This window comes from Pseudomonas sp. NFACC08-1 (assembly GCF_900106735.1).
GTDB classification, from domain to species: Bacteria; Pseudomonadota; Gammaproteobacteria; order Pseudomonadales; family Pseudomonadaceae; genus Aquipseudomonas; species Aquipseudomonas fluorescens_Q.
Genome location: NZ_FNNL01000002.1, coordinates 600,114 through 656,787 on the forward strand (window position 1 = coordinate 600,114; position 56,674 = coordinate 656,787).

Consider the following 56,674-nt stretch of genomic DNA (forward strand, 5'->3'; position numbering starts at 1 on the left):
CCTTGCAACGATGCCGCGCCGGACGGCACGCCAACCATGCACATCGATCAGTTCGTGCGTGGCAAGGGCCGTTTCATGCTCACCGGCTACGTGCCCACCGAGGAAAAGGTCAACAGCCGCTATCCACTGCTGCTGACTACCGGACGCATCCTCAGCCAGTACAACGTTGGCGCCCAGACCCGACGCACCGACAACGTGGCCTGGCACGAGGAGGACCGGTTGGAGATTCACCCAACCGACGCCGAGAACCGCGGGATCGTCGACGAAGACTGGGTGGGTATCGGCAGTCGCGCCGGGCAGACGGTGCTGCGTGCGAAGGTGACCGAGCGGGTGGCACCGGGCGTGGTCTACACCACGTTCCACTTCCCTGAATCGGGCGCTAACGTGATCACCACCGACAACTCCGACTGGGCCACCAACTGCCCGGAATACAAGGTGACCGCAGTCGAGATCGTGCGGGTCAGCCAGCCTTCGGAATGGCAGAAGCGCTACCAGGCCTTCAGTGATGAACAGGGACGCTTGCTCAGGGAACGTCGCCATGCCGAGAAAGCGGAGGTGCGTCGATGAGCTCTGACAGCTTGATAAAGATGGCCAACCAGATCGCCCAGTATTTCGCCACCGAGCCGGATCATACATTGGCGGTGAATGGCGTGCGCCAGCACATCAAGAGCTTCTGGACGCCGGGCATGCGCCGGGACTTGCTGGCATGGGAGAAGAAACATCCGGACGCTGCCCTGCACCCGTTGGTGTTGGCGGCGCTGGTGGAACCGGAGGTGAATGCCTAGCACGCAGTGATCCGTGGGAGCAGGCAACCCTTGTGGCGAGGGAGCTTGCTCCCGCTCGGCGGCAGAGCCGTCGTAAAACCGGTGCCTGCGGTCTGTCTGGCGAAACGTGGTGGTCGGTTTGGGGCTGCTGCGCAGCCCAGCGGGAGCAAGCTCCCTCGCCACCAAAGTGGTTTTGGTGGTCAGGGTTTGGCTTGATGAGCCGCCCAGTGTTTCAGCTCTTCGGCAATGAAGTGGTTCACCAGGTCGCTGTACATCTTCTCGATGGCATCCGGGCTCAGGCCTTCGGCCTCGGCCCACTCGCGTCGTCTCGCCAACATGGCCTTTAAACGCTCCGGTGCCTGCACCGAAGTTGCCGATGTCTTGAATTTCGAGGCCGCGAGCACGTATTGATAGCGCTTGCCCAGCAGCGTGATGACCGCCTGGTCGAGGGCATCGATTTCGTGTCGGATGTCCTCCATGTTTGCGCATTGTGAGGGTTGCAACGGGTCCATGCCGTGAGCTCCGCTTGTTGAACAAGACCGGCCCGACGTGAGCCGATCTTCTGATGGAGTTTAGAAGCGCCAGTCTTCAGCGCGAACGACACGACAGAAGGCGCCTGCCAGGGTTGCGTTGTGATGGGCAACGATCATTTCTGCCTTCAATTCAGGCGTGTCGGAACAGGTATGACCGTCGGCGATCAATACCGCATCGAACCCCAGATCCCGAGCGGCTCGGCAGGTGCTGTCGATACAATACTGGGTTTTCATACCGGTGATGACCAGGCCTTCAGCCTCGCAAGCCTTTAGCCGCGCTGCCAGGCCCGTCTGGGTGAAGGCGTTGGGGCGGTTTTTTTCGAAGATGATTTCGTTCCCCTCCAATTGCAGTTCCTGCACCAGTTGCGTCAGCGGGCTTGCAGGGTCGATGGGCGAGCCAGGCGGGCCTACGTGGCGAGCCAGGAAAATCGGTGCGCCAGCTCTCCGGGCCTTGAGCAGCAAGCCATTCAACGTGTCCAGCAATGCTTCGCCGGCCCAGGGGGTATCCGGGCCGTGAAACAACCCAACTTGCATATCGAGAATCAACAGAGCGTGCATGGTGCATTCCTTGCGTGTGGGCCAGCGACGCAAGGGCAAAAGAAAAGGCCCTTACCATCACTGGCGGGCCTTTGGGATTCGTTTGTCAGCGACTCACGACATCTCGCACGACCCGCCTTGGGCGGTCGTGGTTGTGGTGGTCGAGGTCATCTGAGAATGATTCATGGCCTGACGATAACTGGAGGCGATCCGGATTGGCAAGCCTTGCTTGCGCAGATATATGCGGCCCCTGTTTGGATGGGTGGACACTGTGGCGAGGGAGCTTGCTCCCGCTCGGCTGCGCAGCAGTCGTAAAACCGGTGTTTGCGGTGTGCCTGGCGAAACGCGGTGACTGGTTTGGGGCTGCTTCGCAACCCAGCGGGAGCAAGCTCCCTCGCCACAGGGGTTGGCTAGTCTTCTAGTCCGCGCCGTTCGATCACGCCGAACACGTCTGCCACATCCTGCACCAGGATCCGGGCGACATTGGTGATGGTGGCGATGTCGTTCTCTGCCGAATCACGCAGGCTGGTGCAGGCGACCAGCGTCAGGTAATCGAGCGTGGCGTGCAGGCGTTCGCTGGCACAAGCGTGGAGTTCGGGGAGTGGGGCTTGGGTGTCGATCAGCAGGACGGGGTGCGCGGTGGCGGTTTGGGTGAGAGGCGTGAAGCGGGCAGATGCTTGATTCGTTGTCATAAGGTTGTACTCGTTCGATAGAAAGAATCGCCACCTTTCTGCTGCGAATCATATGGGTGGCAGTTGCGCGAGGGTTCGCAGACCGAGGAACGAATCTAAAACTCGGCAGACCCGAAAGTCTCCCGCGCGCAACCGCCATAAAATGAAAGCGGGCAAGTTTGCCTGAATTTCATTTGACGGTATCTAGATTTGTTCATTCGGGCTGCGAAACCCAATCACCGGCCAAAGCCGGCGACGAGCCAACTATAGAAGTCGATACCAGCACCCACAACCGACCTGTAGGACGCCCCAGCCCCCTGTGGCGAGGGAGCTTGCTCCCGCTCGGTGGCGCAGCCGCCGTAAAACCGGTGCCTGCGGTGTACCTGGCGAAACGCGGTGGCCGATTTGGGGCTGTTTCGCAACCCAGCGGGAGCAAGCTCCCTCGCCACGGGAGGTAAATTCCTACGAGATTTTAGGACGGCCAGTTCGGGCCGTCACACCTGACGCAATGGCCGGAAAAACGCCCTGATATCCTCCGCCAACAACTCCGGCTGCTCCAACGCAGCAAAATGACCACCCCCGAGGCATCTCGGTCCAACGCTGCACGTTGCAGCATCGCTCCACCCAGCTCCTCGGCGGCATAGGCAGTTCCTTGGGAAACAGCGCGACCCCAACCGGCGGTTTCAGCCGTTCACCGTGGTTGAACAGCAACGGCCGCTTGCCACCTTCCACATACTGGCGAAACGACGAGCCGATGCAGTTCGTCAGCCAATACAGCGTGACATTGGTCAGCAGCCATTCTCGATCGATGGCGGGGCGGGTATCGCACCAGGACAGGATCTTTTCGCCCATCCACGCCAAGAGTCCCGCCGGTGAATCATTCAGACCCACGGCCAGGCTTTGTGGCTTGGTTCTTTGGAGGTGTGCGTAGGCGCCTTCGGCATCGGCAAATGCCCCGGCATGTTGCAGGAAGGCGGTTTCTGCTGTTGTCTGCGCAGGCTCGGTTTCGCCAAGGGGAGGGCGGTAGGAACCGGGAATGTAATTGAGGTGAATGCCGGTCACCCGCTCTGGAAAACGCACGCCCAGCCACGTCGAAACGCCTGCACCAATATCCCCACCCTGGGCGCCAAATCGGTCATAGCCTAGCCCCGTCATCAACTCACCCCATAAACCGGCGACCTCGTAAGGCCCCCTGCCGGATTGCTGGAACGGCGCGGAGAAGGTGTAGCCGGGCAGCGACGGCACCACCACATCGAAGGCGTCCGCAGGATCGCCGCCATGGCGGGCCGGGTCCGTCAGCAATGGGATGATGCGCTGCATCTCAATGAACGAGCCGGGCCAGCCGTGGGTGAGGATGAGCGGCATCGGCTTCGGACCGGTGCCACGTTGATGAATAAAATGGACCCTTTGCCCGTCGATGTGGGTGACAAACTGCGGCAGGCGATTCAGCGCGGCTTCCTGGGCACGCCAATCGAACGCGGTCGACCAATGTGCGAGAAGCTCCCGTAGCACATCCATGTCCATGCCTTCGCTCCAGCCTTGCTCGGCCAAGGGCTTTGGCAGCCTTGCGTTCAGCAGGCGGTGCCGAAGGTCTTCAAGGGCGCTGTCGGGGATGTCGATGGAGAAAGGCTCGATGAGCATGCGTGTTTTCGTCCTGATTACCTGACATCTGAAAATGACATGACATGGGTCGCAAAATCATCTTCTACTGGCCGAAATCCGCAGCGCAGGTAAAAGGCTGCGCCCTCTGGCGTATCCGTTGACAAACGCACCGCACTGAAGCTTTGCGCTGCATACCCAAGAAGCCGCTGCACCAACGCTTTTCCCACACGTTGACCCCTTGCTGCACGCCAGACGTATACCCGACGCAGCCTGCCGATATCCGCCCCGGCATAGGGATCATTTGACAGGCCACCAATGGCAACAAGCTGCCCAATGCTGAAAGCTCCAAAAAGACCCTCTCCGGGTTGATCGAACCGATTGGAACCGTCTTCCCAATCAGCAATCAGGCGCGTGAGGAACCTGAAACCTTCCGTTATTGCCTGCGCTTCTAGCCGCAGGATTTCCGGGGGAAGTGCTGAGATCTGACGTATCGCGAGTTCATCCCTTGGTGTAATCATTGGAGATCCATCTGACTGAACAAATCGAGCATCAAAAAACGGCATCGGTTCTAGATGTCGCGGCGGCCGCATTCTGCTGGATCTGAGAAAACAGCCAATCAACAAAAACCTGCGCCTCAACCACCGCATCCGCGGACACCCCGTAGTAATAGCGGGCTAGCGGCAGGCGCAATGACGGCAGCGGACAGGTCAGGCGCCCGTTGGACAAATCCCTACCCAGCAGCGAAGCCGGACACAACGCCACGCCCAGCCCATCGACGGCGGCCTGCAGCACGAGGTGCATGTGATCGAATTGCAGGGTCGGCAGATTGTTCAATGGCTCGATCCCTGCGTGTTCCGCCCAGTCTTGCCAATCGCTGCTGCGGGTCCTGCCCGACAACAAGGTGTGCCGGGCCAGGTCGTGCATGCTTTCCAATGGCACGCTTTGCAGCAACGACGGTGCGGCGACCAGCAGCAGGTCGTCTTCCAGCAGCACCGTGGGCTGTACATGGGGCGACCAGCCGGCGTGCCCGCGGCGGATGACGACGTCGAACGTTTCCCGTGATGGATCTGGAGGCCGGGTGCTGGTGACGACGTCGGGCTTGATGTCGGGATGGAGCGCCACGAAGTCGGGCAGTCGCGGGATCAGCCAACGCACCGCGAAGGAGGGGCGCACGTTGATGATCACTTTGCGCTGGGCTGCACTGCGTGTCAGTGCGGTGGCGGCATTGGCGATCTGGGTCAGCGCCTCGCTGACCTGTTCGTAAAACGCCTTCCCCTCAGGCGTGAGCAAAGACTGACGGGTTCGACGTTCGAACAGCAGCACGCCCAAGCGCTCTTCGAGCAACTTTACGTGGCGGCTGACGGCACTGTGGCTCACGTGCAGTTCTTCGGCGGCGCGGCTGAAGCTCTGGTGGCGAGCGGCAGCGGCGAAGGCGCGGACGGCGTTCAACGGTGGGAGGTTGGCGATCATGTGTCTAATTTAGTCACATATGAGTCGCAATTAAAGCGTTTGTCAGCGTCCCGGTGCCACGCCACCCTGAAGGCCACAGCAATTCGCCTTCAATGTGGAGTGATGCATGGCCGGTTACGGACTTTTTCTGATCCTGGCGACCCTGACGGTGCTCAGCCCGGGCCCCGGTGTGGTGCTGACGATTTCCAATGCCTTGCGCCATGGCTGTCGCGGTGCACTGCCGGGCATCTTCGGGATCGCGTCGGGCGCGTTTATCGTGGCGGGTATCTGCGCCAGCAGCTTGGGGTTGATCCTGGCCGCCTCGGCGACGGCCTTCACGCTTTTGAAATACATCGGCGCGCTGTACTTGTTGTACCTGGGCATCAAGATGTGGCGCACCCAACGCTTCGTGCCCGAACTCACGGTCACGTCCACGCGCCCGTGGCGGCGATTTGGCGAGGCGCTGTCGATCCAGTTGCTCAACCCCAAGGCCGGGTTTTTCTTCCTCGCCGTGTTCCCGCAGTTCATCAAGCCGTTGGATCACTATTACAGCCAGTTCTTCTTGCTGGTGTTGTCCTATAGCGTGCTTGTCGTACTGGTGCATTCCGGTTATGCGCTCATGGCCAATGGCGCCAGGGGCTGGCTCTCTTCAAGCCAGGGCGCCAGGATCGTCGGCAAACTGTCGGGCATTACCTTCCTGGGGTTCGGCGTGCTGATGGCGTCTGCCAGCAAGTGACGAGTACGCGTCAACGCCGCCCCGTGCGCGTACTCACATCCACCCAAACCGCCAACACCAGAATGCTGCCCTTGACGATCATCTGCCAATAACTGTCGACGTCGAGCATGGACATGCCGTTGTCCAGGCTGGTGATCACCAGCGCGCCGAGGAGAGCACCGTAGACCGTGCCAGAGCCGCCGCGCATGGAGGTGCCGCCGATGAAGCAGGCGGCGATGGCGTCGAGTTCGCCCATGTTGCCGGCCGAAGGTGAGCCAGCGGCCAGGCGTGCGGTGTTGACCACGCCGGCGAGGGCGCACATCACGCCCATGATGCCGAAGATCCACAGCTTCACGGCCTGTACGTTGATGCCGGACAGGCGCGTGGCTTCCATGTTGCTGCCCACCGAATAGACACGTCGGCCGAACACGGTCTGGCTGGTGACGTAGCTGAATACGCCCAGCAGGATCAGTAGGAGCAGCACCGGCACCGGGATGCCGTCGTAGCTGTTGAGGGTATAGACGAACCCCGCCAGCACTGCGCCGATCACCACCACGCGCAATACGTCACGCACCAGAGAGTGGGCCGCCAGGCCATGGAGGGCACGGTTGCGCCGCTGTTTCCAAGTCAGGAACAGCGTCAGGGCGAACAGCAGGATGCCGAGCCCGGTCCCGACCGTGTGCGGCAAGTATCCCTGCCCAACGTAGACCAGCTCCGGTGACACCGGGGCAATGGTGGTGCCGCCGGTTACTCCCAGCAGAACGCCGCGAAACGCGAGCATGCCACCCAGCCCGACGATGAACGACGGGATACGCAGGTAGGCGGTCATGTAGCCGTTGCCCAAGCCAATCACCAAGCCGCACAGGGCCACCAAACTCAGGTTCGCCAGCAGCGGAATGTGATAGACCACGTCGAGAATCGCCGCCAGGCCACCGAGCAGCCCAAGCAATGAACCCACCGACAAATCGATCTCGCCGCTGATGATCACCAGCACCATGCCGCAGGCCAGGATACCGGTGATGGACATCTGCCGCAGCAGGTTGGAGAGGTTGCGCGGGGTCACGAACCCACCCTCGGTCTGCCAGCTGAAAAACAGCCAGATCAGCGCCACGGCGATCACCAGCGCAAGCATTTTGTAGCGGGAAAACAGCTGTTTGACCTGATTCATCTGCGCGGACTTCCGATCATTATTGTTATGGCCATCGGGATGGCTGAGCGCGGCGGCAAGCACTTGTTCCTGGGTCAGTTCGTGGTTGATGAAGTCGCCGCGCAACTGGCCTTCGCCGATCACCAGGACGCGGTCGGAAACCCCCAGCACCTCGGCCAGCTCCGAGGACACCATGATGATCGACACGCCTTCGGCCGCCAGCGCGCCCATCAGCTTGTAGATCTCGTACTTGGCGCCGACGTCCACGCCGCGGGTGGGTTCATCGAGAATCAGCACGCGGGGTTTGGTCAGGAGCATTTTCGCCAACACGGCTTTTTGCTGGTTGCCGCCGGAGAGGCTGGTGATCGGCAGGAACGGGCTCGCGGTCTTGAGGTGCATGCGCGAGATTTCCTTGTCGATGCTGCCCAGTTCGGCTTCGGCGTCGATGCGGGTCAGTTTCGAATAGTTATCCAGCACGGCCAGGGTGATGTTCTGCCCCACGCCAAGGTCCGGAATGATGCCTTGGCGCTTGCGGTCTTCGGGGACCATGCACAGGCCGGCACGGATCGACTTGAGCGGCGTGCGCGTGTCGATTTGTTGGCCGTTGAGCCAGACTTCGCCTTCGTAGCGGCCGGGGTAGGCGCCGAACAGCGCGGACACCAGTTCCGTGCGGCCGGCGCCGACCAGCCCGGCGATGCCGAGGATTTCCCCACGCTTGAGGACGAATGAAATGTCGTCGACCCGTTTGCGCCTGGGGTTGTCGACGTCGTAGCAGGTGAAGTGGCGCGCCTCGAAAATCACTTCGCCGACGTCATGGGGTTCGGTGGGGTAGAGGTTGCTCATTTCCCGTCCGACCATCTGGGTGATGATCTTCGGGATGTCCATGTCGGTCATGGCGGTGGTAGCGATGTGCTTGCCGTCGCGGATCACCGAAATGGTGTCGCACACGGCGGCCACTTCATCGAGCTTGTGGGAGATGTAGACGCAGGCGACGCCCTTGGCCTTGAGGTCGCGGATGATGTCCAGCAGCACCTCGATTTCCGAGCGGGTCAGGGCCGAGGAGGGTTCGTCGAGGATCAGCAGCCGTGCTTGCTTGTTCAGTGCCTTGGCGATCTCCACCAACTGCTGGTAGCCACCGCCGTACTGCGAAACCGGCAGCGAGACATTCATGTCTGGCACTTTGAGTTCACGCATCAGGGCTTCGGCGCGGTGGATCATTGCCGGGTAGTTCATGCGCCCGCCGGGCAGCGTGAGTTCGTGGCCCATGAAGATGTTTTCCGCCACCGACAGGTCGGGGACCAGGGTCAGCTCCTGGTGAATGATGACGATCCCGGCGGCTTCGGTTTCGCTGATGGACTGCGCCTTGAGCGGCTGGCCGTCCCAAAGGATTTCACCGTCCCAGGTGCCGTAGGGATAGACCGCCGACAGCACCTTCATCAGCGTGGATTTGCCGGCGCCGTTCTCACCGCACAGGCCGACACACTCACCTGGCCTGACCTTGATGTCGATGCCGTTCAGGGCTTTGACACCGCCAAAGGTTTTGACGATGCCGTTCATTTGCAGCAGGTAGTCGGACATGGCGAAGGCTCGTGGAAAAGGGCTCACACATACGCAGGAACCCTGAAGTCAATCAGCCCCCTGTGGGAGCGAGCCTGCTCGCGAAAGCGGTGGCTCGGCTTGCATCAATATTGGATGTGCCGCCGTCATCGCGAGCAGGCTCGCTCCCACAGGAACTGTGTTTAACCCAAGCGTTGGGTCACTGCCCGGCGATCTGCGCCTTGGTGTAGAACCCGTCCTTTTCCAGCAGGTCGATGTTGTCCTTGGTCAACGGTGTAGGGGTAAGCAGGATGGTGTCGACTTTCTTGCTGCCATTGTCGTATTGCGAGCTGAAGGTCGGCTTCTCGTTGCGTGCCAGTTGCACCGAGAGCTTGGCGGCTTCGGAGGCGATCAGCTTCAGCGGCTTGTAGACGGTCATGGTCTGGGTGCCATCGATCACGCGCTTGACCGCTGCGAGGTCGGCGTCCTGGCCCGAGATCGGCACCTTGCCGGCCATTTTCTGGGCGGCCAAGGCCTGGATGGCGCCGCCGGCGGTGGCGTCGTTGGAGGCGACGATGCCATCGATCTTGTTGTTGTTCCGGGTCAGGGCGTTTTCCACGATGCTCAAGGCTTCGGTGGGGTTCCATTCCTTCACCCACTGCTGGCCGACGATCTTGATATCCCCCTTGTCGATGGCCGGTTGCAGCACCTTCATCTGGCCTTCGCGCAGGACCTTGGCGTTGTTGTCCGTGGGCGCGCCACCGAGCAAGAAGTAATTGCCCTTCGGCGCGGCCTTGAGCACGCCGCTGGCCTGCATCTCGCCGACCTTTTCGTTATCGAAGGAAATGTAGGCGTCGATGTCGGCGTTGAGGATCAGTCGGTCGTAGGACACGACCTTGATCCCGGCCTTCTTGGCTTCGGCGACGGCGTTGGTCAGCACGGTGGCGTTGAACGGCACGATGACGATCACATCGACGCCGCGGGAAATCAGGTTTTCGATCTGCGAGATCTGCTTCTGCTCGTTGGCATCGGCCGACTGGACGAAGACCTTGGCATCGAGTTTTTCCGCCGCCGCGACGAAGTAGTCACGGTCCCGCGACCAGCGTTCCAGGCGCAGGTCATCGATGGAAAAACCGATTTTCGGATGGGCCGCATCGGCCATGACCGGCAGCGAGAGCAGGGCGAGGGCGCCAGCGAGTAACGTGCGTTTGAATGTTTTCATGGTGGTGCGTCCTTTTATTGTTGTTTGAAAGACACTGCCTGACGATGAGCGTGGTGCGGATAGAACTGTAGAGAGTCGCCGAGCGCTGTGGGCAGAGATTTGTCGCGAGAATGTAACAACCTCACAGCACCACAGCTCTGCCCGTTGTCAGGGATAGATAAACCGGTTGACCACGTTCTCGAGCATCTCCTGTCGACCGCTGACGGCTTGGGGATTCAGCTCGTTGGTGAAGGCATGCTCGGCCAGTGAGGCGAGGCTGAATTCACCGGCCAAGACCGCTTGGCCGAACGGCTGCTGCCAACCGGCGTAGCGTTGGTCCTTGAACTGCTGGAGCTGGTCGTTCTGGACCATGGCTGCCGCGCGTTCCAGGGCCAGGGCCAGGACGTCCATGGCCGCCACATGACCGTGGAACAGATCGAGTTCGTCCACGCTCTGGCGCCGCACCTTGGAATCGAAGTTGAACCCGCCGTTGGTGAAACCGCCCGCCTTGAGAATCTCGTAGGTGGCCAGGGTCATTTCTTCGACGCTGTTGGGGAACTGGTCGGTGTCCCAACCGTTCTGCGGGTCGCCCCGGTTGGCGTCGATGCTGCCGAAGATCCCCAACGAGACGGCCGTGGCGATCTCATGATGAAAGCTATGCCCGGCCAGGGTCGCGTGGTTGGCTTCGATGTTGACCTTGATCTCGTTTTCCAGGCCGAACTGTTGCAGGAAGCCGAACACCGTGGCGCTGTCGTAATCGTACTGGTGCTTGGTCGGTTCCTGGGGCTTGGGCTCGATCAGCAGGTCGCCCTTGAAGCCGATCTTGTGCTTGTGCTCGACCACCATGCGCATGAAACGGCCCAGTTGCTCGCGCTCGCGTTTCAAGTCGGTATTGAGCAGGGTTTCGTAACCTTCTCGACCGCCCCACAGCACGTAATTGGAGCCCTTCAGGCGTTGGGTCGCGTTCATGGCGCTGAACACCTGGGCGGCGGCGCAGGCGAACACTTGCGGGTCCGGATTACTGGCGGCACCTGCGGCAAAACGTGGGTTGCTGAAGCAATTGGCGGTGCCCCACAGCAGCTTGATCCCGGTTTGTTCCTGATGGCGCTCCAGGTGGTCGACCATCTGGGCGAAGTGTTCGCGGTACTCTTTGAGCGAAATGCCTTCCGGGGCGACATCGGTGTCGTGGAAGCAGTAGTAGTCGATGCCCAGCTTGGAGAAGAACTCGAAGGCCGCTTCGGCCTTGCCGATGGCCATTTCCATGGGATCCCCAGCGTGCTGCCACGGGCGCTTGAAGGTACCGGCACCGAACACATCCGACCCCGGCCAGACGAAGGTATGCCAGTAGCAGACCGCCATGCGCAGGTGCTCGCGCATGGGTTTACCGAGCACCAGTTTGTTGGCGTCGTAGTGACGGAAGGCAAGCGGCGAGTCGCTGGCGGCGCCTTCGTAGCGAATCTTGTCGACAGCGGGGAAGTACGACATGGGCGAGTTCCTTTTTTATTCTTGGCGGTGTCTCGATACTAACGCCGGCCCCGAGGTTGCTGATTATGAAAATCACCAACAGGGCGTTCGATTTTGAGTATTGAGGTTCATCGCTTGCGCGCCTAGTCTGTGTGCATCGGCCCAGGGTTAAACCAATGAAAACCGTCCCGCCCGTTCACCGCATCGCACTGTTGTTCAATGGCAGCAAGATCTACGACCGCGGCATTATCAGCGGCATCGGCAACTACCTGAGCAGCACCCGCGCGTCCTGGGACTTGTTCCTCGAGGAGGATTTCCTCTGTCGCTTGAAAGGCATCGAGCGCTGGCAGGGCGACGGAATCATCGCCGACTTCGACGACCCGCTGATTGGCGAGGCACTGGCCGGAATCAAGCTGCCGGTCGTGGCGGTGGGCGGCTCCTATCAGGATGAACGCGCCTACCCGAAAGGCATCCCCTATGTCGCCACCGATAATGACGCGTTGATGACGTTGGCCTACGAGCACCTGATCGAGGCCGGATTGACGCGTTTTGCCTGTTTCAGCCTGCCTGAAGCACAAGCCAATCGCTGGGCCCAGGAACGGGAAAAAGCCTTTCGCCGGCTGGTGCAGCGCGATGGCCTGCACGCCGAGGTCTATCGCGGCATGGGCACCAGCGCACCGCTGTGGGACAGCGCCGTCGAACAGCAGATCGCCTGGCTGCAAAGCCTGCCCAAACCCATCGGCATCATCGCCGTCAGCGACGCCCGCGCCCGGCAGTTGTTGCAAGCCTGTCTGACCGCCGGAATCGCCGTACCGGAGGAAGTGGCGTTGATCGGCATCGACAACGATCCCCTGACCCGCAGCCTGACGCGGGTGCCGCTGAGCTCGGTGATCCAGGGCACCGAAACCATGGGCCGCACCGCCGCACGGCTGCTCCATCAAATGCTGCACGGCATGCCGTCCACGGGCACACAGATTCTGATACCGCCGGATGCGATCAATGTGCAGGTGTCGAGTCTGCATCAGCCGTTGGGCAACCCTTATGTCATGCAGGCACTGCTCTTCATCCGCCAATACGCCTGCCAGGGCATCAAGACGGCCCAGGTGGCGGCCTATGTGGGCGTGTCGCGCTCATCGCTGGAATCGCACTTTCGCAAGGAGCGGGGCTGCAGCGTCCACGACGAGATCCTGCGTTTCAAACTGGCTGCCGCCGCCAATGGCCTGGAAAACACCCACTCGCCGATTGCCGACATCGCCCAGAATTGCGGCTTCAAATCGGCGCAGTACCTGCACACGGTGTTTCGCCGCGAGTTCGGCTGCACCCCTCGGGAGTATCAGCAGGGGGCCAATGCAGCAACTCACTGACCCACTGCCGAACCGCTCTTGTGGCGAGGGAGCTTGCTCCCGCTGGGGCGCGAAGCGGCCCCGAAACCTGACATACCGGTGCGTCAGGTTGATTGAGTGGATGCCATAGGGTCTGCTGCGCAGCCCAACGGGGATAAATCCCCTCGCCACAAAAAAACAGCTCTGCTCCTGATGAACTGACCCACTGCCGAACCGCTCTTGTGGCGAGGGAGCTTGCTCCCGCTGGGGCGCGAAGCGGCCCCGCTTATTTGCTGGGCTAAATATCGATCCGTTCCGCCGGGTAGGTCCCAGGCGTGGGAATCTTCAAAAAACGCCGCTCATGATCCGCGTTCGGCAAAAGGCACACGTCGTATTTGCCAAATAGTTGGTATCGATTCAGGGCAATGCGATCGTAGGCCCAGTCCCGAAGCCTGCGGGGGACGTAACGCAGCAGTTTCACCAGGCGCCAGGCCCAGGGTAATAGGGCTACGACTTCAAAAATCGCATCCGAACGCACCCAGTAATGCTGATCGCGAACCACGGCCATGGTGTCGAATTGATGCAGGGGCAGGCCCGCCCAGGCAAGCAAGGCTTGTCCTTCTGGCGACTGTACGGAGGCCAACCGCACGCGTCGGGCGTGGTCATGGCGGATCAGGAACTTCGCCCAGCCATTGCACAGTTTACAAACGCCGTCGAACAGGACCACTGTCTCGCCTGGCTCGAGCAAGGGCGCGGGTGTGGGGCGAGTTTGGGAGATGGACATGAATGGGTGTCTACATGGCGCCTGGTTACCCGGATAATACGCGTGTTCCAGCGTCAAGGGGCGCCCCGAAGGGTTGCTCGACCATGATGACTTCAAGGGCATGATCCGATCCATGAGCGATGACACCTACACCCTGTACATGCGCTTCCAGACCCCCGACCCTGGCATCGGCCCACGGGAGCGGGTGCCGATGCTGGAGCAGGAGCTGGCCTGGGCGCGGGAGCGCGCGACCATGCATCGCTTCAGCTGGATCATGGTGCTGGTGCCGCCTCTGTGCCTGGGCCCGGTGCTGCCGGGCATCGCGTTTCTGCTGGGGCTGCTGGTCTATCAAGGGTTATCCGCCCCAGGCGTCGACCTTGACCGAATCGTCGGGGATTCCCTTGGCTGGCTTGTGCTCGCCACCTTGTTGTTCATGGCTGCCTGGGTCCTGCATAACTACTTGCGCGATAAGCGCGACCCGACCAAGCGATTTTGGCAATCGATGCCCGATCAAGGGCTGGTCGAGCTCGAACACCATACCCTGGTCTCCGGCATCAGCCTGTGGTCCAACGACTATGACCCGGACTGCAACACCCTCATGCAATGGACCGACGGCCAGTTGAAGTGCGTGCAAGACAGCGGTATATCGCAATGGATTCTGGCCAAGACCGCAGCGGGGCATTGGCTGGTGCTCAAGGAGCAGTTTTCGGGCGACTTCAGCTACGGGCGAGTAGGGCAAATGCCCGCACCGAACAAGCTCCTGCAACCCCGCCAGCAACTGGCGATCGCTTTCGCCCCCGGCACGAACCTGCAGTTGGGCCGACGTTTCGACGGTGCGCCGATGCCATTGGTGCAGACGCCGTATTGGCTGTCCGCCGATGAGCTCAAGCGCCTGGAAGAGGCCGCTCATCACTGGAATTTTCTACCGCCGAACCGCTATGGGGTGATCAATGATCAGGATGCCGCGTGGGTGCAACGGCTGGTGGACCGGGCGCAAGCCTGCGTTGGGCCGCGGCCGCAAGAGGACTGCTGCGCAGCCCAGCGGGAGCAAGCTCCCTCGCCACAATGAATCGAACCCATTCCTGGAAGTCCGGCCTGTCACTGGCCGGGCGCTAAAGCCATGTATTCACCACCCGCCGATCCAGCTCCTCCCAATCCGCCATGCCCAGTACCCGAGTGGTGTTCAACCCGCGCAAATAACCGCGCAGTTGATTGGCCGTGGCGCGCCTGAGCTCCGGGTCGGGTTCGGTGCTGCTCAGTAGCACGCTTTCGTACTGGATCAGGTAATCAGCCACCCGCTCACGGAAGTCGGGCAATACCGCGTCGCGAATCAGATCAAACGTTCTCATGGCTATATCTCATCAATCTTTCTCGGCTTGCAACTATTGCTAGGAGTAATAGTGACCATTACGAAATGCAAGTTCTGCTTTGCCGGCAATCATTGGAAAATCAGCGCCATCGAACACGCAGCCCGTTATTTTTATTTTCAGGACCCCACCCATGCGCCCTTTATTTTTGCTTCCCCTGGCGTTTTCCCCGTTGTTGCTGGCCGGTTGTGCCTCGGCGCCGAACGATCCGACCCTGACCTTGCAGACCAGCAAGACGCCGGCCCAATACGCTGAATGCGTCGTACCGAAATTGCAGGGCAGTGCCTTGAACCCGATGGTCTCGCAGACCCAGCGCAGCTACCGCATCGTGGTGCCGAGCAAAGTCTCGGCGGACAACGTGCTGGAAGCCTACAAGGCCGGCAGCGGCGGCAAGGTCTTCATCTACGAGCGACATTTGCTGGCCTCCAACCTCCTGCCTTCGAGTTTCGAACGCGCCGCACAGGAATGCATCTGACCGGCCCGTAAACGTTTTTCACTGTGCTCCTTTGGTTGGCCGCAACCAACCAATTCCCTTGCCCCGCACCGTCCTCGGTCGCGGGGCTTTTTTTGTTTGACGATGACTCCAGCCCGGTATTTCGGCCCGGACAGCGCATCCGCCGTGACCGGCATCGCGCCCCCGCGCGGCGATCGGCAAGAGCATTAGGGGGCACGTTTTGTCTTATAGCGTCGGCAAGGGGGAGCTGCCGTTCAAGGCTGGAATCCTTGAAAACACGTCAGCCATAAAATCCATGAACACGATAGCCCGCGTGGGGAGCAGTCTATTGGCGACATAAACCATCTGCACGGGGACAGGGGGAGCCGCATGGTTGGTGAGAATGAACTGTAATTTCCCGCTGCTCAGCCCGCCCTCAAACAGCCACGCAGGTCCATGCGCCACGCCCAGGCCTGCGGCGACCGCCGCACTCACAGCGTCGGGCGAGTTGACCCTGAGCCTGCCGCTAATCGGAATGTCCGCGTCCCGGAATCGCCAGGTCGCCCCGGACGACAGCAAGGTGTAGATGATGCAATCGTGGTCGCGTAGATCATCCGGGGTCTGCGGTACTCCACGTTTGGCCAAGTACTCCTTGCTGGCGACGAAGACTCGGTCGTACCACCCAAGAGGCCGGGCGCGCAGGGCGCTGTCCTCCAGGTGTCCTATGCGAATGGCGAGTTCGGTGCCTTCATTGACCAGGTCTACGTATCGATCGTTGAGTTGGAGATCCAGGTTCAATTGAGGGTAGCGCTCCAAAAAAGCCGGCACATACGGCAGCACAAACGCGTGTGCGAGCGCTGTCGGACAGGCTACGCGCAAGAGGCCCGATGGCTCGACGTTGTTCCGGAAGGACGATTCTGATTCATCCACCGCATCCAGGATGCGCCGGATGTCCGCATAGTAGCGTTCGCCCTCCGGCGTCAAGGATAGCTTGCGCGTAGACCGGTGGAGCAAGCGCGTCTGCAAATGATCCTCCAGAGCCGCTACATAGCGGCTTACATTGGGTTGTCCCAACCCTAGATCGCGCCCTGCCGCCGAAAAGCTCCCAGTTTCTACAGCACGCGCGAAGCATGTCATCAAAAGAAATCGGTCCACTTTTCTACCTCGATTCATGCCTGATTTGCATGAATTATATGCGAATACGCAGTCTTATCCGATACGGGGCATGAGCGCATATTTCTCCATGTCGACCGCAGTGGTCATTCACCGGAGAATTCAAATGTCGCGCTTGCAAGGTAAACGCACGCTCATCACTGGCGGCACCAGTGGCATCGGGCTGGAAACGGCAAAGCAGTTCCTCGCGGAGGGGGCTCGCGTGATCGTAACGGGTGTCAACCCCGATTCGATTGCAAAGGCCCAGGCCGAATTGGGCCCGGAAGTGCGGGTGCTGCGCGCCGACTCGGCCAGCGTTGCAGCACAAAAGGAGCTGGCCCAAGTCATCAAGGAACACTACGGCCAACTCGACGTTGCCTTCCTCAATGCCGGCGTATCCGTCTGGCAGCCCATTGAGCAATGGACGGAAGAGATGTTCGACCGTTCTTTCGACATCAACGTCAAAGGGCCGTACTTCCTGATGCAGGCGCTGTTGCCGGTCTTCGCAAATCCTGCTTCCGTCGTGTTGACCACTTCCGTAAGCGCGCATGCAGGCGCAGATCGCTCGTCCGTGTATGCCGCAACGAAGGCCGCATTGCTGAACATGTCGAAGACGCTCTCGACCGAATTGCTGGGCCGTGGCATCCGTGTCAACGCAGTGAGCCCTGGCCCCGTCGAGACGCCGCTTTACGACAAGCTCGGTATTCCGGAAGCCTATCGCGAGCAACTTAACAAAGAGATCGCGGCAACCATTCCGCTTGGGCGCTTCGGTACCTCCGACGAGGTGGCCAAGGCCGTGCTGTATCTGGCATCCGACGAGTCGCGCTGGACGGTCGGCTCTGAAATCGTCCTTGACGGCGGCCGCCTGCTGAATGGCTAAGGGCGCAGCTCAAGAATTGCGCGAGTGCAACATCGCCTGGGCTGAGTTAATCAGATACTGAACGCCCGCCTCAGCACTTAGCGACGAACGAGTCCAATCCAGACTGTGCAAACAGCGGTACGCGGGGAAACCTCTGCCGCTGTTTTCGCTTGATAAACCCTTCAGAGCCACTAAAAGCAATGAACGCTCTTACGTTAATAAGCCACCCACTATGCCCATTCGTACAGCGCGCCGCGATTGTGCTTCTTGAAAAGGGCATCCAATTCGATCGGATAAATGTCGATCTATCAGCCAAGCCAGACTGGTTCCTGGCAGTTTCGCCAACCGGCAAGGTCCCGGTGCTCAAGGTGCGCCAGGACAATGCGCAAGACGCGATCCTATTCGAAAGCATGGTCATCTGCGAGTACCTCGACGAAACCCAAGGCGGCGCGCCGATGTACCCGATTGATGCGTTAGCTCGCGCACGGAATCGGGCGTGGATCGAGTTCGCGTCGCAGACGCAAGCTGAAGCCTGGCAGTTTCTCCACGCTCGTGACTCTGCGACCGCAGATGCCAAGCGCACCGCATTTCGCGAACGGCTCGGCAAACTGGAGTCAGAAATAGGCGTGGGGCCGTTCTTCGATGGCTCGGCCTTTGGAATGGTTGATGCGGTTTATGCTCCGCTTTTCCGTTACTTCGAGAGTATCGACGCAACTGTCGCACACCAGATTTTCGACGGCCTTCCGCGCATTTCGGCTTGGCGTGAAGCGCTTGAGGCGCGCTCCAGCGTAAGGGATGCCGTTGTCGAAGACTATGCTGATCGATTCCAAACGCATCTGCGCCAACAAGGCGCGCTGATCGCTGCCGCTTAGCCGCAGCGATCAATCAACCCAAGCCTTTCGATCGGGAGTCGGGAACATGACGAACCCATCAAAAAGCGCTCTGATCCTCGTTGAGTAGGTCAACGATGGGCTGGCCCCAACTGGCCATTTTTGCCTGCCGGTTTCAGGTTAGCCAATCGTCCGCCCGGATGAACTCGATGAGCGCTTTCAGGGCCGGCGGCACATGGCGTCGGCTGGGGTAATAGAGAAAAAACCGGCTTGGCGGCGCTTTCCATTGCGCGAGCAGTTCCGTGAGATGCCCATTGCGAAGGTCGTCGCGCGCCAGCTCCTCGTAGACGTAGGCAATTCCGGCGCCATCTTTGGCTGCCTGGATCATCAGCGCATCGTCTTCAAGAATGAGCGGGCCGGTGACGGACAACCGGATCGGTTGCCCCTCTGCCTGATACTCCCAAGCGTAGAGTTTGCCGCTGGGAAAACGCCGGGCGATGCAGGCATGGTCAAGCAAGTCCCGTGGAGCCTGGGCGATCCCCTTCGTGGCCAGGTAGGTTGGCGCGGCTACGGTCACGAACGATTGAGGGGGGCCGACAGGGACGGCGATCATGTCGCCGGCCAGGCTTTCGCCAAAGCGCACGCCGGCGTCAAAGCCACCGTTGACGATATCGGTCAAGCCGTCATCAGTGACCAGGTCCAGTTGAATGCGAGGATACCTGGCCACAAACGGCGCGAGCACTTTTGCAAATACCGCGCGTGCCGCCGGACGCGCCACGTTGAGGCGAAGCTTGCCCGCAGGCACGTCTTGCAGCGAGGTCAATTGGGTCAAGGCTTCGGCGACCTGCTGCAGGGTAGGGGCCAGCGTTGCCAATAGCTGGTGGCCGGCCTCGGTCGGGGTAACGCTGCGCGTGGTGCGGTTGAGCAGCCTGACACCCAGACGTGCTTCCAGGGCTCGCATGGCGTGGCTCAATGCCGAGGCCGAAACGCCACGCTCGTCGGCGGCCTTGCGAAAGCTGCGATGGCGAGCGACGGCGGCAAAGGCATCCAGTTCGGAAAGATCGGGGTGCTGATTCATGAATACGGTTCAGTAGTTCAAATACGATTACCCATCTTATCGTCATGAGATCCCTCACGGATACTGCCCACATCATCTGTGGAGAACTCGCTATGCAAAAGAATCGTCTTGGATCATCGGACTTCCTGATTTCACCCATTGGCCTGGGAACCTGGGCCATTGCTGGCACCGGCTGGGAATACAGCTGGGGTGCGCAGGACGACGAGGACAGCCTCGGTGCTCTTGAGTATGCCGTTGAATGCGGGGTGAACTGGGTCGATACGGCGGCGGTTTATGGTTTGGGCCATGCCGAGCAGTTGGTCGGGCAGCTGTTGCGGAGGCTGCCGGCTTCGCAGCGCCCATTGGTGTTCACCAAGGGCAGCTTGATCTGGGACCCGGTCACCAAGGCAATCTCACATTCGTTGGCGCCTCGATCGTTGCTCGCCGAGGTCGAGGCAAGCTTGCGCCGACTGCAAGTCGAAACCATCGACCTTTATCAGATCCACTGGCCGGCCTTTCCTGCCGACGGCAGCAGCGAAGGGCTCGAGAAGGCGCTTTCGGCGTTGGCCACCGCCCGTGAACAGGGGAAAATTCGCGCTATTGGCGTCTCCAATTTCGATGTCGCGCAGCTCAAGCGGGCCCGGGCGGTGACCGAGATCGTTTCACTTCAGCCGCCATATTCCGCCTTGATGCGGGACATTGAGGAAGATGTCCTGCCATTTTGCGAGCACACGGGAATGGGGGTCTTGGCCTATTCCACCCTCCAATCGGGGCTGCTTTCCGGCAGCATGACGCGCGAACGTATCGCCCAATTGCCCGACGACGATTGGCGCAAGGCGCGAAGCGCGGACTTCCAGGAGCCTCGCTTGAGCGCGAACCTGGCGCTGGTCGAGGTCTTGGCCGGTATCGGCGAACGGCACGGGGTCAGTGCGGCGGCAGTCGCCATCGCCTGGGTGCTGCGCAAGCCGGTGGTGACCGGTGCCATCGTCGGAGCCCGTTGCCGCGGGCAGGTCGATGGGCTGATTGCCGGCGCGCAGTTGCGCCTCAGCGCCGAGGAAATCGAGGAAATTCGACCCTTCCTGCCATTGGGCATGGGCACGAATGTCCCACAGAGCGCTTGAGCAATTGATCGTGCAGGCGCCCGCTGGAATGAGCGCGTTTGACGCTTCGCTGCATAACCGGCACTATCTGCTCGTTGATGATCATTAGTGCTCGTTTATGCAGGTTGTATCCCATGACTTCTCCCCATGAAGCGTTCCCCGGCGAACGCCAGCAATTGATCAGCCAGCGTCTCGCCCGGTATGGCCGGGTGATCGCCGCTGACCTGGCCAGCGAATTCAATGTGTCCGAACACTCGATCCGGCGTGACCTGGGGGTATTGGCAGCGGCGGGGTTATGCAAGCGCGTTTATGGCGGCGCGATACTTGTGCCGGCTGCCGAAGGGTCGCTGGATGTTCGCGTGCGTAAGGACCCGGTACGCAAGGGCAGCCTCGGCCAAGCGGCCGCTGCATTGCTGCGCGCGGGCCAGCACGTGTTCATCGATGCCGGGTCGACGAACCTGGCGATTGCTGGTGCCATCGATCCGAGCCTTCAGTTGACCCTCTCCACCAATTCGCCGTTGATTGCGGTGCAGTTGATGAAACTGCCCCGTGCCGAAGTCATCCTTCTGGGTGGGCGCTTGAACCCAATCGCCGGTGGTGTGATCGGGCTGACGGCGGTGGAGCAATTGCGCCAGTTCAGTTATGACGTGTGTTTTCTGGGGGCCTGCGCCATCGATCCAGACAATGGGGTCACGGCATTCGGCCTGGAGGACGCAGAGTTCAAGCGCGCAGTGGTGGCGGCAAGTGGGCAAGTGATTACAGCGGTGACCAACGAAAAGCTGTCCAGCGTTGCTCATTATCAGGTGGTTTCTTGTGAGGAGGTCGCCGCCCTGGTGGTGGAGCACGATGCGCCACGTGAGCGGCTGGAGCCCTTCTACGGCCGGGTGACCAACGTCGTGACGAGTGTCCGTGAGCAACTGCATAGTTGATGCCTTAGCGGCGCAGTGCAGGGCAATCGGGTAGATACTGTACGGCCCCCATTGTCCGCCAGGCGATTTGCGTCTAGTTTGCTGCCCGATCACAAATACAAAAAAACAGGAGTCATCGATGCAACCGATTCGTCTCGGCCTGGTGGGCTACGGCAAGATTGCCCAGGATCAACACGTTCCAGCCATCCACGCCAACCCCGCGTTCCAACTGGTGGCGGTCGCCACGCAAGGGCAGCCCTGCGCAGGGGTGGAGAACTTCCGATCCCTGGGCGAGTTGCTCGAAAACGGTCCGCAGGTCGATGCGATTGCGTTTTGCACACCGCCACAAGGTCGATTCGCCCTGGTGCAACAGGCGCTGGCGGCCGGTAAACACGTCCTGGTGGAGAAGCCGCCGTGCGCCACGCTGGGTGAAGCCATGGCCTTGGTGGAGCAGGTTCGCGAGCAAGGCATCAGCGGCCTGTTCGCCTGGCATTCCCGTTACGCCCCGGGCATCGAAGCCGCCCGTGACTGGCTGGCCAGTCGCACCTTGCACAGCGTGCAGATCGACTGGAAGGAAGACGTGCGCAAGTGGCACCCCGGCCAGGCGTGGATCTGGCAGCCCGGCGGCCTGGGCGTCTTCGATCCGGGTATCAATGCCTTGTCGATTGTGACCCATCTGCTGGCGTTGCCACTGTTCGTGGAGTCCGCCGAGTTGCGCGTGCCGGACAACTGCCAGTCGCCGATTGCCGCCAGCATCAAGATGGCCGATGCGCGCCACCTCGACATCCGGGCGGAGTTCGATTTCGACCATGGTCATGACGAACTCTGGAGCATCGAGATTCGCTGCGCCGAAGGCGTCCTGCGCCTGGACAACGGCGGTGCGCTGTTGAGCATCGACGGCGTGCGCCAGGCCGTCTCCGAGGAGGGTGAGTACGCCGCGGTGTATCGACATTTTCAGCAACTGATCAACGACAAGGCCAGCGACATGGACCTGCAGCCACTGCGGTTGGTCGCGGACAGCTTCTTTGTCGGCAGTCGGACGGCGGTCGAGCCGTTCTACGATTAACGCAGGGAACTGCAGTTGAACGAACAGACATTGTCCATGCGCCTGGAGCGCGTGGCGGCGCATATGCCGGCAGGTGCGCACTTGGCCGATATCGGCTCGGATCACGCTTACCTGCCGGTGGCCTTGCTGCGCCGTGGTGTGATTGCGATGGCGGTGGCCGGCGAGGTGGCGTTGACGCCGTTGCGCGCCGCCGAACGCACCGTGGTCGAGAATGGCCTGGAACGGCGGATCAGCGTGCGCCTGGCCAATGGCCTGGCGGCAATCAAGCCGGAAGACGGGATCACGGCGATCAGCCTCTGCGGCATGGGCGGTGAGACGATCCGCGACATCCTGGACAGCGGCAAAGCGCGGTTGAGCGGTCAGGAGCGGCTGATTCTACAACCCAACGGCGGCGAACAACCGCTGCGCCAGTGGCTGATGGAAAACGACTACCGCATCCTTTGCGAGGAAGTGCTGCGGGAAAACCGCTTCTACTACGAGATCATCGTCGCCGAGCGCGCCGGGCCAGTGACGTACACCGCCGAGGAGCTGTACTTCGGCCCGCTGCAGATGCAAGCGCGAACCCCGGTTTTCCTGGCCAAGTGGCAACGCCTGCTGCGCCAGAAACAAAAGACCCTCACCAGTTTCGCCAAGGCACGGCAAACCGTGCCGCAAGAGAAGCTGCAGGACATCGCCCGGCAGGCTCGCTGGATCACGGAGCTGTTGGCTTGAGCCGCATTGAGGCCATCAGCTAAATGCCAGTGTCTCCAGCCGCCTGATTATCGACCCACCACCGGGTAGTGTTTGATACGACACGCATACGAGTTGCCGTCACCTTTACAGATGCCATCCAGGTAGCGGTAGTCCACCCGTACCGACTGTCCTTTGCCGGGCCATTGCCGGCGGGGGAGCGTGGCTTGGTAGTCCTGGGTTTCCGGGGTGAAGGTGAGCGATGAGCCTTGCGCTGGGCACTCCACCGAGGCGGACTTCGGCCTGACTTTCACGATCTGCGCCTGAAGCTGCGGGTAGGGTTGTTTCAAGACCTCGACGATACGTAGCTCCAGGTGGCAGATCTGCCACGTCGAGGCCTGGACGGGCCCACTCAGGAAGGCGAGCGTCAAGGCAGACAGTCCGAGGCACGCTGCGTGAGAGGTCATGGTTGCCCTTGTTTGAGGTGCTGACGTTTGCGCCTTTGCCTGATTCAACCGTAAAGCCCCATCAGCGAGAAAGACTTGTCAGTGCTCAGCGCAACCATTTCGGCCAGCGAATGCAGGAGCACTGGCACCAGCAAGCCACCGCTGACCACTCTTGCAATGGCGAATACACCCCCACAGGAGAAGATCAGCACGACGGTTATCCAGTTCCCGTATTGGATGTGCATGCCGGCGAAGATGGCTGACGTGACGATGATCGCGATCCATGTCCAGGTACGGCTGTTCTCATAGGGGAACAGCCGGAGCATGTAATGGCGGAAAAATAGCTCTTCAGCGATGGGTGGCAACACGATCAGCGAGGCGATCTTGATCGTGGCCTGCCAATTGTTGAGCCCGTCCAGGAGCTGGGCCATGAACACTTCTCGCGGCAGCCCCAGCACGAATATGGCGACCCCGAAAAACAGGTAGGAGCCCACGATGCCAAGCGCGCCCCACTGCAGGGATTTGCCTATGTAATGACCGCGCCATTGCGTGCGCGCATCGGAGCGGTACTGCAGGGCGAAGAGGGCGAGGAGAGCGAGCGCGGTGATACCTGAGGTGGTGGTGAACGTCAGGTAGGCCTGCATGTCTGCGGGTATGAAAAGGACTTCGGGCACTGCAGCCAGAAAGACTATCAGGGTCGCAAGTACAAACATCCCGATCCGGGGAAAGAAGCGGTAGGGCGGTAAAGTGGCGGCGGTTGCAAACTCAGGGGCGGCACTTAGATTCGTCACAGTCACTCCATGAGTGCAAGGAAAAAGGCATGATGCCAGCATTTTGAGGGCGTCAGGTACGAGTTCCTGCTGGGTTCATGGCGTCGTGATTCAATCCAGGCGGCGACATGAATAAGCGTGGGTCTGATAAGGGAACTCAATGTGCTTGCGTCCGCGCAGAGCCGGATGGGTCTGAATCAAGGCCAGTAGTTGATCCGCTACCCGTTTCTTCTCTGCGTCAGGCAACGCTGCAATAAAACTCACGGACAGAAAGCGATCCAGGATGACCGTCTCGGGGCTGCCTGTGTGGGTGTAACTGAAACAGGTCAGTTCGGGCTGCGAGAAGTAACGTCCGTTGAAGGGATGTCGCCAGTTTCCAGTATGAAAGCGTGGGGTATCGCCTTCGAAGGGGGTGATGATTTTAGTGATGTCGGCCACCCAGTCCACGGACTCATCACGCACGTTCCAGATCAAGCCGAGCCGGCCGCCCGGTTTGAGTACTCGGTGAATTTCCTGGAGCGCGGTTTCATTCGCGAACCAGTGGAAGGCCTGGGCGCATACGAGCGCCTGCGCCGTCCCTGCCTCGAGGGGAATGGATTCGGCCGTTCCCTCCAGAATCCTGGTGTTCGGCAGATGCTTGGCAAACTCGATTCGCATCGCCTCGACCGGTTCGATGGCGATAGCATTGATCGCCATTGAGTCCAGCAGGCGAGTAAATTTACCGGTACCGGCTCCTAACTCAACGACTGTCGATCCTGGGCTGATTTCCAGTGCGCTGCTGAGCCATGCCTGTATTTCGCTTGGGTAGTCTGGGCGCCCTTGGGTATAGGTGCTGGCTTCTGCTGAGTATCCTATCTGAGCGGCCTTATGGATGACTGTCATCTTCAGCGACCCTTCGGGTGGATGGGGGTAGATGGATTATGCGGTGTGTTCAGGTCGTCAGCTAGTTGATCCTTTCTGTACTTGGTCTCATGTGTTTGCGTTGGGGCAGATCGTTCATCGTTTTTTGGGGGATTGGTTGGTGTGTATATCCGTTTCTGAGGTAATGACTGCTTATGGTTCCGCTCTTACAGCCATCCCTTTCAAGGCCTTTTGACTTTAGCGGCTTCAGCACCCTATCCCTCGACAGTTGAGCATTCGCCGCTTTGCCCTCCAGCCATTCTTCGCTGGATATTGCTAGCCAGCGCCCGCAAGCGCTGAGCCAGTCCTTCTCGGATGTGCTACTCAAAGCTGCTTCGACCCTCCGCCAATCTGCCAGACATACGGCGGTTCCGTACCGTTGATTTCCCAATCACCAATGATGCGCTCCTTGTAGATCAATGGATTATGCGAGGCAGCGGTGCGGGCGTTACGCCAGTGGCGGTCGAGGGTCTTGCTGGTGCTGGTGGCCGAAGCACCGAGGGCATTGAACAGGTCGCTGGTGGCACGCAACACCAGGTCGGAAATCACCACCTGGGCCTGGGCCGACTCCAGTTCGGCGGCGATGTTGGCGGTGTGCTCGGTTTCGGCGTCCTGGCTGAAGCGGCTCTCGTAGGCACGTTGGGAGGCGCTCGCGGCGCGCAGGGTGGTGGCTTCGGCGGCATAGACCTGGGCCGATGCCCTGCCGATCACTTGCTGCACTTGCACGTCCTGGCTCACTTCGCTGGCATTGCCGGTGCTGAAGACCCGCGTGCGTTTGCGCACTTGCTCGGTGATGTCATGAACCGCAGCGCGACCGGCGCCGGTCAGCACGGCCAGCAACACCAGTTGATAAAACGCGGTCTGGTATTTGAAGCGGGTAGAGAAGTCGATGAGGTTTTCTGCCTCGACCAACGCATTCTCGAACAGCGACGTGCCGCTGCCGGTGGTGCGTTGGCCAAAACCGTCCCAGTCATCGCTTTGCTTGACGCCCGGCTGGTGTACGCGGACGGCGGCAATCACGTCGGTGCCGTTGTCGTCGCGTTGGGCATACACGTCGATCCAGTCGGCGAAGATACTGCCGGTGCTGTAGTACTTGGTGCCATTGACGACCCACTGATCACCCTGGCGGGAAACCCGGGTGCCGACTTCGCCGATCTTCACCGCGCCGACTTCCGTCCAGGCATTGCCCACCAGTTCACCCTCGACGAAACGCTTGAACCAGATGTCTTGTGGGCCGCTGGCGTGAGCGTTGAGACGGTCCTCGACGAATGCGAAGTGTCCGCGCAAAGCCTGGGGCAGGTTGGAATCGGCTTCAGCCAGTTCGATCAGCAATTGCAGCAGTTGCGGCAACGAAGCCCCGGCGCCGCCATATTCGACCGGTACGCGGACGGCGCCAAAGCCGGCTTCCTTCAACCATTTCACCTGTTCAAAGGGCAGGCTGCGCGTCTGCTCACGCTCCAGGGCGCCGGCCTGGATGCGCGCAAAGATCGGCCGGAAGCGTTCGGCCAGGGGCTCATAGTCGGTGCCCGTGGAAAGGGTCGGCGGCAGGTGTTGTTGCTGTGCGGTCATGTTGATCTTCCTTCTTGATGGCGAGTAGGCGGGCAGGGGAAAAATCTGCCGGTGCCAAAGGCCATTGCACAGTCCATGCCCGAGGCCCAACGCCCGTAAATGCGGGGCCCATACGGCGCTTATCAGCGAAAGAGCTGTCCTGGCCACGGACAATCTGTTGCGCAACTGTGTGCCGGGCAACAGTTGCCGCGTCGGGCATCGACAGGCCAGGTGTTGGCCAGGCAACAGTGGACCAACAGCTTGACCGTCAGGCGACAGCGCAGTGATTGGATGTGTCATGTAACTTATTGATTATTAAATGAATATTCAGGTGGCATGGTTGCTGCTCTACACCTTGTGCGGACGCTGAGGTGGCGTCTCCAGGCATGGGGTAAGCGATGAGCAAGCAATTCAAAGTGGTGGCGGTGTCAGGCAGCGTGCAGCACCCGTCACGCACCTTGGCACTGGTCCAGGCGTTGGTGGACCGGCTGGGGCAGCAACTGCCGATCGAGGTGCGCTTGATCGAATTGGCCAAGGTCGGTCCACAGTTTGCCGGGGTGTTGCGTCGCGAGGCGTTGCCGGCTGCCGTGCAGGAGGACCTGCACGCCATTGAATCGGCCGATCTGCTGATTGCCGCCAGCCCGGTATACCGAGCTTCATACACCGGCCTGTTCAAGCACCTGTTCGATTTCGTTCATCACGAAGCCCTCAAGAACGTACCGGTGCTGTTGGCCGCGACAGGCGGCTCGGATCGCCATGCCTTGATGATCGATCACCAGTTGCGGCCCCTGTTCGGCTTCTTCCAGGCCCTCAGCCTGCCAGTGGGGGTCTATGCCAGCGAAACCGATTTCAGCCAATACCGGATCTCCAGTGCACAGGTGCTGGAGCGTATCGAGCGTGCCGTCGAGTCGGCGTTGTTGAGCCTCGTTCCAAGTGTTCGACGCGACGCCAGTGCCGCCTGATCAATTTCATCCTTTCAAAACGAGCCGTGGAGTACATGCAATGAGCCAGGACACGATCAAATTTGCCTACTGGGTGCCCAACGTCAGCGGCGGGCTGGTGGTCAGCAAAATCGAGCAACGCACCGACTGGGGCATCGACTACAACCGCAAGCTGGCCCAGATCGCTGAAGCGGCCGGCTTCGACTACGCCCTGTCGCAAGTGCGCTTTACTGCCGGTTACGGGGCTGAATACCAACATGAGTCCGTGGCGTTCAGTCATGCCTTGCTGGCCGCCACCACGCGCCTGAAAGTCATCGCCGCGGTGTTGCCGGGGCCGTGGACGCCGTCGGTGTTGGCCAAGCAGATCGCAACCATCGACCACCTGACCGGCGGCCGGGTGGCGGTCAACATCGTGTCGGGCTGGTTCAAGGGCGAGTTCACCACCATTGGCGAGCCATGGCTGGAGCACGATGAGCGCTATCGCCGTTCCGAAGAATTCATCACTGCGCTCAAGGGCATCTGGACCACCGACAACTTCACCTTGCGCGGTGATTTCTACCGCTTCCACGACTACACCCTCAAGCCAAAACCACTGCAGCAGCATCCGGAGATCTTCCAGGGCGGCAGCTCACGTGCGGCGCGGGACATGGCCGCCCGGGTATCGGACTGGTACTTCACCAACGGCAATACCGTAGAAGGCGTCAAGGCGCAGATCGATGACCTCCAGGCGAAAGCCGCGGCCAACAACCACAAGGTCAAGGTCGGCGTTAACGCCTTTGTCATTGCCCGTGACACCGAAGAAGAGGCGCGTGCGGTCCTCGCCCAGATCATCGACCAGGCCGATCCCGAGGCCGTCAATGCCTTTGGCGATGCGGCGAAGCAGGCCGGCAAGTCCAGTCCGGAAGGCGAGGGCAATTGGGCCAAGTCCAGCTTCGAGGACCTGGTGCAATACAACGATGGCTTCAAGACCAACCTGATCGGCACACCGCAGCAGATCGCCGAACGCATCGTCGCGCTCAAGGCCGTGGGGGTGGATCTGGTGCTCGCCGGTTTCCTGCACTTCCAGGAAGAAGTCGAGTATTTCGGCCGTAAGGTCCTGCCGCTGGTGCGTGAGCTTGAGCAACGCAAAGTGGCAGCCAAAACGGCGGCGGTCGCTTAGGCGCGGGAGGCAGCATGGGCACGTTCACCGACACCCCCGACACGGTCCCGGCCAGCTTGCCCCAGTGGTTGCGGCGCCAGGCGCTGGAGCATGGCACGGACGTCGCGCTGCGCCACAAGCATCTGGGTGTCTGGCAGGAGCAGAGCTGGGCGCACGTGGCCGATGAGGTGCGCCGTTTCGCCAGTGCCCTGCAAGCCCGCGGTTTTGCGGCGGGCGCGACCCTGACGATCATCAGTCGACCCAGGCCGCAGGCACTGCTTGCCGCCTTGGCCGCGCAATGGCTGGGCGGCGTGGCGAGTCTGTTCGACCCGCTGGAGACGGCGGCCGAACAGGTGCAATTGCTCAGCACGCTGCAGCCGGATTTCGTCCTGGTCGAAGGCGTGGAAGAAATGCTGCGTCTGCATGCGGCGCAGGTAGCCGTGGGGGTGTGGGTCTACCTCGACAAGCGTGGTCTGTCGGATTCGCTGCCATTTGCGCAAGCGTTGGATTACGCCGCGTTGGCTGCCGAGCGGCCAATCGTTGACCTGGCCCCGCAAGGGCAAGTGCTGCAGACGGCCTTTGTTTTTTATCGCGGAAGTGGACGGGCGATGGAGGAGCAACGCGTCAGCCACGCCGAGCTGCTGCAGGAGGGCCAGCGGTTGGTGACGCGCGAAGGTCTGGGACGGCAGGAAGAGGCATTGGCCGCCCGGGCGTTCGCCTCGGGCGGACAAGCTCGCTATCTGCTGGCGCCCTGGTTGATGGCCGGTTTTCGCTTGAATTTTCCAGAAAACCTGGCGACCCGTGATCGCGACCGTCGCGAGCTGGGCCCGACGCTGGTGGCCGGGACGCGGGAAACCTACGAACGTTTGCACCGCTATGCGCTGGAACGTTTGCCGGCGCCGGGCAGTGGGGCGCGCGGGCTGGTGGACTGGGCGTTGGCCGCGCAGCCGGGGCTGTTGCAACGGCATCTGGGGCACTGGCTGGTTCGCCGGCCATTGCGCGACGTGCTGGGTTTTTCCCGCACCCGCTCGCCGCTGCTGGTGGGCGACGCCTTGCGGCCCGAAACCCAGGCATTTTTCCAGGCATTGGGTATCAAGATTCGCCAGTGGGACGACGGGGCCCACTGGCAAGCGGCGCCGAACTTGGTGCAACACGCCACCGATGACTGGACGGGTCTCCAGTCGCAACTGGCCTGAAAGGAGACGCCCCATGACCCAGACGGCCATCACGCATTTGCTGGAGCTGGACCATATTTCGCTGTCATTCAAAGGCGTCAAAGCGGTCACGGACATCAGCTTTCGCGTCGCCGCCGGTGAGATCTGCGCCTTGATCGGCCCCAACGGCGCCGGCAAGAGTTCGCTGCTGAACGTCATCAGCGGCGTGTACCAGGCCCAGGACGGGCACATCCGTTTTGATCGACAGGAGCGGAGCCGGATGCGCCCCCGCGACGTGGCGGTCCGCGGCATTGCCCGGACATTCCAGAATATCGCGCTGTTCAAGGGCATGAGCGTGCTCGACAACGTGCTCACCGGACGCAACCTCAAGCGCCGCAGTACCTGGATCGAACAGGCACTGCGCATCGGTCGCGCCCGGGCCGAGGATGACCGTCAGCGCGAGGCGGCCGAGCGTGTCATCGCGTTCCTGCATTTGCAGCCTTGGCGCGACACCCTGGTGGGCACGTTGCCCTATGGCTTGCAGAAGCGGGTGGAACTGGCCCGTGCGCTGGCGGCGGAGCCCCGGCTGTTGCTGCTGGACGAGCCCATGGCCGGGATGAACGCCGACGAGAAGCAGCAGATGAGCCGCTTTATCGTCGACATCAATCGTGAACTGGGCACCACCGTGGTGTTGATCGAGCACGATATCGGCGTGGTCATGGACATCAGCGACCACGTGGTGGTGCTCAATTACGGTCGCAAGATCGGCGACGGCTCGCCCGAAGACGTACGGCAGAACCCTGAGGTCATTTCGGCCTACCTGGGCACTCGCCACTGACACTGGATATTCGACGCCTTCCCACCAGGGAGGGCAGGCAAGTTGCGCCCGCAGAATAGGAGCGGCGATGGAATTTTTCTTTGAAGTATTGATTGGCGGGTTGTTGGCGGGGGTGATGTACGCCTTGGTGGCCATCGGTTTTGTGCTGATCTACAAGGCCTCCGGGGTGTTCAATTTTGCCCAGGGCGCAATGGTGCTGTTCTCGGCGCTGACCTTCGTCAGCCTGGTGGAGCGCGGTGTGCCGTTCTGGCTGGCCTTCGTCATCAGCCTGGCGGCCATGGTGCTGATCGCGGTGGCGGTGGAGCGGGCGGTGCTGCGGCCCTTGGTCAACCGTTCGCCGATCACCCTGTTCATGGCCACCCTCGGTCTGTCCTACGTCATCGAAGGGTTCGCCCAGGCGCTGTGGGGGGCCCAGGTGCATGGCCTGGAACTGGGCATCAGTGACGAGCCGCTGGAGTTGGGTGGGATGTTGTTGTCGCAGTTCGACATTTTTGCCGCAGTGACCGCGGCGTTCCTGGTGCTGCTGTTGTCCTGGCTGTTCAACAAGACCCGGCTCGGATTGTCGTTGCGGGCGGTGGCCGATGACCCGCTGGCGGCACTGGCCGTGGGCATCCGCTTGCAGCGCGTGTGGGTGGTGGTGTGGGCGGTGGCGGGGTTTGTCGGGCTGGTCGCCGGCCTGCTCTGGGGCGCTCGCCTCGGTGTGCAGTTCTCGCTCTCGCTGGTGGTGCTCAAGGCGTTGCCGGTGCTGATCATCGGCGGCTTTACCTCCATCAGTGGGGCGATTGTCGGCGGCTTGATCATCGGTGCCTCGGAGAAGCTGGCCGAGGTTTACCTCGGGCCTTTCATCGGCAGCGGCATAGAGAACTGGTTTCCCTACGTGCTGGCGCTGCTGTTTTTGCTGGTGCGTCCGGCGGGGTTGTTTGGCGAACGGGCCATCGAACGGGTTTAGGGGAGCGCATCATGTTTTATCGAGAAGCAGGCCAGTTCAACACCCGCTATGCCCAGGACCGCCGGGTCTTCGCGCTGCGCCAGGACCGTCACGGGCTGGTCGCGTTGCTGCTGTTTGCCTTTGTCGTGGTGCCTTGGCTGGGCAATGACTACTGGTTCAGCGCGATCCTGATTCCGTTCCTGGTGCTGTCCCTGGCCGGGTTGGGGCTCAATCTGCTCACTGGCTATGCCGGGCAACTGTCCCTCGGTTCGGCGGCGTTCATGGCGGTGGGCGCCTTTGCCACCTACAACCTTGAAATAAGGGTCGCCGGCTTGCCGTTGTTGGTCAGTATCGCCCTGGGCGGATTGACGGCGGCGTTGGTGGCGGTGCTGTTCGGCTTGCCGAGTTTGCGCATCAAAGGCTTCTACCTGCTGGTCTCGACCCTGGCAGCGCAGTTCTTCGTGACCTGGGCGCTGACCCGGTTCAGTTGGTTTTCCAACAACAGCGCTTCGGGCGTGATCAGCGCGCCGCGCCTGGACGTATTCGGGATAAACCTCGACGCGCCGGCCGGCCGCTATCTGTTGACCCTGAGCGTGGTGGTAGCGCTGTTCTGGCTGGGCAAGAACCTGGTGCGCAGCGAGTTGGGGCGCAACTGGATGGCGGTGCGCGACATGGACACCGCCGCCGCGGTCATCGGCATAGCATTGGCAAAAACCAAGCTGCTGGCGTTCGCCATCAGCGGTTTTTTCCTCGGGGTGGCCGGTGCGCTCTGGGCCTTCGCTTACCTGGGCACGGTGGAGCCCCACGGGTTCGACCTCAATCGGTCGTTCCAGATTCTGTTCATCATCATTATCGGCGGCCTCAGCAGCCTGCTGGGCAACTTCCTCGGCGCGGCCTTCATCGTGCTGTTTCCGGTGTTGCTCTCGAACCTGGTGTCGCTGCTGCCCGGCGGGCTGGTGGACGCCGGCCAGGTGGAGAACCTGCAGAAGATGATATTCGGCGCCCTGATCATTTTGTTCCTGATCAAGGAACCAGAGGGCCTTGCGCGCCTCTGGCAGAGATTTCGCCAGCGCGCTCGGCTGTGGCCGTTGCGCTACTGAGCGAACCGCACAACGCGGGTTTGCAGTTCCATTTTGTTGGCTTATCCATGGCTCCATAACAAGGAAAATCCGATGTTCAAACGATCATTCGCCAGCAGCCTGGCACTGGCCCTGAGCCTCACCGCCGCGGCGTTCACCGTCCAGGCGGACAACGAGCAATACTTCCCACTGCAAAGCTATCGCGTCGGCCCTTATGCGGCCGGCGGCACCGGTTTTTTCGGCGGCTTCATCGACTACCTCAAGTACGTCAACGCCAATGGCGGCGTGAACGGCGTCAAGCTGACCTGGAGTGAGTGCGAGACCGAATACGTGGTCGAGAAAGGCGTGGAGTGCTACGAACGCCTGAAGAAAGGCTTGAACGGCGCGCCAGCGGCGGCCACCAACCCATTATCGGTGGGCATCGCCTACGCCACGCTGGAGCGTTCGACGGCCGACAAACTGCCGCTGATCACCATCAACCATGGGCGTACGGATTCCACCGATGGCAGCGTGTTCCCCTACGTTTTCCCGTTGCAGCTGAACCCCTATTCGGAGGTCTCGGCGATCATCAATTACATCGGCCAGCGCGCCGGCGGGTTGGACAAGCTCAAGGGCTTGAAGATCGTCACCCTGTATCACGGTTCGCCCTATGGCAAGGAAACCAATGAGGTCCTGCAAACCCTGGCCGACAAATACGGTTTTGCGCTGACCTTGCTGGAGGTGCCGCACCCGGGCAACGAGCAACAATCGCAATGGTTGAATATCCGTCGGGAAAAACCTGATTGGGTGATCCTGCGCGGTTGGGGCGTGATGAACCCGGTGGCGCTGAAAACCGCGCAGAAAGTCGGTTTCCCGGCCGACCACATCATCGGCAATATCTGGAGCAACTCCGAGGATGACGCTGCGCCGGCCGGTGCCGCGGCCAAGGGCTTCATCGCCATCACCACGCACCCTTCGGGCATCGATTTTCCAGTGTTGCAGGGCATCAAGAAACAAGTGGTCGACGCCGGCCATGGCGACTTGGCCGATCCCAAACGGTTCGGCACCGTGTACTACAACCTCGGCGTGGTCAACGGCATTCTCAACGTAGAAGCACTGCGCATTGCCCAGCAGAAATTCGGTCAGCAACCCCTGATGGGTGAGCAGGTGCGTTGGGGCTTCGAGAACCTCAAGCTCGACGACGCCCGGCTCAAGGAACTGGGGGCGTTGGGCCTGGTTCAGCCGTTGCAGTTGTCGTGCTCGGACCATGAAGGCGGTGGCGCGGTGCGCTTCCAGCAATGGGACGGTACGCAGTGGAAGCTGATCAGTGACTGGGTACAGGCTGACCGTGCCTTGCTGCGACCGATCATCGAAGCGTCTTCGCATCAGTACGCCCGGGAAAAAGGCCTTACCCCGCGTGATTGCAGCAAGGAATCCTGAGGCATCGCGGCAACCGGGCGCACGCGTCCGGTCGCTGTCTGAAAAGGTGAAACAGCATGGCGACGAACGTGCCGATCCTGCAGATCGACGATATTGAAGTGCTCTACGAACAGACCATCCTGGCGGTGCGCAGCGTGTCGCTGGAGGTGGGAAAAGGGCAGGTCGTGGTGCTGCTGGGCGCCAACGGCGCGGGTAAAAGCACCACGCTGAAGGCGGCCTCCAACCTGGTGCGCGCCGAACGCGGCGAGGTGGTGCGGGGGCGGATTGTCTACCAAGGGCGAGACGTGACCCGCAGCGCGCCTCATACCTTGGCGGCGAGCGGCCTGGTGCAAGTGCTGGAAGGTCGGCATTGCTTTGCCCAGTTGAGCGTGGAGGAAAACCTGCTGGCCGGTGCCCTGGCGCGCCAGGTGCCACGGCGCCAGTTGCTGGCTGACCTGGAATCGGTTTACGGCCATTTTCCCCGACTGAAACTGCGGCGCAAAAGCCTGGCCGGCTACACCTCGGGCGGCGAGCAACAGATGATCGCGATCGGTCGTGCGCTGATGGCCAGGCCGCAACTGGTCTTGCTGGACGAACCGTCGATGGGGTTGGCGCCGCAGATCGTCGAGGAAATCTTCGAGATCGTCCGCCAACTCAATCAGCGTGACGGCGTCAGTTTCCTGATTGCCGAACAGAACATCAACATCGCCCTGCGCTACGCCCACTACGGTTACGTGTTGGAAAGCGGTCGCGTGGTCAGTGAAGGCAGCGCCGAACAACTGGCGGCCCGCAGCGATCTCCAGGATTTCTACCTGGGCGCGCGAACAGCAGTGCTGTGAGCACCGCTGACATGACCCTGTGGCGAGGGGATTTATCCCCGTTGGGCGCGCAACGACCCCAAGCAGGTTGAACGCAGTCGGCCTGATACATCGGGGACAGGTCTTGGGGCCGCTGCGCAGCCCAGCGGGGATAAATCCCCTCGCCACAAAAAAGGGACGCACCTGGCTTTTGTGGCGAACTCAGGTTGAAAGGTTGATGACCTGGCCGTCCCGCGTACTGAGCGCGGGGCGGCGTTTGTTGACCACCAGTTCGCCAATCCTGATCAGCAACGTGCGGGTGACATTGCGGCTCAGGCCCAACAGGCTGGCGGTGTGGACCTGATTGCAATTGGCATATCGGTAGGCGGTGCGTAGCAGCTCGGCCTCGACCTTTTCATACACGTCGCCATGCTCTTGCTCGAGCAGTTTCTCGAAGGCTTTTTGCAAAAGCGCCTCTGCGCTTTGAGGGGCCGAGTCCGGCGGGTTGTCCCGGCGTTCGATACGGAGGTTCGACAGGTGCAGGTCCTGCACGCCGATCACATTGTTACGGCAAATCAACAGGGTGTGGTGGATGACATTTTCCAGCTCGCGGATATTCCCCGGCCAGGAATAGTCGAGCAATTTGCGCTGTGCCTGGGCATCCAGCGTTACCTCGCCGTGACCGAGCCTGCGGCTGTACTCGGCAATGAAGTGGCGGATCAGCGGCAGGATGTCACCGGGGCGTTCGCGCAGCGGCTTGAGCACCAGGCTGACCACGTTCAGGCGGTAATAGAGGTCTTCGCGAAAGTGTCCGGCATTGATGGCTTTTTCCAGCTGTACGTTGGTGGCCGCCAACACGCGCACATTGATCTTGATGCTCTTGCGCGACCCCAGTCGAACCACTTCGCGTTCCTGCAATACCCGCAGCAACTTGACCTGGATCGGCAGCGGTAAATCACCGATTTCATCGAGGAACAAGGTGCCGCCATCCGCTTCCTCGAACCAGCCGGCCTTGGCCGTCAACGCGCCGGTAAAGGCGCCTTTTTCATGGCCGAACAGCTCGGCCTCCACCAGGGTTTCGGAAAACGCCCCGCAGTTGACCGCCACGAACGGCTTGTGGCGACGGGCGCTGAGGTTGTGTACGTGGCGCGCCACCAGTTCCTTGCCGGTCCCGGTCTGGCCGATGATCAGCACGCTCGCGTCACTGGGCGCCACTTGTTGCAGGTGAGCCAGCAACGCGCGGGAGGTGGGGTCTTCGAAGACCTGGGCCGTGGCACGAATCGAGGTGGCCAGGCCGGGAGAGGGGGGAAGTGTTAGAAGCTGCATGACGGTGGCCCGTTAATGAGATTGCCGTGACTGAGGATGGGTAAATGCCAACATTCTTGAGGCAGTACCGCGAAGCCATTGGGCTTAAGGCTTAATCTAAATGATCTAAAAAATATAAAACAAATAACCTTTAGTTATTTGCTTAAGGCTTTCGTCCCAGAATTCAGTACAGCGCTAGGGTCATGTCGCCGTTAACGAGATAAATTGAAAGTGACCATAAAAAGTTTTATTGACTAAAAAATTACATCGGGTAATTATTTCCCTGCATCTGCTTTCACGCAGAGTCATTTTGCAGGGGCAACCCGATGAATCAGAACACCGTGCCTTCACTGGCCAGTCTTTACGTCGAGACTCACGAATCGCCATTTGACGCACGCCTGGCGCCTTCACTCATGCAAGGCTTTCCCGCCGAACCCCACCGCCGCGTCACCTGGCACAACTGGATGAGCCCACCGTTCAACCAGTGGGGCTTCCGCAACCTGGCGCGCTTGCGTCCTTCCATCGATGTGCGGGCCGGTAGCGGACCGGTCAGCGCGTTCAAACAGGCGCTCCAGCCGCTGGATGAGCTGCACTTCGACAGCGAGTGTGGCTTGAGCATCAGCGTGATCGACCACCTGATCGCCAGCCAGACCGATGGGTTCCTGGTCCTCAAGGGCGACACCGTGCTGTTCGAGCGCTACTTCAATGGCCAGTGCCCCCAGGACCGGCACATCATGTTTTCGGTGACCAAGTCGCTGATCGGTGCCCTGGGCGAGCAACTGGTCTGCGAAGGCCTGTTGGACCCGACGCTGACGGCCGCCCATTACGTACCGGAACTGACGGGCAGCGCGTTCGGCGATGCGACCGTGCGCCAGCTGTTCGACATGGCCGTGGCCGTCGATTACAGCGAGGTCTATGAGGACCCGGATTCCGAGAGTTCCCAATACGGCTACGCCTGCGGTTTCCAGCCGGCGCCAGCGCAGTACACGACGTTCGAATCCCTGTATCAGTACATGCCGTCATTGAGAAAGCGCGGCAGTCACGGCGGCTTTTTCCACTACGTGACGGCCACCACCGAGGCGTTGGCCTGGGTCATGGAGCGGGCATCAGGCAAGGCCTGCCATCAGTTGCTGCAAGACATCTGGAGCCAGTTGGGCTGTGAACGTGACGGCTACTTCCTGGCGGATCCCTGGGGCCGCAGCGTCGCCGGTGCCGGTTTCAGTGCGACCTTGCGTGACATGGCGCGCTTCGGTCGCCTGCTGGCCAACGATGGCCGCCAGGGTAGGACACAACTGCTCTCGGCCGAGGCGCTCGCCGGTATCGCCACCGGAGCCGACCCCGCGATCTACGCTGCATCCCCCGACTTTTCGAGCTGGACCCCAGGCGCGTCCTACCGCAGTCAATGGTATGTCTTCAACGACCACAGCCAGGCGCTCATGGCCGGTGGTATCCATGGCCAATACCTGTTCATCGACAAACCGTCCGGCGTGGTGATCGTCAAGCAGTCGTCCCTGGGCGAGGCCGTCAGCCCCTTCGACGGCGACAGCGTGCGCATGTTGCGCGCCATCGCGGCGCACCTGACGCCCTGACTGCATCCGATAAACACAACAATTTTGCGTTCCGCTCACCTGGCCCACCAGGTGTTGGCGCGGGTTTGCGCCGCCATTTACTGCCCTGTAACAACAATAATCACACAGGAGCTCCATATGGTTTCCATGATGCGTTTGTCCCGAACGTTCCTCGTGCTCGGGTTACCCTTGACCGCCCAGGTTGCCTGGGCGGGCTACACCTTCGAGGAGGGCAACCTCAAGGGCGAGGTCAACTTCAGTGCCGGTGGCGCAGTCCTTTCTACCCGCAACGTCAACTTTGGCGGCGGCGTGGTGGACATGCGCAGCGGCAAGAATCGCGGCACGAAAATCGACTGGCAGGAGTTCTACGTCAAGCCGGGCATCAAGTTGGAATATGCCGTGCAGCCGGATTTCGCCCTGTTGGCTGGCGGCTCCCTGGTGGGGGCGACCACCTTCGGTGATGGCGATGCCGGTGGCTTTACCCGCAGTTCCGACGGCAAGGTGTCGACCGAAGAGTTCTACGGTGGTTTCCGCGCCGGGGAGTGGACGGTCACGGGCGGTCGCCAGAACTACATGATCGGCAACGGTTTCATCGTGATGGATGGCAACCTCGACCAGTTGAACGACGGCGCCTACTGGCTCGCCCCACGCACCGCCTTCAAGGATTCGGCAGTGGTCGCCTGGGACCATGGCGCGTTGAAGGTCCAGGGCTTCAGCCTGGGGACCGACAGCGACCTGGGTGACTTTCGCATGAGCGGCGTGAACCTGGACTACAACCTCGACGACCAGGTGACGCTGGGCGCCACCGCGTTGAAGGTCAAGGCCATGGGGCCCAAGGGCAGCACGTTGCCGCGCCGTCGCGATGGCATGCTGGTGTACAACGTCAGGGTCTTGAACGCCCGGCTCCCGGCTATCCCGGACCTGACCCTCAATGCCGAATATGCCCTGGAGCGAGGCAGCGGCGAAGGCGTGGATTACGATGCCAAGGCCTGGTACGGCCAGGCGGATTACACCTTCAGCACGCTGCCGTTGACCCCGGTGATCGGCTACCGCTACGCGAGCTTTTCCGGCGACGACAACCTCACGGACAACCGACAGAAAGCCTGGGACCCGTTGAGCAAGGGCTTCGTCGATTGGAGCACCTGGCTGATCGGTGATGTCGTCGGCAACTACCTGCTATTCAACAGCAACGAAAACGTCCAGCAGTTCTCACTCAAGACCCACCTCAACGAAACCCTTACGCTCGGTGCGATCCACTACCAGTTCTGGCTGGACGAAAAAAACTACATGGGCACCGCCGTCAGCGACAAACGGTTTGCCGACGAAAGTGTAGTCTTCCTGGATTGGGCGCCTTCTAAGTCGTTGTCTACCTCGCTGTCCTATAACTGGGTCAAGCCCATGGCAGCGGCCAGACAAGTCTTCGGCGACGACCGGAAATTCAGCGCGCTGGAACTCTACTTCACCTACCGCTATTAAGTGCCGCGAGCCTTCGCGGCCGCGCTGGAGTGTTTGATAATGAATATGCTTTTGCGCAACACCTTGCTGGGCGCTGTCGTTTCGATGTTGGTCAGTGGCGCAAGCCTGGCCGAAGAGCGGACGGTGCGGATCTACAATTGGATCGAGTACCTGCCGCCTGAAATCCTCAAGAGTTTCGAGGAGGAAACCGGCATCCGTCCCATCTACGACGTTTTCGACAGCGTCGAGACCTTGGAGTCCAAACTCCTGACCGGCAACTCCGGATATGACGTGGTCTACCCGAGCAGTTCCAACGTCAGCCACCTGATTGCCGCCGGTGCCGTCCAACCCCTGGACCGCAGCCAATTACCGAACTGGCAGCATCTGGACCCCGAGTTCATGAAAACCCTGGAAGCCATCGGTGACGAAGGCAACCGTTACGCGGCGCCGTATCTCTGGGGCACGACCCTGATCGGCTATAACGTCGACAAGGTCCGGCAGGTGCTCGGGGCTGACGTGCAGATGAATACCTGGGACATCATCTTCAAGGAAGAGAATATGGCCAAGTTGGCCAGTTGCGGTGTCGGCTTCCTTGATGCGGCGAACGAGATCGTACCCATCGCCTTGCATTACAAAGGCCTGGATCCCAACAGCCAGAAGCGCGAAGACTACCCGCAGGCCCAGGCGGCGACGCACACGGTTCGCCCGTACATCACCTATTTCAACTCGTCACGCTATGGCATGGACCTGGCCAACGGTGAGATCTGCGTCGGGGTGGGCTGGTCTGGCGGCGTGGCCCTGGCCACGCGACTGGCCGATGCCGCCGGCAAGGGTGTCAAGGTGGCGATGGCCTTACCCAAGGAAGGTGCGCCGATGTGGGCGGACGTAATGATGGTGCCCACCAACGCCCCTCATACCGCAGAGGCCTACGCCTTCATCAACTACATCCTGCGCCCGGATGTGATTGCCCGGATCAGCAACAAGATTGGTTACCCCAACCCGAACAAGGACGCCACGGCATTGGTGGACGCCGAGATCCGTAGCAACCCGGCCATGTATATACCGGATGAAGCTCGCAAGACCCTGTTCATGCTAGAGCCCGTGCCGGCTGCCGTGGAGCGGATCCGCACGCGCACCTGGACCGCCATCAAGACCAATCGCTGATCAGGCTGGCCCGGCGTCGCGGCGCCGGGCGCTTATCGGTGGATGTGCTCAGGCGCGCATGCCCTGGAACAGCAGCTCAGTGATACGCCGGACCTGCGTTGAATGGGCTTCGATATCCGGTTGTTCCTGGTTGACCAACCTGAACAGCTGCAAGTGCGAATAGTCGTTCAACAGGAACGCGGCGAGGTCCACGTCCAGGTCGGCGCGTAATTTGCCGGCCTGTTGCAATTCCCTGATCAGCCCACTGATTTCGGCCCTGAGCGCATCGTTCATGGCGCGATAACCCTCGGGCAGCCCGTTGTCGCCGCCAAACAGAATCAGCGGCAGCAATTCACGCCACAAGCTCGGGTGCATGACTTCCAGCGCATAACCGGTCAACAGTCGCTCCAGATAACACAACGCTTCGACCGGGTCTTCGATGTCAGGCATTTGGCTACGGGTGTCGCTGAGCGCGCGCTGGTCGGCGTCGTGCAGGATCTCCAGGATGATTTCCTGCTTGTTGCCGAAGTACTTGAACACGGTGGGCGCCGATACGCCGGCCTGGCTGGCGATCTGTTCGATGGTGGTGTTCTGGAAACCCTGGCGCTCGAACAGTTCGACCGCTGCCTTGCTGATGGCTTGGCGGCGTTCGGCTTTTTGACGTTCACGCAGTCCGCTCACGGGAGGTCCTTGTTGGAGAGAAGAGAATAGAAGGCCGGTGCTTCCACAGGGGCTTGTGACTGACTTGCCTTCCGAACTCATGCAAAAATACTTAACTGAATAAAATGTTTAAAGCATTTATTTCAGCGTTTTCGGTGGAGTGCTGATCGGGAGCTTTTGTGGCGAGGGGATTTATCCCCGCTGGGCTGCCCAGCAGCCCTAAAAACGTTCGGCTCGGTGTCAAGTCAACGGTATTTTTGGGGGCTGCTATGCAGCCCAACGGGGATAAATCCCCTCGCCACAATGGGCAAAACGCCATGTCCCACTTGGCGAAATCAGGCACAGAGATGGCGCGTTCAGGTAACTAACTCGGGAGGGAAGGCAGGTAACGTGGCGCGACTTTTCACCGCAAGTGCGCACGTTCGCCCAGGGTGGTTCAACACAACCAAACGCTGCCGCTTCCAGGAGGGGCGGGAAACCAGCAACACCGACTGTCCCTGCGCGCGTCTCAATGTTCGATCACAAGAGAATAAAAAGAATGACCAGCCCCAGCTTCAAGGACTCGAACGGCCATCTGGCACAGGGCTTCAAGCCTCGTCACGTCACCATGCTGTCCATTGCCGGAATCATCGGTGCGGGTCTGTTCGTGGGATCGGGGCATGCCATTGCCGCCGCTGGCCCGGCCGTCATGCTGGCCTATCTGTTCTCCGGGCTGTTGGTGGTCCTGGTCATGCGCATGCTGGGCGAGATGGCGGTTGCCAATCCGGATACCGGCTCCTTCTCCACCTATGCCGACCAGGCCATCGGACGCTGGGCAGGCTTTACCATCGGTTGGCTCTACTGGTGGTTCTGGGTGCTGGTGATTCCCATCGAAGCGTTGGCCGCCGGTCATGTGCTGAACCAGTGGTTTCCCGCCATCGACGCGTGGTTGTTTGCCTCGGTCTCCATCGTTCTGCTGGCCGTGACGAATCTGTTCAGCGTGTCCAAATACGGCGAGTTCGAGTTCTGGTTCGCCATGGCCAAGGTCGTGGCGATCATCGGCTTCATCTCCCTGGGTTTCGCGGTGCTGATGGGGTGGATTCCCGAGCGTGAAGCCAGCGGCCTGAGTCGGTTGATGGAGGAGCATGGCGGGTTCGCCCCCAACGGCCTGTCGGCGGTGGTGGGCGCGTTCATTACCATCATGTTCAGCTTCATCGGTACGGAGGCGGTGACCATCGCCGCTGCCGAATCCGATAACCCTGCGCAGAACATTGCCAAGGCCACCCGTTCGGTGATCTGGCGCATCGGTGTGTTTTACCTGCTGTCGATCTTCGTGGTCATTTCCGTGGTCCCCTGGAACGATCCGCTCCTGGCTTCAGTGGGTTCCTACCAGCGGGCCCTGGAACTGATGAACATTCCCCACGCCAAATTCCTGGTGGATGTGGTGGTGCTGATCGCCGTGGCCAGTTGCATGAACTCCTCGATCTACATCGCCTCGCGGATGTTGTACTCCCTGGGGCGTCGCGGCGATGCGCCAAAGGCCTTGAAGGTGACGTCTTCGGCTGGTGTGCCACGGTCCGCGGTGATTGCCAGTACCGTACTGGGTGCGGGCGTCACCTTGTTCAGTTACTTCATGCCCGCCGGCCTGTTCCAGTTCCTGCTCGCCAGCTCCGGCGCCATCGCCTTGCTGGTGTATCTGGTGATCGCCATCTCGCAACTGCGCATGCGCCGGATGTTGCAACGGCAGAATATCGAGCTGCCTTTTCGCATGTGGCTGTTCCCCTGGCTGACATGGTTGGTCATCGTGTTCATCTCGGCGGCGCTGGCGGTCATGATGGTCACGCCCGAGCATCGCAGCGAGGTCAGTACCACCTTGGGCCTGGCATTGGTCATTTCCTTTATCGGGTTGGTGACGTCGCGGCATTCGCCCCAGCCTGAACGGGTCGTTTCCCTCGGCTAGCCAAGCTGTTTTTACCCGGTTGACGCCACGTTACTGGCGTCAACAAAACCTCATTTCGGGCCCATTCGGGAGGCAATAAGCTCCGCCTTGAAACGCGGCCCGTCCGCTTGTCACCCACTTGCAAGCACACCCCTGCAAACCGGCACTAACCCACGGCTGCGTTGTCAGTAATTGGCGCCTGTAGGGATGAGGATCGCCCCTGATAACAGCACGCCAGCTGGATTAGTTTTTTCTCGATCACGCTCGGGAAAAAAGGCCTTGCGATGGATTGCGTCCTGGACCGACCATTTCTCTTGCAGGCGATTTCCCATGGGGTTTCTACTCGATCCGCGTCATGACATTGATGCTGCCTTATTGAGCTACCGCCGGGTGTTCTGGGCGCTGGCATTGTTCAGTGGCGTGATCAATCTGTTGGTGCTGGTGCCGTCGCTCTACATGATGCAGGTCTACGACCGGGTCCTGACCAGCCGCAACGAAACCACCTTGTTCATGCTGACCTTGATGGCCCTGGGACTGTTCATGTTCAGCGCCCTCATCGAGTGGGTCCGTGGCGAGGTGATGATTCGCATGAGCGCGGGGCTGGATGAAGCCTTGGGCGAGCGGATTTTCGACGCCGCCTTCGCTCGCAGCCTGCGCGAGCACAACGCCAACCCGGCGCAGGTGCTCACCGACCTGGCAACGCTGCGCCAGTTGATTACCGGGCAGGGCCTGATCGCCTTGCTCGATGCACCCTGGCTGCCGATCTTCTTGCTGGTGGCGTTCATCTTTCACCCCTGGTTCGGTGTGCTGACATTGGTGTTGGCCTTGGTGCTGATCGGCTTGGCGCTGTGGGGAGAACTGGCGACGCGAACACGCCTGGGGGAGGCCAATCGACTGGGGGTGCAGTCGTCGATCTATGTGAACAGCACGCTGCACAATGCCGAAGTTATCCAGGCCCTGGGCATGCTCGGGCCGCTGCGTCAGCGCTGGAGCCTGTTGCAGCAACGGATCATTGCCGCCCAGGCCCATGCCAGCGACCGCAGTGCACGTATTACCTCGACGACTCGTTTCGTGCGGATCTCCGGGCAGTCCCTGGCGTTGGGGTTGGGCGCTTTGCTGGTGCTTGAAGGCCAACTGTCGGCGGGCATGATGATTGCAATGTCGCTGTTGCTGGGACGGGCCTTGGCACCCGTGGAAATCGCCATCGGCTCGTGGAAGCAATTCAATTCCGGACGCCAGAGCTACCAGCGCCTGAGCCAATTGCTGGCCCAGCACCCACGCGAGCGCCTGCGCATGCCGTTGCCACCGCCCAGCGGCGCGGTGCGCCTGGAACAGTTGTATGTCGGTCCGCCAGGTGCTTCGCAGCCGATCCTGCGCGGGATCAATTTCAGCCTCGCCAAAGGCGATGTGCTGGCGGTGGTCGGACCCAGCGCCAGTGGTAAATCGACACTGGCGCGGGCCTTGGTCGGGGTCTGGCCGGCCATGGGCGGGTCGGTGCGCCTGGACGATGCCGAGATCAGCCAGTGGTCCCACGATGCCTTGGGCCCGTACCTTGGATACCTGCCACAGGACATCGAGCTGTTCGATGGCACGGTCGCCGACAACATTGCCCGCTTCGGTGAGCAGGACGCCGACAAGATCATCGCCGCCGGGCGTCATGCCGGCATCCACGAAATGATCCTAAGGTTCCCCAAGGGCTACGACACGCCGTTGGGCCCGGGTGGGCTTGGCTTGTCCGGTGGGCAAAAGCAACGCCTGGGCCTGGCTCGCGCGCTCTATGGGCGGCCGTCGCTGATCGTGCTCGATGAGCCCAACTCCAACCTCGATGAAGCCGGAGAATTGGCGCTGGTGCAGGCCATCAGTGCGCTCAAGGCAGCCGGCAGCACCGTGGTGTTGATTACCCACCGTCCCAATGTACTGGCGGTGGTCGATCACATCCTGGTGCTCAAGGACGGTACTCAACAAGCGTTCGGCCCTCGGGACCGGGTGCTCAAGGCATTGATGCCGGGGCCGAGACCGGCCGCGGTCAGGGAGGCGGGCGGCGATGCGTGATCTGACTCCAGGGGCACACGCGTACAGCGAGCAGGGGCTGAGTGTGCGCAGCACCACGACGCTGCCCAGTGCCAGCACCGACGCCGGGAGCGCGGCGCGTTATGGCGTGGGATTCCTGGTCCTGACGCTGGGTGGTTTCCTGCTCTGGGCCTGCCTGGCGCCGCTCGACCAAGGGGTGGTAGGCAGTGGCACCGTGGTGGTGGCGGGGGAGCGCAAGGCCGTGCAGTCGCTGGTCGGCGGAGTCGTGGAAAAACTGCTGGTCAGCGACGGCGACCGCGTCACCCAGGGGCAATTGCTCGTGCAACTCAACACGGTGCAAGCGCAGTCGCAACTGGACGTGACCCTGGGCAAGCTGCTCAATGATCGCAGCATCGAGGCGCGCTTGATTGCCGAGCGCCTGGGCAGCGCCGAGATCCAATGGCCCGCGGAACTGCTGGCCCACGCCGACGAACCGCGAGTCAAGGCGGCCATGGCCTTGCAGAGCCAGTTGTTCATCACCCGCCGTGCGGAGCTGGGCAGCCGCTTGCAGATCATCGAGCACGAAGCCGCGGCCTTGCAGCAGCAATTGCTTGGCTACGAAGGCGTCAAGCGCAACTACGACGCGCAGATGCGTTTCCAGCAGCAGGAGCTTGAAGGCCTGCGCGATTTGGCCCGCGAAGGCTACGTTCCGCGCAACAAACTCTTCGAGGCCGAGCGCAACGCGGCCCAGTTGGCGGGACAGATCGCCTCCGGTGTGGGTGATGTCGGCAGGACCCGGCAGGCGATCAATGAAAGCCGACTCAAGGCCCTGCAGGCGCAGCAGGAGTTTCGCCGTGATGCCGAAACCCAGCTCAGCGAAGTCTCGGCCGAGGCCGCTGGTTATGCCGATCAGATTCGTGCCTTGCAGTTTGAAGTCGACAACGGTGCGATCCGTGCGCCGGTGGCCGGGCAAGTCATGGATGTGAGCATTCATACCGTCGGCGGCGTTGCGCAGGCCGGCCAGACGCTGATGCAGGTGGTGCCGCTGGATGCACCGATGGCGATCACCGCGCGTTTCGAGCCGCTGATGGCCAACAAACTGCGCCCGGGCCTGCCGGTGCATGTGCATTTCACCGCGCTGCAACGGGTGGATACGCCGACGGTCACCGGCACGGTGACGACGGTGTCGGCGGACCAGTTGATCGATGAGCAGACACACCAACCGTACTTTTCCGCCAAGGTCGAGATTCCCGCCGACACCGTGGTTGAGTTGCAGCGCGCCGGTCTGCTGGTGCGCCCGGGCATGCTCGCCGACGTCACGGTGGTGACGGGCGAGCGCACCTTGATGAATTACCTGATGAAGCCTTTGCGTGAACGCTTGCTTGCAGCCTTCAAGGAGGAATGAGCATGGTCGACCGTCGCCGCTACCGTTGCCGTGTGTTGCTGGGCCTGTATACCGGTTGGGCGTTGATCGATCCGCTGTGGGCTGCCGAGGGAGGCCTGAGCCTCACCGCCGCCTACGATGCCTCGCGCCTCAACGATCCGACCGTGCAATCGGCGGCTCACGCTTTTGAAGCTTCGCGGCATGAAGAGGACATCGGGCGTGGCGGCCTTTACCCGCAAGTGTCGCTGACCTCGCGCTACGGCTACGGCGGGCGGACCGACGGCGGTGACGACAGCACTTACGTCAACAGCAACGATTACCAGGCCAACAACGTCACCCTGGCGGCGCAACAGCCGCTCTACGACAAGGCCCGCTGGGCTGCGTACCAGGAAGGCAAGGCGCGGGGGCAACTGGGTATCCAGGTGTTCGACGTGGCCGATCAGACCTTGTATGACCGGGTGGCAAAGGGGTATTTCGACGTTGCCCGGGCCGAGAACGAGATCAAGCTGATCCAGCAGCAAAAGGCGGCCATCCAAGGCTTGGTCATCCAGAGCAAAAAACTGTACGAGGGCGGCCAAGGCGCGATCACCGATATCGACGAAGCCCAGGCGCGGCTCGACCTGGTGCATGCCCAGGAGGCTGAAGCCCTGGCGCGTCGCGTGGCGGCGTTGCGGGCCTTGTCCGGGCGTGCCAGCGTGCCCATCGATGACATCCTGCCGATGCGCGAAGAACTGGCCGCCGGCAGTCCGATCCCGCCTGAGCAGGACTTACCGTACTGGACGGCGATTGCCCGTGAAGCCAGCCCCGAACTGGCCGCTCGGCTGGCCGCGGTGAAAGTGGCCGAGGCCCAGGCCGACAGCCAGCGTGCCGGGCATTATCCAACCTTGTCGCTGACCACTCAGTTGACCCGGCGGGAAACCCGTCAATACCAGGAACTCGACCCGCGCCAGGACACCTACTACGTGGGGGTGCAGTTGGATATTCCGTTGTATCGCGGCGGGGCGGTACGGGCGTCGGTGGCCAAGGCCGAAGCGCAACTGGCCGGCGCCCAGTCCGACTACGACGTGCAACGCCAACAACTGGCCGAGGATATCGAGGCCGATTACCTGGGCGTCGTAGCCGGGTTTGCCAAGAGTAAGGCGATGCAACGGGCGGTGGAGTCCAATCAGCGAGCACTGACCTCGACGGAAAAAGGCTTCCAGGGCGGCGTGCGCTCCACGGTGGATATTCTTGACGCGCAGCAGCGACTGTTCCAGGCACGTCGGGACCTGCTCAATACCAAGCTCGACATGCTGCAAAGCTATGTAAGCCTGCACACCCACACCGGCCAGATGAACCGCGCGGTGCTGGAGCAGGTGCAAAGCTTGTTCTAGACAAGCCAGGGTTCAAGTTCGCAACTTATCCCTGTGGCGAGGGAGCTTGCTCCCGCTGGGCTGCGAAGCGGCCCCAAACCCAGACAATGAGTGGTATCAGGCAGACCGAGTCCACCGGTTCACGACTGCTGCGCAGCCGAGCGGGAGCAAGCTCCCTCGCCACAAAAGCCGCCCATGAACTTCAACTTTTCTGGCACAACACGCCGTCCTGGGGGGAGCTTGCTCGCGATAGCGGTGGGTCAGTCAGCATCCATGCTGAATGTGCCGCAGCTATTGCGGACAAGCCTGCTCAGGGGCAATCAGGCGGTGAAGTCGCTGGCGTGCAGCTCCTTGACGCCCACCAGTTCGAATTCGAACTCGGGGGTGGCGTCGGCGTTGGTGCTGCCGAAGAGGATGCCATCGACGAAGCGCAGCTGGCCGGTGGCGTTGGTGGCGTCGAAGGCGTTGCTGCCGATGAACGTGAAGGCATCGACCGTGGCGGTCAGCGGGTTGGCGTCCAGGCCGGTGAGGTCCAACTTGTCGAACTCCGTACTCTTGAAACCGCTGATCACGTCGCGCAAGGCCCCGACGCCCATGTCCGACAGCGCACCAAATGCGTAGGTGTCCGCACCAGTGCCACCGGTGAGGTTGTCGGTGCCTGCGCCGCCGATCAACCGGTCATCGCCCGAACCACCCACCAGCGTATCGTTGCCGGCCCCTCCATCGAGGACGTTTGCCGCGCTGTTCCCCGACAGTGTGTCGGCGTAGGCGCTTCCTTTCAGGTTCTCGATGAACTTCAAGGTGTCGAGCCCGGACCCCACGGTGTTCTGTTGCGCCGACGTCGAGAGGTTGACGGTCACGCCAGACAGGGCGCGCTCGAAGCTGGCCGTGTCAATGCCATCGCGTCCATCCAGCACATTGTTGCCGGTGCCGGCGAACAGCGTATTGTCCAGCGCGTTGCCGGTGCCATTGGCGGCGCCGGTGCTATCGACATACAGGTTCTCGACGTTGTTGCCCAAGGTATAGGCCGCGAGGCTGCTGTGCACGCTGTCGATCCCGCCAGTCACGGTATTGCTGTTGGTCTCGATCACGCTGTCGTCGGCATTGTCGACAACGTAACTGTCGTTGCCGTCACCACCGCTCATGCTGTCGTTCCCTGCGGCGCCGTCGAGCACGTTGTTGGCGGCATTGCCGGTGATGAAGTTGCGCCGTTCATTGCCGGTGCCGTCGATGTCCGATACACCGGTGAGCACCAGGTTCTCGAGATTGGCCCCCAGCGTCCAACTGACCGAGGCCTGCACCGTATCGATCTGCGCCGTCGAGGTGTTGGTTTCCACCACACTGTCTAACGCGTTGTCGACCACGTAGATGTCGTTGCCATCGCCGCCGGTCATGGTGTCGGCGCCCAGGTCGCCATCGATCGTATCGTTGCCCGAACTGCCCACCAGGGTGTCGTCCTGGTCGGTGCCGGAGATCATCCCGCCCTGGTTCTGGGCGTTGTCGAAAATGTCCTGCACGCTGTTGTTGTCGTTGGGGTTGCCCTGGAAGCCCAGGTCATCGGCAATGTAGTCCGCCAGGCGTTGACCGACGATTTCCGCTGACTCCTCGTGCAGGTGCCAGACGTCATCGGGATACACCAGCGGGTCGACTTCGTAGCGCAAGGGCAGGTCGGTGTAGTCCACCGCCAGCTTGACGTCGGCGCGCTCGGCGGCCATGGCCTCCTGGGCGGCGCGGACATAACCGACGCCCTCGACGATGGACGCGATTTTTTCTTCCGAATAACCCCGGGCCCGGGCCGCATCCTCTTCGTAGTGACCGGTTTCCATCAGATAGACGCTGAAGTTGCCAAATTGGGCATGCAAATAGTCGAACACCTTCAGGGTCGCGGCCTTATAGGCCGCTGCTGCCGCGGCCTTGTCCGTGGCGCGGGCGATTTCCTGGGCGGCTTCCTCGCCCTGGCCCCAGATGATGCCCATGGTGACGTTGTCGATCGACTGCAGTTCGGTGCGCTGGTCGCGCAGCAACGTCACCGCCCGCAACAGTGCCGGCCCGGGTTGGTTGGTGTCTGTCAGCCACCAGCACAGTTGGAGTTCCTCGGGGCTGAGAGTGGACAGGCCGTTGACCGTGCTGCCGCCGACCGCGATGTCGATACCGTTGCCATCGGCATCGGTGAACTGGCTGCGCACGTCGTAGGTGGTGTAGCGGTTCAAGTCATTGACCAGCATCGAGGTGCCGGATTGGTCATCGTCCTCGGTCATGCGCAGCAGGCGCGCATTGGATTGGCCGAGGGTGGGCAGGTAGAGAATGTCCTGCTGGGCGCGCTCGCCGAAGACGAAGTCGTTGGCGGTGAGGGTGTTGAGGTAGTTGCCGTTGAGGGCGATCTCGAAGCGATTGCCATCGGCGTCGGCTTCGGCGGACTTGATGTAGGTTTTGTCGCCCGCCGTGTTCAGGGTCATGTACAGCGTGCCGTTGCTGCCATCGCCGAGGCCGAGAAAGCCCAGCCCTGAAACGTCGATTTTGTCGACGCCAACGGTAAAGTCATAAATCGTGTCGGTGGCTGTGACACCCCCGGTGTCGTAGTCGCGGTAGCTATCGGACAGGTTGCTGTAGCGGAACGTGTCGGCGCCATCGCCACCGTACAACGAGTCGCGTCCGGCACCGCCGTCGACGATGTCGGCGCCGGTGCCGGCCTTGATCGTATCGTTGCCGCCGAGGCCGAGGATCAGGTCCGCACCCGTCGTGCCGTTGAGGGTTTCGGCGTTGTTGGTGCCGGTAATGGTGTTGGCGGGCGCATCGGCCACCACCAGGCTGAAGTTGTCGCTGACCGAGGCGCCCGAGGGGTCGGTGGCCTTGACCAGTATGTCGTAGTTGCCTGCAGCGGTGCTGGTTGGCGTGCCGCTGAAGGTCAGGCTGGTGGCGTTGAAGCTCAGCCAGGTGGGTAGGGCAGTGCCATTGGCGAGGGTCGCGGTATAGGTCAGCACATCCTGGTTGGCGTCGGTGAAGCTGTTGCTCGCCACCGTGTATTTGAAAGGCGTGCTTTCACTGGCGTTCTGGTCCAGGAGTGGGGTGGCCACGACCGGGGCCACGTTGGTGGGGTTGGTCTGGTCGGCGAAGACGAAGTGACTGGCCGTCAGGCTGCTGACGAAGTTGCCCGCCATCGAGATCTCGAACCGGTTGCCGTTGGCGTCGACCGTGAGGTCCTTGAGGTAGGTGCGGTTGGTCGACGAGCTGTAAGTGACCTGTAGGGTGCCGTTGAGCCCGTTGCCCAGGCCGATATAGCCAAGCGCCGAGACATCGATCTTGTCCGCCGTCAGCTCGAAGTCGAGGATCTGGTCACTGGCGCTGGTGGAACTGGTGCGGTAGCTATCGAGTTTCGAGGTGTAGCGGAACACATCGGCGCCGGTGCCACCGGTGAGTTTGTCGACCCCGGTGCCGCCGACCAGGATGTCGTTGCCGGCGCCGCCATTGAGGGTGTCGTTGCCCGCGCCACCGAACAGTTGTTCATTGGCCGCGGTGCCGGTCAGCGTGTCGTTGTTCGGCGTGCCATTGATCACAATGGTGGTGGGAACGTCCTGCACGGCGAGGGTAAAGCTGTCGCTGACGGTGGCGTTGCTGCCGTCGCTCGCGGTGACCTGGATGGCGTAGGTGCCCGACGCGGTGTCGGGTGGCGTGCCACTGAAGGTGCGGGTGGCGGCATCGAAGACCAGCCAGCTGGGCAGGGCGTTGCCATTGGCGAGTTTGGCGGTGTAGCTCAGGCTGTCGTTGTCCGGATCGGTGAAACTGGTGGCCGGCACCACGTAACTGAACGGGGTATTTTCGGTCGCGTTCTGGTCCAACAGCGGCGTCGCCAGTACCGGCGCCTGGTTGGTCGGCGAGGTGGTGGCGAAGACGAAGTTGGCGCTGGTCAAGGTGTTGAGGTAATTGCCATCCAACGCCACTTCGAAGCGGTTGCCATTGGCGTCGGCCTCCAGGGACTTGATGTAGGTCTTGGTGCCGGCACTGTTGAGCACCAGGTACACGGTGTTGTTCTTGCCGTCCCCCAGGCCAGTGAAACCCATGGCCGAGAGGTCGATCTTGTCGGCGCTGACGTTGAAGTCGGTAATCAGGTCGCCGAGGTTGGCGCCACCGGTGTTGTAGTTGCGGTAGCTGTCCAGGCGGTTGGAGAACACGAAGGTGTCCGCCCCGGCGCCACCGGTGAGGGTGTCCATGCCAGCACCGCCGTCGAGCTTGTCGTCGCCCGCACCACCGCTGAGGCTGTCATTGCCTGCCAGGCCGAGCAGGGTATCGGCCGCATCGCTACCCAACAGCGAGTCGCTGCCGCTGGTGCCGGTGATCACCCGGTTGAAGATGAAGTTACTGGCCGTCAGGGTGCTGCTCAGGTTGCCCGAGAGAATCAACTCGAAGCGATTGCCGCTGGCATCGGCGTCGTAGTCCTTGATGTAGGTGCGGTCGCTGCTGGCGCTGTAGCTGACCTGCAGGGTGCCGCCACGGCCATTGCCCAGGCCGGTGAAACCGAGGCCGGCAAGGTCGATCTTGTCCTGGGTGACGTCGAAGTCGGTGATGGTGTCATCGAAACTGGAGGTGGCGTTGCGGTAACTGTCCGACTGGGCGACGAACCGGAACGTATCGGCGCCGGTGCCGCCGGTGAGTTTGTCGATGCCGGCGCCACCGACCAGGATGTCGCCACCGGCCGCGCCATTGATCGTATCGTTGCCCGCGCCGCCATAGAAAATCTCGCTGGCGGCGCTGCCGAGCAGTGTGTCGTTGCCCGCGGTACCTTGCACGGTGGTCATCGGCACCGTGGCGCTGACGTAGCTGCCGTCGCCATAGACCAGCGTGGCGCCCTTGCTGGTGTGGCTGATGGTGTTGGCGATGATGGCGTTGCGGTCGGTGCCGTCTTCATTGCGCTCTGCAACACCGTAGGTCGACAGGTCGCTGCCGCTGATGATGTTGCCCTGGATGAGGTTATCACTGCCGTTGAAGTACTTGCCGGACACGCCCAGGGTGTCGTCGTAGGACTGGATGATGATTTCCGGTACGGCGCCGCCCAGGGAATTGTTGTTGAGGGTGTTGTCGATGATTTCGACGTGGTTGCTGCCGTAGATGCGAATCCCGGCGCTGCTGTTATCGTGGATGTCGACGCCGGTGACGGTCACTTCGCTGGAGAGCTTGATCAGCACCCCTTCGGCGCCATTGCCATACACCTCGCCGCCGGTGATGGTGATGTTGTTGGGCGAGGGGATGTCCTCGCTGCCGCGCTGGATCACGATGCCATTGCCGCCGTTGTCGTAGGCGACGTTATTGGTCATGGTGAAATCGTGGGTGCTGGTGACGACGTTGAAACCGTGGCGGTCGTTGTCGTAGGCGACGTTGTTTTCGAAGGTGCTGTCGCTGAGGAAGTCGGCGACGAAGCCGTCCAGGCCGTTGCCGTGGGACACGCTGTTCTTGATGACCATGTTGACGGTTTGCTCGTGGGGGTCGAAACCGTACCCGGAGCAATCCTTGATCTCGACGCTGTCGAGGGTGACGTTGGAGTCGTAGCCTTCTTCGCCTGGAATGTAGCCGTTGAACCAGCCGTCGACCTTGCCGGTGGTGCTGTCGCGGTTGCCGTCGATGGTGAGGTTGCTGACGCCGAAGTCGTGGGTTTCCTCGCCGTAGGCCGAGCGGATGATACCGGTGATCTTGGTGTCGGAGCCGTCGACCAGCTTGACCGTGGTCTCGCCCATGCCGTCGCCGTACAGGTAGACGTTGCTCTTGAGCATCAGGCAGCCATCGGAAGGTTCCTCACCCCCCGAAACGATGTAGGTACCGGTCGGCATGTACACCTGCCCACCGCCGGCCGCTGCCGCCGCATCAATCGCACTTTGGATGGCTGCCGTGTCGTCGGTGATGCCATCTCCTTTGGCGCCAAAATTTTGTACGTTGAAAATCATGAGCTTATCTCCGTATCAGGCTTAAACCTAGGTAGACGTCAACATTCCATCGACGACCTTCGTGTTATGACCCAGCGGAGCGCAAAAGTTGTGACCGCATATCGGGGAAAGTGTCAAAAAGCCGGACTAACTGATCAGCGGTTGTGTCGTGAAGGGCAGGAGTAACGTTTCGTTGACGCTTTCTGAAGCCCGACGCCGCCTACTGTGGGGCCGTCGGTGTGGCGGACATGCGGTTTCCTTGATTGGCATCAAGCCCGTTTCCAGGGCTGCGGGATAACCTCGAATAAACCATCGCCCCGATGAAGAGGGCGACCGAGGAACCCCATGATTTATCCGCTGTTTCTGACCTTGCACCTGTTTGCCGCGCTGGTTTTCATCGGCACGGTTTTCTTCGAAGTCCTGTTCCTGGAGAGCATCCGCAAACAACTGCCCATCAAGGTCATGGTGCTGCTGGAGCAAGGCATCAGCCAACGCGCCCGGCAGTTGATGCCGTGGGTGCTGCTGGTGCTGTTCGGCGCGGGCATTGGCATGGTCTCGCTGCGCTATTGGCCGGTGCTCTCGTCGCCGTTGCAGTCATCCTTCGGTTTGCTGCTGGGGCTCAAGATCCTGTTGGCGGGCAGTGTGCTGGGCCATTTCCTCTGGGCCATGTGGCTGTTCAGGAGTGGGCGCATGAACGCCCGCTACGTGCACGTCATCCATGCCAGCGTCTTCTTGCACATGGTCGCGATCGTGCTGCTGGCCAAGGCCATGTTCTACGTCACCTGGTAAGCGCTGGCGCGTGGTTCCAAGGCGCTTGATACAGGTCAAGGTGCCCCGGCGGGTTACCCCGCAAACTGCTCCCGCACTGCCACTCGGAGATTGTCATGTTCGACCCGTTCCATACCCTCGGTGAGCGACCTTCGGGCCTCGCGTCTGTGGTGGCTGATTTCGATTGTCCGGTCGGTACACGTAGATTCCACACAGGCATCGGTTCGCTCGACCTGCTTCGAGGGTTGCGCAGCAGCCGTCAGAAACGACGGCCCTTGTCCCTGGCGGTGCACCTGCCTTCGCGCTTGCGGCTGGCGTCGTGTTCGCCCCTGGCCAGTGACTGCCGGTGCGGCGAGATCGAGGGTTATCTGCAACGTCTGACGTATGAGATGGGGTTGGTCGGTTGCCACTTGGGCGCAGGGCGGCGCGTCGAGCAGTTTTGCCTGACCGGTGGCACACCGGTGATCGCTCATCTGCAGAAGTTGATGAGTGACCTGCGCAAGCGCTTCGACTTCAGTGAATACGACGGTGGCGACCACAGTATCGAGGTGGACCTGCACCACACGGATTGGTCGACCATGGGCCTGATCCGTGACCAGGGTTTCACCCATGTCAGCATCGGCGTCCCCGACATTGGCGTCGACAGCGACCTGTCGGTCGATTGCTACCAGAATCCGGCTCCGATCCATTCGTTGATCGATGCGGCGCGCACGTTTGGTTTTCGCTCCATCAACATTGACCTGGGCTACGGTCACGCTTGGCAGACGCCCAGCAGTTTCGCCCTGAAACTGGCGACGTTGATCGAACTGGAACCGGACCGGTTGCACATTTTCGACTATGCCCGCGCGCCTTATCGTTACCGCTCGAAGAACGCCGGGGTGGCCGGTGCCTTTTGCAGCCCGGCCGACAAGGACGCCATGCGGCGGATCTGCTGCGAGCAACTGATTGGCGCCGGTTATCACTACATCGGCCTGGGCCAGTTCGTCAGGGCCGACGATGACCTGGCGGTGGCCCAGGAACACGGACGCCTGCATCGCAATTGCCAGGGTTTTACCCGTCACGGTTGCTGTGATCATGTGGGCTTCGGTCTGTCCGCCATTACTCAGATCGAGCACCTGTACGTACAGAACACCGACGACCTGCATCAATATTGCCAACAGCTGGATGCCGGGCAGTTGCCGGTGTGTCGCGGCTGGCGCTGTGAAGCGCAGGATCAGGTCAAGGCGAGCGTGACCGAGCAGCTGTCCTGTGATCTGGAGCTGGATATCCTGGCCATCGAGGCACGCTTCGGCCTGGTGTTTCGCGAGCATTTCGCGTCTGTCTGGCCGTCGCTGGAAGTGTTGCATGACCAGGGATTGATCGAACTGTCGAGCCGGTTTATCGGCATCCTGCCCGCCGGGCGCTTGAACGTCGATGCGATCTGCAATCTGTTCGACCCAGGAATGGATGACGCAGGCCCACACCCTTTTGAAAAGTTGAACCCATCATGAATGCTGTATCCGGTTTCAATCGTGCCTTGGTGGAGAAATACGACCGCCCGGGGCCGCGCTACACCTCTTATCCGACGGCGCCGCAGTTCCACCAGGCCTTTGCCATGGACGAATACCAGCAGGCTGCCCAGCGCAGCAACCAGGCGCCGCAGCCCAAGTCGTTATCGGTGTACATCCATATCCCGTTCTGCCAGAGCCTCTGCTATTACTGCGCGTGCAACAAGATCATCACGCGCAAAAGCCATCGTGCCGTCGAATACCTGACCTACCTCAAGCGCGAAATTGCCCTGCAGGCGAGCTTGTTCGATCGCTCGCGCAAACTGACCCAACTGCATCTGGGCGGGGGCACGCCGACTTACCTGACCCATGAGCAACTGGCCGACCTGATGGACTGCCTGCACCAGTCGTTCGACATGGACGACAGCGACGCCCATGAGTTTTCCATCGAGGTCGATCCGCGGACCATCGATGCGCAACAGATCCAAGGCTTGCGCCAGCTGGGGTTCAACCGCCTGAGCTTTGGCGTCCAGGATTTCGATGCCCAGGTGCAGATCGCCGTCAATCGAGTGCAAAGCGAAGCCCAGGTCGTCGAGCTGGTGGAGGCCGCGCGCCTGGCGCGCTTCAAGT

50 protein-coding genes (2 of these 50 only partly in view) are annotated in these 56,674 nt (G+C 61.2%); 30 read left to right on the top strand and 20 right to left on the bottom strand.

Annotated elements, in window-relative coordinates; genetic code table 11:
* Together fdhF and BLU76_RS06255 are read left to right on the top strand one after the other, a co-directional pair.
* Positions 1-567, top strand: partial view of a formate dehydrogenase subunit alpha gene (gene fdhF / locus BLU76_RS06250; protein ID WP_092222001.1) — the 3' end only. It extends 2,310 nt beyond the left edge of the window; only the last 567 of its 2,877 coding nucleotides appear in the window; its start codon lies off the left edge, out of view; its stop codon occupies positions 565-567.
* Positions 564-785, top strand: a complete 222-nt coding sequence (locus BLU76_RS06255; protein ID WP_092222003.1) for a formate dehydrogenase subunit delta — start codon at positions 564-566, stop codon at positions 783-785. Before fdhF ends, BLU76_RS06255 begins: the two co-directional genes overlap by 4 nt.
* 179 nt (positions 786-964) lie before the next feature.
* On the opposite strand, the gene BLU76_RS06260 is transcribed toward BLU76_RS06255, so the two are convergent.
* From BLU76_RS06260 to gcvA, 6 genes are all read right to left on the bottom strand, one after another.
* Positions 965-1,276, bottom strand: a complete 312-nt coding sequence (locus BLU76_RS06260; RefSeq protein ID WP_092222007.1) for an isochorismate lyase — start codon at positions 1,274-1,276, stop codon at positions 965-967.
* Positions 1,277-1,336: 60 nt separating this feature from the next.
* Entirely contained in the window at positions 1,337-1,855 is a 519-nt protein-coding gene (locus BLU76_RS06265) for an isochorismatase family protein (RefSeq protein WP_092222009.1), read from the bottom strand.
* A 389-nt stretch (positions 1,856-2,244) separates the two neighbouring features.
* The gene (locus BLU76_RS06275; protein ID WP_092222012.1) at positions 2,245-2,526 is read right to left on the bottom strand and encodes a fructose-bisphosphate aldolase; all 282 of its coding nucleotides are present in this window, start codon (positions 2,524-2,526) and stop codon (positions 2,245-2,247) included.
* 441 nt (positions 2,527-2,967) lie between these two features.
* On the bottom strand, positions 2,968-4,146 hold the full coding sequence (locus BLU76_RS06280; protein ID WP_256572651.1) for an epoxide hydrolase family protein: 1,179 nt from the start codon (positions 4,144-4,146) through the stop codon (positions 2,968-2,970).
* A gap of 17 nt (positions 4,147-4,163) precedes the next feature.
* Positions 4,164-4,625, bottom strand: coding sequence for a GNAT family N-acetyltransferase (locus tag BLU76_RS06285; protein WP_092222014.1), 462 nt, complete (start codon positions 4,623-4,625; stop codon positions 4,164-4,166).
* A gap of 31 nt (positions 4,626-4,656) precedes the next feature.
* Positions 4,657-5,577: a transcriptional regulator GcvA gene (gene gcvA, locus BLU76_RS06290; RefSeq protein ID WP_092222016.1), complete on the bottom strand. Its 921-nt coding sequence runs from the start codon at positions 5,575-5,577 to the stop codon at positions 4,657-4,659.
* A gap of 106 nt (positions 5,578-5,683) precedes the next feature.
* Here gcvA and BLU76_RS06295 point away from each other — a divergent pair, with 106 nt between their 5' ends.
* Positions 5,684-6,292, top strand: coding sequence for a LysE family translocator (locus BLU76_RS06295; protein WP_092222018.1), 609 nt, complete (start codon positions 5,684-5,686; stop codon positions 6,290-6,292).
* 10 nt (positions 6,293-6,302) lie between these two features.
* Here BLU76_RS06295 and xylG read toward each other — a convergent pair whose 3' ends face one another.
* The 3 genes from xylG to xylA form a co-directional block, all read right to left on the bottom strand.
* A complete protein-coding gene (xylG, locus tag BLU76_RS32210) occupies positions 6,303-8,996 on the bottom strand; it encodes a D-xylose ABC transporter ATP-binding protein (RefSeq protein WP_371915035.1) in 2,694 nt (897 codons plus the stop codon).
* Between the two features lie 178 nt (positions 8,997-9,174).
* Entirely contained in the window at positions 9,175-10,176 is a 1,002-nt protein-coding gene (gene xylF, locus BLU76_RS06310; protein ID WP_025213958.1) for a D-xylose ABC transporter substrate-binding protein, read from the bottom strand.
* A 147-nt stretch (positions 10,177-10,323) separates the two neighbouring features.
* Positions 10,324-11,640 carry a xylose isomerase gene (xylA, locus tag BLU76_RS06315; RefSeq protein ID WP_092222020.1) on the bottom strand — a complete coding sequence of 439 codons (1,317 nt, stop codon included), beginning with the start codon at positions 11,638-11,640 and terminating at the stop codon, positions 10,324-10,326.
* Positions 11,641-11,795: 155 nt separating this feature from the next.
* On the opposite strand from xylA, the gene BLU76_RS06320 reads away from it, so the two are divergent.
* On the top strand, positions 11,796-12,983 hold the full coding sequence (locus tag BLU76_RS06320; protein ID WP_092222022.1) for a XylR family transcriptional regulator: 1,188 nt from the start codon (positions 11,796-11,798) through the stop codon (positions 12,981-12,983).
* 256 nt (positions 12,984-13,239) lie between these two features.
* Here the strand turns inward: BLU76_RS06320 and BLU76_RS06325 are convergent, their stop codons facing one another.
* Positions 13,240-13,725 carry a thiol-disulfide oxidoreductase DCC family protein gene (locus BLU76_RS06325; protein WP_092222024.1) on the bottom strand — a complete coding sequence of 162 codons (486 nt, stop codon included), beginning with the start codon at positions 13,723-13,725 and terminating at the stop codon, positions 13,240-13,242.
* 112 nt (positions 13,726-13,837) lie between these two features.
* Here BLU76_RS06325 and BLU76_RS06330 point away from each other — a divergent pair, with 112 nt between their 5' ends.
* Positions 13,838-14,773 carry a hypothetical protein gene (locus BLU76_RS06330; RefSeq protein ID WP_092222026.1) on the top strand — a complete coding sequence of 312 codons (936 nt, stop codon included), beginning with the start codon at positions 13,838-13,840 and terminating at the stop codon, positions 14,771-14,773.
* 43 nt (positions 14,774-14,816) lie between these two features.
* On the opposite strand, the gene BLU76_RS06335 is transcribed toward BLU76_RS06330, so the two are convergent.
* Entirely contained in the window at positions 14,817-15,053 is a 237-nt protein-coding gene (locus tag BLU76_RS06335; protein WP_003201330.1) for a hypothetical protein, read from the bottom strand.
* Positions 15,054-15,204: 151 nt separating this feature from the next.
* Here BLU76_RS06335 and BLU76_RS06340 point away from each other — a divergent pair, with 151 nt between their 5' ends.
* A complete protein-coding gene (locus tag BLU76_RS06340; protein WP_072344635.1) occupies positions 15,205-15,546 on the top strand; it encodes a YajG family lipoprotein in 342 nt (113 codons plus the stop codon).
* A gap of 204 nt (positions 15,547-15,750) precedes the next feature.
* On the opposite strand, the gene BLU76_RS06345 is transcribed toward BLU76_RS06340, so the two are convergent.
* Positions 15,751-16,659, bottom strand: a complete 909-nt coding sequence (locus tag BLU76_RS06345; RefSeq protein ID WP_092222028.1) for a LysR family transcriptional regulator — start codon at positions 16,657-16,659, stop codon at positions 15,751-15,753.
* Between the two features lie 124 nt (positions 16,660-16,783).
* On the opposite strand from BLU76_RS06345, the gene BLU76_RS06350 reads away from it, so the two are divergent.
* Both BLU76_RS06350 and BLU76_RS06355 read left to right on the top strand, forming a co-directional pair.
* Positions 16,784-17,536 (top strand): SDR family oxidoreductase, encoded by a 753-nt coding sequence (locus tag BLU76_RS06350; protein ID WP_092222030.1) that lies wholly within the window; start codon positions 16,784-16,786, stop codon positions 17,534-17,536.
* 179 nt (positions 17,537-17,715) lie between these two features.
* The gene (locus BLU76_RS06355; protein ID WP_092222032.1) at positions 17,716-18,387 is read left to right on the top strand and encodes a glutathione S-transferase family protein; all 672 of its coding nucleotides are present in this window, start codon (positions 17,716-17,718) and stop codon (positions 18,385-18,387) included.
* Positions 18,388-18,520: 133 nt separating this feature from the next.
* Here the strand turns inward: BLU76_RS06355 and BLU76_RS06360 are convergent, their stop codons facing one another.
* On the bottom strand, positions 18,521-19,423 hold the full coding sequence (locus BLU76_RS06360; RefSeq protein WP_092222034.1) for a LysR family transcriptional regulator: 903 nt from the start codon (positions 19,421-19,423) through the stop codon (positions 18,521-18,523).
* Positions 19,424-19,515: 92 nt separating this feature from the next.
* Here BLU76_RS06360 and BLU76_RS06365 point away from each other — a divergent pair, with 92 nt between their 5' ends.
* The 4 genes from BLU76_RS06365 to BLU76_RS06380 all read left to right on the top strand — a co-directional run bounded on the left by BLU76_RS06365 (position 19,516) and on the right by BLU76_RS06380 (position 23,187).
* Positions 19,516-20,523 (top strand): aldo/keto reductase, encoded by a 1,008-nt coding sequence (locus BLU76_RS06365; protein WP_092222036.1) that lies wholly within the window; start codon positions 19,516-19,518, stop codon positions 20,521-20,523.
* Between the two features lie 113 nt (positions 20,524-20,636).
* On the top strand, positions 20,637-21,431 hold the full coding sequence (locus BLU76_RS06370) for a DeoR/GlpR family DNA-binding transcription regulator (RefSeq protein ID WP_092222038.1): 795 nt from the start codon (positions 20,637-20,639) through the stop codon (positions 21,429-21,431).
* Positions 21,432-21,549: 118 nt separating this feature from the next.
* Positions 21,550-22,476: a Gfo/Idh/MocA family protein gene (locus tag BLU76_RS06375; RefSeq protein WP_092141532.1), complete on the top strand. Its 927-nt coding sequence runs from the start codon at positions 21,550-21,552 to the stop codon at positions 22,474-22,476.
* A gap of 15 nt (positions 22,477-22,491) precedes the next feature.
* A complete protein-coding gene (locus BLU76_RS06380) occupies positions 22,492-23,187 on the top strand; it encodes a tRNA (adenine(22)-N(1))-methyltransferase (protein WP_092141529.1) in 696 nt (231 codons plus the stop codon).
* Between the two features lie 47 nt (positions 23,188-23,234).
* Here BLU76_RS06380 and BLU76_RS06385 read toward each other — a convergent pair whose 3' ends face one another.
* The 4 genes from BLU76_RS06385 to BLU76_RS06400 form a co-directional block, all read right to left on the bottom strand.
* Positions 23,235-23,612 (bottom strand): hypothetical protein, encoded by a 378-nt coding sequence (locus BLU76_RS06385; protein WP_092222040.1) that lies wholly within the window; start codon positions 23,610-23,612, stop codon positions 23,235-23,237.
* A 44-nt stretch (positions 23,613-23,656) separates the two neighbouring features.
* Entirely contained in the window at positions 23,657-24,382 is a 726-nt protein-coding gene (locus tag BLU76_RS06390) for a CPBP family intramembrane glutamic endopeptidase (protein ID WP_256572652.1), read from the bottom strand.
* A 90-nt stretch (positions 24,383-24,472) separates the two neighbouring features.
* Positions 24,473-25,243: a class I SAM-dependent methyltransferase gene (locus BLU76_RS06395; RefSeq protein WP_092141523.1), complete on the bottom strand. Its 771-nt coding sequence runs from the start codon at positions 25,241-25,243 to the stop codon at positions 24,473-24,475.
* Between the two features lie 342 nt (positions 25,244-25,585).
* Positions 25,586-26,830 carry an acyl-CoA dehydrogenase family protein gene (locus BLU76_RS06400; RefSeq protein ID WP_092141520.1) on the bottom strand — a complete coding sequence of 415 codons (1,245 nt, stop codon included), beginning with the start codon at positions 26,828-26,830 and terminating at the stop codon, positions 25,586-25,588.
* Between the two features lie 377 nt (positions 26,831-27,207).
* Here BLU76_RS06400 and msuE point away from each other — a divergent pair, with 377 nt between their 5' ends.
* The 8 genes from msuE (at position 27,208) to BLU76_RS06440 (ending at position 35,124) form a co-directional block, all read left to right on the top strand.
* Positions 27,208-27,771 carry an FMN reductase gene (gene msuE, locus BLU76_RS06405; protein WP_092222042.1) on the top strand — a complete coding sequence of 188 codons (564 nt, stop codon included), beginning with the start codon at positions 27,208-27,210 and terminating at the stop codon, positions 27,769-27,771.
* A 40-nt stretch (positions 27,772-27,811) separates the two neighbouring features.
* Positions 27,812-28,909, top strand: coding sequence for a dimethylsulfone monooxygenase SfnG (gene sfnG, locus BLU76_RS06410; RefSeq protein WP_092222044.1), 1,098 nt, complete (start codon positions 27,812-27,814; stop codon positions 28,907-28,909).
* Between the two features lie 14 nt (positions 28,910-28,923).
* Positions 28,924-30,084: an AMP-binding protein gene (locus BLU76_RS06415; protein ID WP_092222046.1), complete on the top strand. Its 1,161-nt coding sequence runs from the start codon at positions 28,924-28,926 to the stop codon at positions 30,082-30,084.
* A 13-nt stretch (positions 30,085-30,097) separates the two neighbouring features.
* On the top strand, positions 30,098-30,880 hold the full coding sequence (locus BLU76_RS06420; RefSeq protein ID WP_092222048.1) for an ABC transporter ATP-binding protein: 783 nt from the start codon (positions 30,098-30,100) through the stop codon (positions 30,878-30,880).
* A gap of 67 nt (positions 30,881-30,947) precedes the next feature.
* Positions 30,948-31,829, top strand: coding sequence for a branched-chain amino acid ABC transporter permease (locus BLU76_RS06425; RefSeq protein ID WP_092222049.1), 882 nt, complete (start codon positions 30,948-30,950; stop codon positions 31,827-31,829).
* Between the two features lie 11 nt (positions 31,830-31,840).
* Positions 31,841-32,908, top strand: coding sequence for a branched-chain amino acid ABC transporter permease (locus BLU76_RS06430; protein ID WP_092222051.1), 1,068 nt, complete (start codon positions 31,841-31,843; stop codon positions 32,906-32,908).
* A gap of 72 nt (positions 32,909-32,980) precedes the next feature.
* Positions 32,981-34,306 (top strand): ABC transporter substrate-binding protein, encoded by a 1,326-nt coding sequence (locus tag BLU76_RS06435; RefSeq protein ID WP_092141499.1) that lies wholly within the window; start codon positions 32,981-32,983, stop codon positions 34,304-34,306.
* A 56-nt stretch (positions 34,307-34,362) separates the two neighbouring features.
* Positions 34,363-35,124, top strand: a complete 762-nt coding sequence (locus BLU76_RS06440; RefSeq protein WP_092222053.1) for an ABC transporter ATP-binding protein — start codon at positions 34,363-34,365, stop codon at positions 35,122-35,124.
* Positions 35,125-35,304: 180 nt separating this feature from the next.
* Here the strand turns inward: BLU76_RS06440 and BLU76_RS06445 are convergent, their stop codons facing one another.
* A complete protein-coding gene (locus tag BLU76_RS06445; protein WP_092222055.1) occupies positions 35,305-36,408 on the bottom strand; it encodes a sigma-54 interaction domain-containing protein in 1,104 nt (367 codons plus the stop codon).
* A gap of 305 nt (positions 36,409-36,713) precedes the next feature.
* On the opposite strand from BLU76_RS06445, the gene BLU76_RS06450 reads away from it, so the two are divergent.
* From BLU76_RS06450 to BLU76_RS06460, 3 genes are all read left to right on the top strand, one after another.
* Positions 36,714-37,976 carry a serine hydrolase domain-containing protein gene (locus tag BLU76_RS06450; protein WP_092222057.1) on the top strand — a complete coding sequence of 421 codons (1,263 nt, stop codon included), beginning with the start codon at positions 36,714-36,716 and terminating at the stop codon, positions 37,974-37,976.
* Between the two features lie 117 nt (positions 37,977-38,093).
* Positions 38,094-39,431 carry an alginate export family protein gene (locus BLU76_RS06455; RefSeq protein ID WP_092222060.1) on the top strand — a complete coding sequence of 446 codons (1,338 nt, stop codon included), beginning with the start codon at positions 38,094-38,096 and terminating at the stop codon, positions 39,429-39,431.
* Between the two features lie 39 nt (positions 39,432-39,470).
* A complete protein-coding gene (locus tag BLU76_RS06460; protein ID WP_092222062.1) occupies positions 39,471-40,574 on the top strand; it encodes a polyamine ABC transporter substrate-binding protein in 1,104 nt (367 codons plus the stop codon).
* A gap of 48 nt (positions 40,575-40,622) precedes the next feature.
* Here the strand turns inward: BLU76_RS06460 and BLU76_RS06465 are convergent, their stop codons facing one another.
* Positions 40,623-41,234 carry a TetR/AcrR family transcriptional regulator gene (locus BLU76_RS06465; RefSeq protein WP_063321473.1) on the bottom strand — a complete coding sequence of 204 codons (612 nt, stop codon included), beginning with the start codon at positions 41,232-41,234 and terminating at the stop codon, positions 40,623-40,625.
* A 517-nt stretch (positions 41,235-41,751) separates the two neighbouring features.
* Here BLU76_RS06465 and gabP point away from each other — a divergent pair.
* The 4 genes from gabP to BLU76_RS06485 all read left to right on the top strand — a co-directional run bounded on the left by gabP (position 41,752) and on the right by BLU76_RS06485 (position 47,898).
* On the top strand, positions 41,752-43,152 hold the full coding sequence (gene gabP / locus BLU76_RS06470; protein ID WP_092141478.1) for a GABA permease: 1,401 nt from the start codon (positions 41,752-41,754) through the stop codon (positions 43,150-43,152).
* Between the two features lie 309 nt (positions 43,153-43,461).
* Positions 43,462-45,183, top strand: coding sequence for a type I secretion system permease/ATPase (locus BLU76_RS06475; RefSeq protein WP_092141475.1), 1,722 nt, complete (start codon positions 43,462-43,464; stop codon positions 45,181-45,183).
* Positions 45,176-46,546 carry an HlyD family type I secretion periplasmic adaptor subunit gene (locus tag BLU76_RS06480; RefSeq protein ID WP_092222064.1) on the top strand — a complete coding sequence of 457 codons (1,371 nt, stop codon included), beginning with the start codon at positions 45,176-45,178 and terminating at the stop codon, positions 46,544-46,546. Before BLU76_RS06475 ends, BLU76_RS06480 begins: the two co-directional genes overlap by 8 nt.
* A gap of 2 nt (positions 46,547-46,548) precedes the next feature.
* Entirely contained in the window at positions 46,549-47,898 is a 1,350-nt protein-coding gene (locus BLU76_RS06485; RefSeq protein ID WP_092222066.1) for a TolC family outer membrane protein, read from the top strand.
* 299 nt (positions 47,899-48,197) lie between these two features.
* Here BLU76_RS06485 and BLU76_RS06490 read toward each other — a convergent pair whose 3' ends face one another.
* Positions 48,198-53,810, bottom strand: coding sequence for a putative Ig domain-containing protein (locus BLU76_RS06490; RefSeq protein WP_092222068.1), 5,613 nt, complete (start codon positions 53,808-53,810; stop codon positions 48,198-48,200).
* A 324-nt stretch (positions 53,811-54,134) separates the two neighbouring features.
* Here BLU76_RS06490 and BLU76_RS06495 point away from each other — a divergent pair, with 324 nt between their 5' ends.
* The 3 genes from BLU76_RS06495 to hemN form a co-directional block, all read left to right on the top strand.
* Positions 54,135-54,578 (top strand): CopD family copper resistance protein, encoded by a 444-nt coding sequence (locus tag BLU76_RS06495; protein WP_092222070.1) that lies wholly within the window; start codon positions 54,135-54,137, stop codon positions 54,576-54,578.
* A gap of 95 nt (positions 54,579-54,673) precedes the next feature.
* The gene (locus BLU76_RS06500) at positions 54,674-56,047 is read left to right on the top strand and encodes an oxygen-independent coproporphyrinogen III oxidase (RefSeq protein WP_092222072.1); all 1,374 of its coding nucleotides are present in this window, start codon (positions 54,674-54,676) and stop codon (positions 56,045-56,047) included.
* Positions 56,044-56,674, top strand: the start of a protein-coding gene (hemN, locus tag BLU76_RS06505; protein ID WP_092222074.1) for an oxygen-independent coproporphyrinogen III oxidase. The gene runs 758 nt beyond the window's last position; the window shows 631 of its 1,389 coding nt (coding positions 1-631); the start codon lies at positions 56,044-56,046; its stop codon lies off the right edge, out of view. The genes BLU76_RS06500 and hemN overlap by 4 nt, the downstream gene beginning before the upstream one ends.

Excerpts from the sequence above, each read along its gene's own strand:
- BLU76_RS06285 (WP_092222014.1), bottom strand. The coding sequence starts at position 4,625 with ATGATTACACCAAGGGATGAACTCGCGATACGTCAGATCTCAGCACTT.
- BLU76_RS06335 (WP_003201330.1), bottom strand. The coding sequence starts at position 15,053 with ATGAGAACGTTTGATCTGATTCGCGACGCGGTATTGCCCGACTTCCGT.
- BLU76_RS06370 (WP_092222038.1), top strand. The coding sequence starts at position 20,637 with ATGACTTCTCCCCATGAAGCGTTCCCCGGCGAACGCCAGCAATTGATC.
- BLU76_RS06365 (WP_092222036.1), top strand. The coding sequence starts at position 19,516 with ATGCAAAAGAATCGTCTTGGATCATCGGACTTCCTGATTTCACCCATT.
- BLU76_RS06385 (WP_092222040.1), bottom strand. The coding sequence starts at position 23,612 with ATGACCTCTCACGCAGCGTGCCTCGGACTGTCTGCCTTGACGCTCGCC.
- BLU76_RS06460 (WP_092222062.1), top strand. The coding sequence starts at position 39,471 with ATGAATATGCTTTTGCGCAACACCTTGCTGGGCGCTGTCGTTTCGATG.
- gcvA (WP_092222016.1), bottom strand. The coding sequence starts at position 5,577 with ATGATCGCCAACCTCCCACCGTTGAACGCCGTCCGCGCCTTCGCCGCT.
- BLU76_RS06275 (WP_092222012.1), bottom strand. The coding sequence starts at position 2,526 with ATGACAACGAATCAAGCATCTGCCCGCTTCACGCCTCTCACCCAAACC.
- gabP (WP_092141478.1), top strand. The coding sequence starts at position 41,752 with ATGACCAGCCCCAGCTTCAAGGACTCGAACGGCCATCTGGCACAGGGC.
- xylF (WP_025213958.1), bottom strand. The coding sequence starts at position 10,176 with ATGAAAACATTCAAACGCACGTTACTCGCTGGCGCCCTCGCCCTGCTC.
- BLU76_RS06475 (WP_092141475.1), top strand. The coding sequence starts at position 43,462 with ATGGGGTTTCTACTCGATCCGCGTCATGACATTGATGCTGCCTTATTG.
- BLU76_RS06360 (WP_092222034.1), bottom strand. The coding sequence starts at position 19,423 with ATGAATCAGCACCCCGATCTTTCCGAACTGGATGCCTTTGCCGCCGTC.
- xylA (WP_092222020.1), bottom strand. The coding sequence starts at position 11,640 with ATGTCGTACTTCCCCGCTGTCGACAAGATTCGCTACGAAGGCGCCGCC.
- BLU76_RS06425 (WP_092222049.1), top strand. The coding sequence starts at position 30,948 with ATGGAATTTTTCTTTGAAGTATTGATTGGCGGGTTGTTGGCGGGGGTG.
- BLU76_RS06330 (WP_092222026.1), top strand. The coding sequence starts at position 13,838 with ATGAGCGATGACACCTACACCCTGTACATGCGCTTCCAGACCCCCGAC.
- BLU76_RS06500 (WP_092222072.1), top strand. The coding sequence starts at position 54,674 with ATGTTCGACCCGTTCCATACCCTCGGTGAGCGACCTTCGGGCCTCGCG.
- BLU76_RS06420 (WP_092222048.1), top strand. The coding sequence starts at position 30,098 with ATGACCCAGACGGCCATCACGCATTTGCTGGAGCTGGACCATATTTCG.
- BLU76_RS06490 (WP_092222068.1), bottom strand. The coding sequence starts at position 53,810 with ATGATTTTCAACGTACAAAATTTTGGCGCCAAAGGAGATGGCATCACC.
- BLU76_RS06400 (WP_092141520.1), bottom strand. The coding sequence starts at position 26,830 with ATGACCGCACAGCAACAACACCTGCCGCCGACCCTTTCCACGGGCACC.
- BLU76_RS06325 (WP_092222024.1), bottom strand. The coding sequence starts at position 13,725 with ATGTCCATCTCCCAAACTCGCCCCACACCCGCGCCCTTGCTCGAGCCA.
- BLU76_RS06320 (WP_092222022.1), top strand. The coding sequence starts at position 11,796 with ATGAAAACCGTCCCGCCCGTTCACCGCATCGCACTGTTGTTCAATGGC.
- BLU76_RS06455 (WP_092222060.1), top strand. The coding sequence starts at position 38,094 with ATGGTTTCCATGATGCGTTTGTCCCGAACGTTCCTCGTGCTCGGGTTA.
- BLU76_RS06375 (WP_092141532.1), top strand. The coding sequence starts at position 21,550 with ATGCAACCGATTCGTCTCGGCCTGGTGGGCTACGGCAAGATTGCCCAG.
- BLU76_RS06440 (WP_092222053.1), top strand. The coding sequence starts at position 34,363 with ATGGCGACGAACGTGCCGATCCTGCAGATCGACGATATTGAAGTGCTC.
- BLU76_RS06280 (WP_256572651.1), bottom strand. The coding sequence starts at position 4,146 with ATGCTCATCGAGCCTTTCTCCATCGACATCCCCGACAGCGCCCTTGAA.
- BLU76_RS06435 (WP_092141499.1), top strand. The coding sequence starts at position 32,981 with ATGTTCAAACGATCATTCGCCAGCAGCCTGGCACTGGCCCTGAGCCTC.
- BLU76_RS06485 (WP_092222066.1), top strand. The coding sequence starts at position 46,549 with ATGGTCGACCGTCGCCGCTACCGTTGCCGTGTGTTGCTGGGCCTGTAT.
- BLU76_RS06265 (WP_092222009.1), bottom strand. The coding sequence starts at position 1,855 with ATGCACGCTCTGTTGATTCTCGATATGCAAGTTGGGTTGTTTCACGGC.
- BLU76_RS06260 (WP_092222007.1), bottom strand. The coding sequence starts at position 1,276 with ATGGACCCGTTGCAACCCTCACAATGCGCAAACATGGAGGACATCCGA.
- BLU76_RS06255 (WP_092222003.1), top strand. The coding sequence starts at position 564 with ATGAGCTCTGACAGCTTGATAAAGATGGCCAACCAGATCGCCCAGTAT.
- BLU76_RS06415 (WP_092222046.1), top strand. The coding sequence starts at position 28,924 with ATGGGCACGTTCACCGACACCCCCGACACGGTCCCGGCCAGCTTGCCC.
- BLU76_RS06350 (WP_092222030.1), top strand. The coding sequence starts at position 16,784 with ATGTCGCGCTTGCAAGGTAAACGCACGCTCATCACTGGCGGCACCAGT.
- BLU76_RS06480 (WP_092222064.1), top strand. The coding sequence starts at position 45,176 with ATGCGTGATCTGACTCCAGGGGCACACGCGTACAGCGAGCAGGGGCTG.
- BLU76_RS06450 (WP_092222057.1), top strand. The coding sequence starts at position 36,714 with ATGAATCAGAACACCGTGCCTTCACTGGCCAGTCTTTACGTCGAGACT.
- msuE (WP_092222042.1), top strand. The coding sequence starts at position 27,208 with ATGAGCAAGCAATTCAAAGTGGTGGCGGTGTCAGGCAGCGTGCAGCAC.
- sfnG (WP_092222044.1), top strand. The coding sequence starts at position 27,812 with ATGAGCCAGGACACGATCAAATTTGCCTACTGGGTGCCCAACGTCAGC.
- BLU76_RS06355 (WP_092222032.1), top strand. The coding sequence starts at position 17,716 with ATGAACGCTCTTACGTTAATAAGCCACCCACTATGCCCATTCGTACAG.
- BLU76_RS06445 (WP_092222055.1), bottom strand. The coding sequence starts at position 36,408 with ATGCAGCTTCTAACACTTCCCCCCTCTCCCGGCCTGGCCACCTCGATT.
- xylG (WP_371915035.1), bottom strand. The coding sequence starts at position 8,996 with ATGTCCGACTACCTGCTGCAAATGAACGGCATCGTCAAAACCTTTGGC.
- BLU76_RS06495 (WP_092222070.1), top strand. The coding sequence starts at position 54,135 with ATGATTTATCCGCTGTTTCTGACCTTGCACCTGTTTGCCGCGCTGGTT.
- BLU76_RS06340 (WP_072344635.1), top strand. The coding sequence starts at position 15,205 with ATGCGCCCTTTATTTTTGCTTCCCCTGGCGTTTTCCCCGTTGTTGCTG.
- BLU76_RS06295 (WP_092222018.1), top strand. The coding sequence starts at position 5,684 with ATGGCCGGTTACGGACTTTTTCTGATCCTGGCGACCCTGACGGTGCTC.
- BLU76_RS06430 (WP_092222051.1), top strand. The coding sequence starts at position 31,841 with ATGTTTTATCGAGAAGCAGGCCAGTTCAACACCCGCTATGCCCAGGAC.
- BLU76_RS06395 (WP_092141523.1), bottom strand. The coding sequence starts at position 25,243 with ATGACAGTCATCCATAAGGCCGCTCAGATAGGATACTCAGCAGAAGCC.